The 57,671-nt window shown below is 39.3% G+C and carries 53 protein-coding genes (2 of these 53 only partly in view); 25 read left to right on the forward strand and 28 right to left on the reverse strand.

Translation table 11 applies throughout. The features are described 5' to 3' along the window. The 5 genes from EHO58_RS01115 to EHO58_RS01135 all read right to left on the reverse strand — a co-directional run. Positions 1–644, reverse strand: partial view of an MBOAT family O-acyltransferase gene (locus EHO58_RS01115; RefSeq protein WP_135678091.1) — the 5' end (the start) only. Its footprint begins 865 nt before the window's first position; the window shows 644 of its 1,509 coding nt (coding positions 1–644); it begins with the start codon at positions 642–644; its stop codon lies off the left edge, out of view. Between the two features lie 63 nt (positions 645–707). Continuing rightward, positions 708–2,093 (reverse strand): hypothetical protein, encoded by a 1,386-nt coding sequence (locus EHO58_RS01120; RefSeq protein ID WP_135678093.1) that lies wholly within the window; start codon positions 2,091–2,093, stop codon positions 708–710. Then, positions 2,093–2,698 carry an LIC20162 family protein gene (locus tag EHO58_RS01125; RefSeq protein ID WP_135626994.1) on the reverse strand — a complete coding sequence of 202 codons (606 nt, stop codon included), beginning with the start codon at positions 2,696–2,698 and terminating at the stop codon, positions 2,093–2,095. The genes EHO58_RS01120 and EHO58_RS01125 overlap by 1 nt, the downstream gene beginning before the upstream one ends. A gap of 11 nt (positions 2,699–2,709) precedes the next feature. Further along, positions 2,710–3,837 (reverse strand): glycosyltransferase family 4 protein, encoded by a 1,128-nt coding sequence (locus EHO58_RS01130; RefSeq protein ID WP_135626993.1) that lies wholly within the window; start codon positions 3,835–3,837, stop codon positions 2,710–2,712. Between the two features lie 14 nt (positions 3,838–3,851). Beyond that, complete coding sequence (locus tag EHO58_RS01135; RefSeq protein WP_135626788.1) at positions 3,852–5,162, reverse strand: glycosyltransferase family 87 protein; 1,311 nt, start codon at positions 5,160–5,162, stop codon at positions 3,852–3,854. Positions 5,163–5,246: 84 nt separating this feature from the next. On the opposite strand from EHO58_RS01135, the gene queA reads away from it, so the two are divergent. The 4 genes from queA to EHO58_RS01155 all read left to right on the forward strand — a co-directional run bounded on the left by queA (position 5,247) and on the right by EHO58_RS01155 (position 8,724). Next, the gene (queA, locus tag EHO58_RS01140; RefSeq protein ID WP_135678095.1) at positions 5,247–6,302 is read left to right on the forward strand and encodes a tRNA preQ1(34) S-adenosylmethionine ribosyltransferase-isomerase QueA; all 1,056 of its coding nucleotides are present in this window, start codon (positions 5,247–5,249) and stop codon (positions 6,300–6,302) included. A 51-nt stretch (positions 6,303–6,353) separates the two neighbouring features. After that, on the forward strand, positions 6,354–7,973 hold the full coding sequence (locus EHO58_RS01145) for an AAA family ATPase (RefSeq protein WP_135626992.1): 1,620 nt from the start codon (positions 6,354–6,356) through the stop codon (positions 7,971–7,973). Positions 7,974–8,128: 155 nt separating this feature from the next. Further along, positions 8,129–8,359 carry a hypothetical protein gene (locus EHO58_RS01150; RefSeq protein ID WP_135626786.1) on the forward strand — a complete coding sequence of 77 codons (231 nt, stop codon included), beginning with the start codon at positions 8,129–8,131 and terminating at the stop codon, positions 8,357–8,359. Between the two features lie 56 nt (positions 8,360–8,415). Continuing rightward, the gene (locus EHO58_RS01155) at positions 8,416–8,724 is read left to right on the forward strand and encodes a YbaB/EbfC family nucleoid-associated protein (protein ID WP_100723727.1); all 309 of its coding nucleotides are present in this window, start codon (positions 8,416–8,418) and stop codon (positions 8,722–8,724) included. On the opposite strand, the gene EHO58_RS01160 is transcribed toward EHO58_RS01155, so the two are convergent. After that, positions 8,725–10,347 carry a peptidase M30 gene (locus EHO58_RS01160; protein ID WP_135678097.1) on the reverse strand — a complete coding sequence of 541 codons (1,623 nt, stop codon included), beginning with the start codon at positions 10,345–10,347 and terminating at the stop codon, positions 8,725–8,727. A 93-nt stretch (positions 10,348–10,440) separates the two neighbouring features. Here EHO58_RS01160 and EHO58_RS01165 point away from each other — a divergent pair, with 93 nt between their 5' ends. Continuing rightward, positions 10,441–11,226 (forward strand): hypothetical protein, encoded by a 786-nt coding sequence (locus EHO58_RS01165; RefSeq protein WP_135678099.1) that lies wholly within the window; start codon positions 10,441–10,443, stop codon positions 11,224–11,226. A gap of 19 nt (positions 11,227–11,245) precedes the next feature. On the opposite strand, the gene EHO58_RS01170 is transcribed toward EHO58_RS01165, so the two are convergent. Beyond that, entirely contained in the window at positions 11,246–11,950 is a 705-nt protein-coding gene (locus EHO58_RS01170) for a leucine-rich repeat domain-containing protein (protein WP_135678101.1), read from the reverse strand. A 167-nt stretch (positions 11,951–12,117) separates the two neighbouring features. Here EHO58_RS01170 and EHO58_RS01175 point away from each other — a divergent pair, with 167 nt between their 5' ends. The 4 genes from EHO58_RS01175 to EHO58_RS01190 all read left to right on the forward strand — a co-directional run bounded on the left by EHO58_RS01175 (position 12,118) and on the right by EHO58_RS01190 (position 15,903). Further along, positions 12,118–12,516 carry a Fur family transcriptional regulator gene (locus EHO58_RS01175; RefSeq protein WP_135626782.1) on the forward strand — a complete coding sequence of 133 codons (399 nt, stop codon included), beginning with the start codon at positions 12,118–12,120 and terminating at the stop codon, positions 12,514–12,516. After that, complete coding sequence (locus EHO58_RS01180; RefSeq protein WP_135678103.1) at positions 12,513–14,099, forward strand: hypothetical protein; 1,587 nt, start codon at positions 12,513–12,515, stop codon at positions 14,097–14,099. Before EHO58_RS01175 ends, EHO58_RS01180 begins: the two co-directional genes overlap by 4 nt. 1 nt (position 14,100) lies before the next feature. Continuing rightward, the gene (locus EHO58_RS01185; RefSeq protein ID WP_135678105.1) at positions 14,101–15,339 is read left to right on the forward strand and encodes an AZOBR_p60025 family cell surface glycopolymer formation protein; all 1,239 of its coding nucleotides are present in this window, start codon (positions 14,101–14,103) and stop codon (positions 15,337–15,339) included. A 306-nt stretch (positions 15,340–15,645) separates the two neighbouring features. Continuing rightward, the gene (locus EHO58_RS01190) at positions 15,646–15,903 is read left to right on the forward strand and encodes an RNA recognition motif domain-containing protein (RefSeq protein WP_086445856.1); all 258 of its coding nucleotides are present in this window, start codon (positions 15,646–15,648) and stop codon (positions 15,901–15,903) included. 40 nt (positions 15,904–15,943) lie between these two features. On the opposite strand, the gene EHO58_RS01195 is transcribed toward EHO58_RS01190, so the two are convergent. From EHO58_RS01195 to EHO58_RS01240, 9 genes are all read right to left on the reverse strand, one after another. Then, complete coding sequence (locus EHO58_RS01195; RefSeq protein ID WP_135678108.1) at positions 15,944–16,429, reverse strand: DUF4269 domain-containing protein; 486 nt, start codon at positions 16,427–16,429, stop codon at positions 15,944–15,946. Between the two features lie 17 nt (positions 16,430–16,446). Further along, entirely contained in the window at positions 16,447–16,800 is a 354-nt protein-coding gene (locus EHO58_RS01200; protein WP_135626778.1) for an LB_289 family protein, read from the reverse strand. Positions 16,801–17,093: 293 nt separating this feature from the next. Continuing rightward, entirely contained in the window at positions 17,094–18,620 is a 1,527-nt protein-coding gene (locus tag EHO58_RS01210; RefSeq protein WP_135678112.1) for a S1C family serine protease, read from the reverse strand. Positions 18,621–18,623: 3 nt separating this feature from the next. Further along, positions 18,624–20,084 carry a S1C family serine protease gene (locus EHO58_RS01215; protein WP_135626776.1) on the reverse strand — a complete coding sequence of 487 codons (1,461 nt, stop codon included), beginning with the start codon at positions 20,082–20,084 and terminating at the stop codon, positions 18,624–18,626. 7 nt (positions 20,085–20,091) lie between these two features. Then, the gene (locus EHO58_RS01220; RefSeq protein WP_100710892.1) at positions 20,092–20,625 is read right to left on the reverse strand and encodes an adenine phosphoribosyltransferase; all 534 of its coding nucleotides are present in this window, start codon (positions 20,623–20,625) and stop codon (positions 20,092–20,094) included. A gap of 103 nt (positions 20,626–20,728) precedes the next feature. Beyond that, positions 20,729–21,640, reverse strand: coding sequence for a protease HtpX (htpX, locus tag EHO58_RS01225; protein WP_135678114.1), 912 nt, complete (start codon positions 21,638–21,640; stop codon positions 20,729–20,731). Positions 21,641–21,721: 81 nt separating this feature from the next. After that, entirely contained in the window at positions 21,722–23,329 is a 1,608-nt protein-coding gene (locus EHO58_RS01230) for an NCS2 family permease (RefSeq protein ID WP_135678116.1), read from the reverse strand. After that, positions 23,326–23,805 carry a ClpXP protease specificity-enhancing factor SspB gene (locus tag EHO58_RS01235; RefSeq protein WP_135626991.1) on the reverse strand — a complete coding sequence of 160 codons (480 nt, stop codon included), beginning with the start codon at positions 23,803–23,805 and terminating at the stop codon, positions 23,326–23,328. Before EHO58_RS01235 ends, EHO58_RS01230 begins: the two co-directional genes overlap by 4 nt. Further along, entirely contained in the window at positions 23,798–25,684 is a 1,887-nt protein-coding gene (locus EHO58_RS01240) for a polysaccharide biosynthesis protein (protein ID WP_135678118.1), read from the reverse strand. Before EHO58_RS01240 ends, EHO58_RS01235 begins: the two co-directional genes overlap by 8 nt. Positions 25,685–25,789: 105 nt before the next feature. Here EHO58_RS01240 and EHO58_RS01245 point away from each other — a divergent pair, with 105 nt between their 5' ends. Together EHO58_RS01245 and EHO58_RS01250 are read left to right on the forward strand one after the other, a co-directional pair. Beyond that, positions 25,790–26,266: an STAS domain-containing protein gene (locus EHO58_RS01245; RefSeq protein ID WP_135678119.1), complete on the forward strand. Its 477-nt coding sequence runs from the start codon at positions 25,790–25,792 to the stop codon at positions 26,264–26,266. Between the two features lie 72 nt (positions 26,267–26,338). Next, positions 26,339–29,179 (forward strand): adenylate/guanylate cyclase domain-containing protein, encoded by a 2,841-nt coding sequence (locus tag EHO58_RS01250; protein ID WP_135678121.1) that lies wholly within the window; start codon positions 26,339–26,341, stop codon positions 29,177–29,179. Position 29,180: 1 nt separating this feature from the next. On the opposite strand, the gene recD is transcribed toward EHO58_RS01250, so the two are convergent. From recD to EHO58_RS01270, 4 genes are all read right to left on the reverse strand, one after another. Then, on the reverse strand, positions 29,181–30,968 hold the full coding sequence (recD, locus tag EHO58_RS01255) for an exodeoxyribonuclease V subunit alpha (RefSeq protein WP_135678124.1): 1,788 nt from the start codon (positions 30,966–30,968) through the stop codon (positions 29,181–29,183). Further along, positions 30,965–34,624 (reverse strand): UvrD-helicase domain-containing protein, encoded by a 3,660-nt coding sequence (locus EHO58_RS01260; RefSeq protein ID WP_135678126.1) that lies wholly within the window; start codon positions 34,622–34,624, stop codon positions 30,965–30,967. The genes recD and EHO58_RS01260 overlap by 4 nt, the downstream gene beginning before the upstream one ends. After that, entirely contained in the window at positions 34,611–38,018 is a 3,408-nt protein-coding gene (locus EHO58_RS01265; RefSeq protein ID WP_135678128.1) for an exodeoxyribonuclease V subunit gamma, read from the reverse strand. The genes EHO58_RS01260 and EHO58_RS01265 overlap by 14 nt, the downstream gene beginning before the upstream one ends. Before the next feature lie 499 nt (positions 38,019–38,517). Further along, positions 38,518–38,913 carry a hypothetical protein gene (locus EHO58_RS01270; protein ID WP_135626767.1) on the reverse strand — a complete coding sequence of 132 codons (396 nt, stop codon included), beginning with the start codon at positions 38,911–38,913 and terminating at the stop codon, positions 38,518–38,520. Positions 38,914–39,405: 492 nt separating this feature from the next. On the opposite strand from EHO58_RS01270, the gene EHO58_RS01275 reads away from it, so the two are divergent. The 10 genes from EHO58_RS01275 to EHO58_RS01320 all read left to right on the forward strand — a co-directional run bounded on the left by EHO58_RS01275 (position 39,406) and on the right by EHO58_RS01320 (position 51,122). Next, positions 39,406–39,918 (forward strand): LB099 family protein, encoded by a 513-nt coding sequence (locus EHO58_RS01275; protein ID WP_135626766.1) that lies wholly within the window; start codon positions 39,406–39,408, stop codon positions 39,916–39,918. Between the two features lie 181 nt (positions 39,919–40,099). Continuing rightward, positions 40,100–41,530 (forward strand): polysaccharide deacetylase family protein, encoded by a 1,431-nt coding sequence (locus EHO58_RS01280; protein ID WP_135678130.1) that lies wholly within the window; start codon positions 40,100–40,102, stop codon positions 41,528–41,530. Positions 41,531–41,661: 131 nt separating this feature from the next. Beyond that, the gene (locus EHO58_RS01285) at positions 41,662–43,458 is read left to right on the forward strand and encodes a diguanylate cyclase (protein WP_135678132.1); all 1,797 of its coding nucleotides are present in this window, start codon (positions 41,662–41,664) and stop codon (positions 43,456–43,458) included. 101 nt (positions 43,459–43,559) lie between these two features. Further along, positions 43,560–45,494, forward strand: a complete 1,935-nt coding sequence (locus tag EHO58_RS01290; protein ID WP_135678134.1) for an AMP-dependent synthetase/ligase — start codon at positions 43,560–43,562, stop codon at positions 45,492–45,494. Positions 45,495–45,552: 58 nt separating this feature from the next. Next, positions 45,553–45,945, forward strand: coding sequence for a DoxX family protein (locus EHO58_RS01295; protein WP_208728670.1), 393 nt, complete (start codon positions 45,553–45,555; stop codon positions 45,943–45,945). Positions 45,946–46,038: 93 nt separating this feature from the next. Next, entirely contained in the window at positions 46,039–47,301 is a 1,263-nt protein-coding gene (locus EHO58_RS01300) for a porin (RefSeq protein ID WP_135678138.1), read from the forward strand. A 139-nt stretch (positions 47,302–47,440) separates the two neighbouring features. Continuing rightward, positions 47,441–48,238: a UDP-2,3-diacylglucosamine diphosphatase gene (locus EHO58_RS01305; protein WP_135626760.1), complete on the forward strand. Its 798-nt coding sequence runs from the start codon at positions 47,441–47,443 to the stop codon at positions 48,236–48,238. A 92-nt stretch (positions 48,239–48,330) separates the two neighbouring features. Further along, a complete protein-coding gene (locus EHO58_RS01310; protein WP_135626759.1) occupies positions 48,331–49,899 on the forward strand; it encodes an FMN-binding glutamate synthase family protein in 1,569 nt (522 codons plus the stop codon). Positions 49,900–49,952: 53 nt separating this feature from the next. After that, a complete protein-coding gene (locus EHO58_RS01315; protein ID WP_135678140.1) occupies positions 49,953–50,672 on the forward strand; it encodes a hypothetical protein in 720 nt (239 codons plus the stop codon). A 21-nt stretch (positions 50,673–50,693) separates the two neighbouring features. Next, positions 50,694–51,122: an acyl-CoA thioesterase gene (locus EHO58_RS01320; protein WP_135626757.1), complete on the forward strand. Its 429-nt coding sequence runs from the start codon at positions 50,694–50,696 to the stop codon at positions 51,120–51,122. A 6-nt stretch (positions 51,123–51,128) separates the two neighbouring features. Here the strand turns inward: EHO58_RS01320 and EHO58_RS01325 are convergent, their stop codons facing one another. Both EHO58_RS01325 and EHO58_RS01330 read right to left on the reverse strand, forming a co-directional pair. Then, a complete protein-coding gene (locus tag EHO58_RS01325) occupies positions 51,129–51,566 on the reverse strand; it encodes a DUF1801 domain-containing protein (protein ID WP_135678142.1) in 438 nt (145 codons plus the stop codon). A 48-nt stretch (positions 51,567–51,614) separates the two neighbouring features. Next, complete coding sequence (locus EHO58_RS01330; protein ID WP_135678144.1) at positions 51,615–53,168, reverse strand: NAD(P)/FAD-dependent oxidoreductase; 1,554 nt, start codon at positions 53,166–53,168, stop codon at positions 51,615–51,617. A 196-nt stretch (positions 53,169–53,364) separates the two neighbouring features. Between EHO58_RS01330 and EHO58_RS01335 the strand changes: the two genes are divergently transcribed. Beyond that, entirely contained in the window at positions 53,365–53,595 is a 231-nt protein-coding gene (locus EHO58_RS01335) for a helix-turn-helix domain-containing protein (RefSeq protein WP_135626754.1), read from the forward strand. Positions 53,596–53,599: 4 nt separating this feature from the next. Here the strand turns inward: EHO58_RS01335 and EHO58_RS01340 are convergent, their stop codons facing one another. From EHO58_RS01340 to EHO58_RS01355, 4 genes are all read right to left on the reverse strand, one after another. Beyond that, complete coding sequence (locus tag EHO58_RS01340) at positions 53,600–54,262, reverse strand: hypothetical protein (protein ID WP_244241025.1); 663 nt, start codon at positions 54,260–54,262, stop codon at positions 53,600–53,602. A 21-nt stretch (positions 54,263–54,283) separates the two neighbouring features. Then, positions 54,284–54,688, reverse strand: coding sequence for a DoxX family protein (locus EHO58_RS01345; RefSeq protein WP_135626753.1), 405 nt, complete (start codon positions 54,686–54,688; stop codon positions 54,284–54,286). Between the two features lie 144 nt (positions 54,689–54,832). After that, the gene (locus EHO58_RS01350) at positions 54,833–55,219 is read right to left on the reverse strand and encodes an iron chaperone (RefSeq protein ID WP_135626752.1); all 387 of its coding nucleotides are present in this window, start codon (positions 55,217–55,219) and stop codon (positions 54,833–54,835) included. A gap of 48 nt (positions 55,220–55,267) precedes the next feature. Then, positions 55,268–55,681, reverse strand: coding sequence for a hypothetical protein (locus EHO58_RS01355; RefSeq protein ID WP_135678146.1), 414 nt, complete (start codon positions 55,679–55,681; stop codon positions 55,268–55,270). A gap of 260 nt (positions 55,682–55,941) precedes the next feature. On the opposite strand from EHO58_RS01355, the gene EHO58_RS01360 reads away from it, so the two are divergent. The 3 genes from EHO58_RS01360 (at position 55,942) to EHO58_RS01370 (ending at position 57,202) form a co-directional block, all read left to right on the forward strand. Further along, complete coding sequence (locus EHO58_RS01360) at positions 55,942–56,247, forward strand: ArsR/SmtB family transcription factor (protein ID WP_244241026.1); 306 nt, start codon at positions 55,942–55,944, stop codon at positions 56,245–56,247. Then, complete coding sequence (locus tag EHO58_RS01365) at positions 56,210–56,671, forward strand: SRPBCC family protein (protein WP_135678148.1); 462 nt, start codon at positions 56,210–56,212, stop codon at positions 56,669–56,671. Before EHO58_RS01360 ends, EHO58_RS01365 begins: the two co-directional genes overlap by 38 nt. Positions 56,672–56,734: 63 nt before the next feature. After that, positions 56,735–57,202, forward strand: coding sequence for an SRPBCC family protein (locus tag EHO58_RS01370; protein WP_135626748.1), 468 nt, complete (start codon positions 56,735–56,737; stop codon positions 57,200–57,202). Between the two features lie 39 nt (positions 57,203–57,241). On the opposite strand, the gene EHO58_RS01375 is transcribed toward EHO58_RS01370, so the two are convergent. Together EHO58_RS01375 and EHO58_RS01380 are read right to left on the reverse strand one after the other, a co-directional pair. Next, positions 57,242–57,631: a DUF1801 domain-containing protein gene (locus EHO58_RS01375; protein ID WP_135626747.1), complete on the reverse strand. Its 390-nt coding sequence runs from the start codon at positions 57,629–57,631 to the stop codon at positions 57,242–57,244. A 14-nt stretch (positions 57,632–57,645) separates the two neighbouring features. Next, positions 57,646–57,671 carry the final stretch of an MmcQ/YjbR family DNA-binding protein gene (locus EHO58_RS01380; protein ID WP_135678150.1) on the reverse strand. 337 nt of this gene lie beyond the right edge of the window, so 26 of the gene's 363 nt are visible here — the last part of the coding sequence; the start codon falls outside the window, past its right edge — the gene reads right to left on this strand; the stop codon is at positions 57,646–57,648.

Consider the following 57,671-nt stretch of genomic DNA (forward strand, 5'->3'; position numbering starts at 1 on the left):
ACTTTAGGCGTATCATCTAAGTCCCTGAAGAAAGTGTGGGCGCGAACGATAGGTCCTGCTACCAATTGAGGGAAGAAGGAAACGTACAACGCAAAATCCAAGAAAGACTTACGAGCTTCCAAGTTCCTGCGGAATACATCTATGGAATAGCTCATGGATTGGAACGTATAAAATGAGATACCGACCGGTAGAATGATCTTTAGATGTTCGATCTTAAGCGGCTCACCGGTGGAGATCTGATTGAATAGATCGGCAAAAACTTCTAATAAGAAATTCGTGTATTTGAAATAAGCTAGAATACCGAGATTTGTGATGAGAGAAGCGACTAAACATAACTTTCTGAATTGTTCAGAAACGCCTTCTCTGCTCATTAATCTTCCTGCAACGTAATCCACGATCATGGAAACGATCAGAATGATGATGTATAAGTTAATATTAAAATTACAGAAGGATAGATCGATCCAATTCTCGTACCAAGTAGAGGTCCTGATATCGTTGCATACTATGGAAGCGGGATGCCAAGCGTTATAAAAGTAGAGGCTGGCAAGAAGAAGGAAAACTCTTTGGTATGTACCTTTTAAAATTTTTGCTAGGATCAAAACGATCGGCAAAAATACGAGAAAATGGGCTGAATTGAACAGCATTCGTTCGTTTGTCCTCGACTCCTGTGCAGTTTTTTGGACTAAGAGAAACCCACAAGCACTTATTTATTCGTTTCGATATACCGGTTCGGGAGTGATATCCTCATACTTATCTTCAATTCCTTCTATAAAACTTTTGTGAGACTTTTCTGATCTAGGAAGAGTAGAATAAGTGAAATTGACTAAAAAAAGTAAGCTCACATAAGAGAAAAAAATAATATGAGAGATGGATCTTATTCCAAATCTGAAGTTCTCAAATTCTAAAGAACGAAATACTAAGGCGGCAAAGATAAGAAGTCCTATCACTGAGGAGACCCAGAATTCGAAAAAATAACCTTCCCACCAAGTATAGAATATAAAAGAAGGGATTAGCCAAAAGAATAGAAGAATGAGTTCCGTTTTGTAAGACTTCCAAAGACGGATCCAATTTAAAAATGCTAAAAATACGATCCCGACCCAAAACCCTAGATTTAAATTATAAGGGAAACTTTTGAGAGATGTAAGATCGTTTGCGTTGATCCTAAGTCCGTTCTTCACACCTTCGAAATTTAGGAACGCATCTCCGATCCCTCTATAAAAATTCATGATATAATTTTTAGGTCCAGGAGCTGCTCCCCATTTTTCCTGAGAAGCATATAAGAAGAGCCAGTTCGCAAAATTCTTTTCGCTTTCGATAGGAGCGGTTAAATTCCTTTCTAAAAGTATAAATCCGACATACAAATAAGAGAGTGTAAGGATAAGCACTACCGAGAACAAATATACGAAGATCAATTTTAGTTTATAAGAATATTCGAAACTTCTGCCTCTCCATTTATTTGCGAGAAGAACCGAAACAGGCACGAATGTTAGAAAAATTGTATCTGATTGGTGGTAGTAAACATTCCAAACTTGCAAAAAACCCGCAATGTACAGTTTTCCGGGAGACCAACCATTTTTAGAATTCCAAACACAGAGTAAAAATAGAGCAGCAGTAAAACAGGAATGAATGAGTGGAGTATCATTATGTTGAGCATAAAACCAAAACCCTTGGGAACAATGAACCGCTAGTCCCAAAAGAACCGCACCAACCATATCCTTATATAATCTCCAATAAGAGAGCATAAGCAGAAAAATAAAGAAGGATGCGACTACTAAAACCCTAAGCCTGAGTCCGAACATTGCAGAATTAGGTCCGTGAAACCAATACCAAAATTTTAAGTACAATAATCCTGTACTTTCGAAACCGATATGGTGAGGATTGAAGAATACTTTCCAGTATTTATTGGTAACTATATTATGAGTGTATACGATCGAGTCCCAATCATAATGTCTGGATAAAAATCGAAGATCGAATAAAAATAATGTCCCGGTAAAACAAACCAGGAATAGAAAGCCTGCCCAGACAGAAGGAGAACGAAAAATATTCTCTGCTTTTTTAAGGAACTCCAGACTTTCTAGAGAACGTTTGAACATTAAACGGATCTAAATACGGAAGATAGAAAATCCCGATTATTTTTAGAAAAGAAATAGGGAGATTCTGCAAGTACTGAATTTTCAGTCTCGGAAAGATGGATTCTAAAAGATAATTTTTCCAAACCTAAAAGTGAACGAAACCATCCTGATTTGTGGTGGATCTGTAAACCGGTTTGGTCCGGATTCCAACGAATTGTTTCTTTTCCTAAAAATCCCCATTTTGTAACTGCGAGTCTATTTTCTTCCGTAATGAAGGTCTGGAATAGGTTTTTTCGTAAAAACCGGACTAAATCTAAAAAGAAAGCAAATGCGATATAAGAGATCACAAAAAGTGCAGTATAATCGTATAATCTTTTATCAGTTAATAGGGAAAGTTTTAGTACTTTAGTAATTTGTAGTAGTTCTACAAATTTGAAAATCCAAGTCGAAACTAAAGTTCTTAAAGGGAATAGATAAAATAAAAATACTCCGTAAACCAAGATTGTAAAGAAAGGAGGTATATAATTGATCCTTAATTTACTTTTTTTGATCCTGGAGGATCTGATTTCCGGTTCTGAGTTCTCCCAATTCCACCATACGGACTTGGATATATCGGATTTGTTCATACTTTGAGGGCCTAGGAGTTTTTCTTTCTGGATTTCCAAAGTTCTACGAGTGAGTTTTCGACTAGTTTTGCAGTCGAATCCCAAGACCAATCGTTTCTACTCGGCTTTCTGCCATAGATCCCTTTTTTACCGGTCAGGGAAAGTGCGTTTTTCCAAGCCTCTAAATTCTTAGGAGAAACGAAAGAATCGGTAAACTCATCTAAAACCTCGTGAAATACGGGGATATCGGAAACGATACAAGGTTTGTTTTCTCGAATGGCTTCTAATAAAGGCAGACCAAAACCTTCGTGTAAAGAGGGGAAGATAAAATAAGAACAATTTTTATAAAGCCAACCCAGCTTAGAATCATCCGGATTTTCTATAAAATACACTCCGTCCTTCTCCAATTCTCCTTCTTTTAAAAGAGAGGTGAGTCCTTCCGATTTCCAGCCTAGTCTTCCAGCAAGAACGAGAGGATAGGGGAAGTTCGGTTCTTCCTTTTTTAAGGAAAGATAAGCTTCTACTAGAGTGTTTAAATTTTTTCTGGGTTCTAATGTCCCGACGGAGAATAAGAAATTTTTAGGTAAAGTTTTTTCCGGCGCGGAAACTGATCCAAAACCTTGGACTCCAGGATATACTACTTCTAATTTCGGTTCTAATTCGGGTAAAAAGTTCAGGATATCATTCTTAGTATTCTGAGAAAGGCATAGAACCTTATCTGCTTTTTTTAAAGTGATAGGTGACATGATCTTATGCTGCCAGTAATTTGCAGTGGTCATTGTCTCAGGTGCGGATCTGAAATTTAGATCATGATAATTTACTAAAGTAGGAATTTTCAATCCGAAAGCGGGAAGTAACTGTAAGGTTCCCCAAAACAGGTCTATCCTATGTTTTTTTACCAAAGAAGGTATGGTAAAATTTAGCCACAATACTCCAGGGAGTTTACTCGGAATAAAAGTAGGAGTAAGCCCTATCAGATGATTGAAAACAGGATGAATCGGTTTATTCGAATAGAGATAATATTCTAAAGGAGAATCTGGACGCAAAAGTCTTTCTAAAACTTCCGCAAGGTATCTGGAATTTCCTGTGATCCCATAAGACAAGGGCCTTGCATCTACAGCGACTCTTGGTTTGTATTTTAAATTTTCCTTTTTTAGCATATTGTTCAAAACAACTAACTAGTTCTATCCGAATAGAAAGTGCATACATATTGTATTAAAGAAGTATATAATAAGAAAGAGAACATCAGAATTACTTCTTCCGCGATATTCCCGATAAAACTTCTGTTTAAGAGTAATACTAATATGGAAATGGAGATAAAGATCGTTGCAGATCTATATTCTATTAGTTTTGATTTCCATTTTTCCCAATTAAGCAGTGGTTGTCCTTGTTTCGGCCAAAGTTTGGAGAGAATAAATGCTGTCGGGAATAATAAGAATACGAATGCGTGTATCCAGGAGATTCCGCTAAAAATTACGGAAAAGAAAAATAGCCCGGATAGAACAAACCCTTCGGAAGCGCCTTTATACACTCTATATAAATAAGGACCTGCAATTCCTAAACTTAAAATCCCGGAGATGATCTTAACCTGATTTACAGTTAGAGTTGTAAACGGCATTCCGAACCTTGCCTGATTTAACAAATCAGAATATGCCAAAAAGTATTTAGCTAGGGTGGAATTCAAACTTTGATTATTCTTCCAAGCACGTAAGGCAGGAGACTTTAGATATTTATCTAAAACCAAATCGTACCAGGTTTGGTTCATCTTCCAGGTGAACTCCGGGTTGTATAATGCCGGTAGCGCAATCCAACCTAAAGCAAAGATAATCGTATAAACGATCACCATCGGTCTTTTTTTGTATAAGAAATAGAATAAGAAAGCGGCAGGTGTGATCTTGATCACGATTGCGAGAGCTAAAACAAGTCCAGATAACCAATCTTTTTGTACTGAAACAGAAACTAAGATCAAGAATAAGAGCAAGAACCCGACTTGATTATTGTTTTGATGATTTTCTACAAATCTGAGAGATAAAAGTAAAACTGCGGATAAGAATAGAAATGATTTCTCTCTTCCCAAAAGTTTTCCGATCAACAAGAGACTTAAGATCAGAGCTATAAAATTGACGGTGAAAAATATCCCGGAGGCCACTCCAAAAGGAAGACCTGAAATTGGGATGAGCAAGAATGCAAAAGTTGGCGGATAAATATAAGAGCCTACATTCTCTATTTTCGCTTTGACCCTAAAGAATACTTCAGGATCGAATATTTGGTCTATTTTTAATTTGCCGCTTTCAAATTCTTTGACCACTTCGGACAAAGCGTCCAGACTATATAAGTCCTTGCCTTGTTTAAAATTGCGGGAGGCTTCATAATAGTCCGAAAAATCGGAAGATTGGTCCGTGCGACTGAACCCGTTTGCGTAAAGAAAAGCTAAGAATAGAAGGAATGCTAAAACAGGGCCGGATTTTTTGAGGTCGATCCGCATTCAGGTACTCTTTTCTGTCCGCCCGAAAAAGCCAAGAAATTAAAAATCGATTCCCGAATTCTTCGGATCGGATTCATTGGAAGAATGGAATTCCAAGATCTGTCCGATTTTGATTTCGAACTTCCCGAAGACCAGATCGCAAAATTCCCCGCGGCTAAAAGAGATAAGAGTAGACTGCTAGTTATAGGAAGGACCCAAAACTTCTTAAAAGAAGAAGTAGAGTTTTCAAAGATACTCGGCTATCTCAAAGAAGGAGATGTACTAGTCGCAAATGCAACCAGGGTCTCTAAACGAAGAGTGTTCTTAATTACTAAAACAGGAAGAAGACATGAGTCAATGTTTCTGTCCGAAACCGAACCTGGGGTTTGGAAAACACTTACTCGAAATTCTAAAAAGCTAAAGGTCGGAGATAAGGTCACTGACGAGGCAACCGGAAAATTTCATTTCTCAGTTGGACGAAAAGAAGAAGAATTTATTATCTTTCGAGCGGAAACTCTTCTCGACGAAAATTCATTCGAAATAATAGGCCGCACCCCAATTCCTCCTTATTTCAAAAGAGAAAGTACATCCGAAGATGATGTTCGCTACCAAACTGTGTATTCCAAAAACTTAGGTTCGGTTGCAGCTCCTACGGCTGGTTTACATTTTACTCCGGAACTATTAGAAGAACTGAAAAATCGAAATATAGAATTCCTAAAACTAGAATTGAAAGTTGGTTATGGAACTTTCCAGTCCTTGAACGAAGATCATTTCGCGAATAAAAAATTACACGAAGAAGAATTCGAACTTCCCCTCGAAACTAAAAACGTTTTGGATTCGGCTAAGAAGGACGGTAGGAGGATTATTTCTGTAGGCACTACGACTCTTAGAGCCTTGGAATCCGCTTATGACCCGAACACGAAAACTTTCAGATCAGGAGAAGGAAAAACGAGACTATTTTTACAACCGGAAGATTCTATTCTAAGCTGCGAAGGACTGATCACTAATTTTCATCTTCCTCAAAGTAGCTTACTTTTATTAGTAAGCGCGTTTGCAGAAAAAGAAAAAATACTGAAGGCCTATAAATTCGCCATAGAGCAAAATTTTCGTTTCTTTTCCTACGGAGATTCCATGCTGATTTTGGATCCTGAAAAAATCTGATCCTTACTTATTTAATTGAGGAATTCTAAGCCGAAACGGAAAATGGGAAAGGTGTTAAGAAAGGTTCTTCCTGGGCAAACTGAAATCAGATTTAAAGCGGCAAAGCCGGCCAAATTGAACGGACTGCCTGACTTTTTAGTATTTCATAAGGAAGAGGTGAGAACGTTCCGCCAAGCTTTGGGGAACCCGGGACTCTTCCGACATATTCTAATCACCGGTCCGGAAATAGAAGCAAACCTTCTACAATTCGGACAATATCTGGAAGAGATCGTAAAAGACCAACCTGTAGTTGCAGAACCAAATCCCACTTTATTATCCCTTGCGGGTTTTCCTTTTGAAAACAAGTATAGACCTGGAAAAATTTCGGAAGCAAACGGCGGATTATTACTTCTTCCTATCAAACCATTTGTAGAAGACCCGGATCTTTATTATTTTCTGAAAGGTGTACTTCTAACCGGTAAGATAGATTTTCTATCTCTTCCGGAAGGATCCGATTCTACCAATATCAATCGATTTCATCCAAGTATAGATTCCAGATTCAGACTTATTTTAGTGGGAGAAGAAACGGAAGTGGATTCTATCTCTCAGATAGACGCTGACTTTTACGGAAGTTTTGATTTTAAGATCCATATGCCCTATGAGATCAGTTTAGAAAAATCTTGGCTTCCGGTTTTTTCAGGACTGCTAAAGTCTTGGGAGAAGCCTGGGTATCCTCCTTTGGACCAAGCAGCTTTGGATTCACTTCTGGAACTTGCGCTTAGATGGAATGATAGCCAGACCAGACTTTCTTTACATCTTTCGGAACTTCGTTCTTTCGTGAGAGAAGTATTAGCATTTAATAATAAAGGTAAGAAGTCAGTGGGAAGGGCAGAGATAGAAGCAGGTCCTTCACTTATCCAAAAAAGAACAGCCATCCACAAAAGAAAATATATAGAGAATATCAAAGAAGGCCTTATCTCTGTTCCACTCAAAGGAAAAAAGACAGGGCGGATCAACGGGCTTTCCGTAATTTTATTACAATCATCTCTTTTGGATTTCGGACAGGTGAACCAAGTATCTGCCAGGGTTTCCTTGGGTTCAGGAAATCTGATCAATATAGAAAGAGAAGTAAATCTTTCAGGAAGTCTTCACGATAAGGGAGTATTCATACTTCAGTCCTATATTAAAGGAATGTTTTCTCATACCCAATCCTTCGGTTTGGATGCTTCTATTTTATTTGAGCAAAATAGTTCTCCGATTGATGGGGATTCGGCAAGTTGTGCGGAACTTTTGGCACTTCTTTCTGCACTTTCCGGTTTAGAGATACCTTGTAATATTGCAGTGACCGGTGCTCTTTCCCAGTACGGGGATATTCTTCCAGTCGGTTCAGTGAATACCAAGATCCAGGCCTGGTTTGATGTGATCCGGCTCACTGGTTCTACTCGCGAAAAATACAAAATTTATATTCCTAAGGATAATATGAGGGACCTGAATCTTCCACGCGAGATCCGGGAAAGTATGAAAAAGGGGAATTTTCAAATATTCTCCTGCTCACATGTAGAAGATCTTATCCCGGATATTTTCGGGATTCCAGCCGGTAGGATCTCCAAATCCGGAAAATACCCTAACGGCTCACTTTTCAGGATTATCGAAGAGAGAATCGATCGCAAACGTGACGGAGAGGAAGCTTAGGCCGACAGCCGGGCTGCTCCGGGTTCGCTATTCGCTCATCCGGTCTTCGCCCGGACTAAAGCCCTTCGCATCCCTGTCGGGTCAGAATTTCCCGAAATTTCTCAGATTTCCTCTAATCAGTCTCCCCCGAAATGACCGATACTTTATATACAGTCATGGAACGTCGGGCAAATATCAATATTGAGTCTTCCTTACTGGTAACCTTGGTTGCGAGTATGGGATTCTTAGTCAGTTTGGGAATCGCCCCAGTCAGGACCGGAGGCTTTTTAAGCGAAGAACCGGTCTTAAGAGAACTGATCCCCGACCAATTTACTTGGGAACCAAGCTCGGAACAAATCCGAGATCTGCCAGAGAGAGTAGGAGAAACCGGACCCAGCCTGGTTTAATTTCTTGCTCCGCTTCCCGGTCTGAAAATCCTATCAAGAAAGACCGGGAGTGTTCGATGTTCGGCAAAAGTTTAGATAATCTAAAACAAATGAACCAGATGCGGGTTCGTATGAAAAAATTGGAGAAGGAACTGGAGGCTTTAACCTTCGAGGGAAAATCCAAGAACGAATTAGTGGTCTGCATTACCGACGGTAAACAAACCGTCCAAGAGATCCGTATCGAAGATTCTTTGCTTGCTAAAAATGATAAAAAACTACTTCAAAAAAGTATAAAGCAGGCAGTGAACCAATCTATGGAAGCTGCTCAGAAAGTTGCAGAAGAAAGAATGGGAGAATTCAAATCTCTCCTTTCCGGAATGCCTTAATTACGGGCCTTTATATTCGCTAAAAATTTTCTGTTTCGTCCGACTCCGAGAGAGTTTAAAGAACTCATGAGGACAAATCGGACGAGAATCAGTAGATTCAGGAAGAACGATCGCTTCTTCTCCACCTTCGTCGTCATTTTCAGCAATTCCTAAAGAAACAGAAATATCTCCCGTCCTTTTCATTTCGGTATTGATCTGCAGAGAATATAAGCTTCCGTCTATATTCTTTTTTAATAATACTAATCTTCCGATCGCATTTGTATTAGAACGATCCGTTTTTACGAATTGGATCTGTCCCGGATTTAATTCTCCTAATGGAGTGATCTCAGGTATTCTGAGTGGATCGTATAATTTTCTGAGAACATCCCCGTCGGTTCCCGCAGCAGGGAATGGGAAAGATTGGATCGTTTTAGTGATATCTTGTAAGAACCCGGAAGCACCGTTCGTATCCGTTCCGGATTGTGCAAACTCCGGAGAAACATCTCCTAAGGATTGCCATAAGAATGCAGGATAAATTTTCATGAAGATAGCAGAGCCATCTGTTCCAAGAGCATTTTTGACTTCTTGAGAAGAATTTAGATAATTATCCGAGTTTGTTTTGAATAGATGGAATAATCCGGTTGCATCAGAAGCTCTATAACCCTTAGGGCCTTGGACTCCGGTTCTAAAAAATGAATTTCTGGAAACAGTATCACTTCCTGAAATCATATATAAATATTTCATAAAGGAATATGCAAATGCATAATCTACTAGTGAGTTAAATTTAGAACTTCCAAATATACTATTTCCGTTCACACCTCTTGAGCAGGAGCTTGAATTCCTACCTCTATAACAATTGATCCTGTTAATTTGAGGAGAATAACCCGCGATATCCGCCGCTACTTCGCTTGTACCTTCGTTGATCCAAGCCTCGTCCCTTCCTCCACCTTGGCTCATGATCCTGGCTTCATATTGGAATCGGATCAAATGTTGGTATTCGTGGGCCAGTGTTGCTAAGAATGTATCCGGTTTTCCTTGGGTAAGGTCCGAGTTACGGACTGTAACTAATTCCACCCCGTCCATATATACTATATTCGAATAATTAGAGCGGACAGCATAACTGGAACTATCGGGAAAATAATCTACTGGATCGAAAAATCCTGCCACAAAAGAAGAACCCGTACTGCTTCCATCATGTATATCCGATACGATGACTGCAACTTTTCCATCTCCGTCAAGATCATCTGAAAATCCGAATGCTTCACCCAACCTAGGATAAATTTTGGAATCGAATTCTTGGGAGATATATTGGTAATCTAAAGCGGATTCTAAACCGCTAGTCGTGTAGATATTAACGTGAGAACCCGAAGCTACCTTAGTAGTTTGCACACAATTGGAGCTGTTTGTTACAAGATTACGGATCCAGAATGTATTATTGCCGCCGCAGGAACTAGATACTTTAGCTAGTGAAAGTAGATCGTTTAAGTTAGGTTCCGTTTTATCTTGTGTGCCGAGCGCGTCATTACTGACTATACAGTCAGAAAGTAAGAATATCAAACAAACAGAAAGTACAAACGTATATAAAGATCTGCCTATTGGCATACAAAGGGACTTCCAAAAACCGTCTCCGGTCGAAACCTTCATGATCTTTCCTGCCGAAAAAGGAAACTAGCTTTACGCCTTGATCCTTTTTGTTAAGGTCAATAATTATTCAGGGTCGAATGGGAGCAAGGATCATTGACTAAAAAGGTTCCGAAGATTTGGAAATTTTTTTCCAAAAAATTCCAATATATCGTAATTATTTCGTTAGGATATAATTGCGGATTTCGTCCTTCTCCCTTACAAAAAGATCCGATCCCAGGTCCACAAATTCCTGCATTCGATTCCGTTCCGAATAGCGGAGAATATTTTTCCGAGATCAAAAAAATCCCAACCGGGTTTTATATCCGACAGGTTTATCTAAATCATTCCAACAAAAAAGAAATGTTGATCAGTCAACTAACAGTAAGTGAATCTAAAAATTGGGAAGAAACAAGGTTTGAAGGAAAACTAGATCTAGACGAGTCAGGAAAATTTTTCAGATTTCGCCCCAGACTTTGTAGGATGTTCACAAGTAAAAATCCCGGAGATCGTTGGACTTTGACGAGAGCCTATGAATGTGATCATTTCGAATTTCTAATATGGAAATCAGGTCCGGAAGATATTCGTTTAACTCCGGGTCCTGAAGGAGAAGAAGAGGGGATCCTTCTTAAAAAATCCAAATCTTCCAGTATTTCTCAAATTTCTGCGATCATACTTAAAACAGATTCTAATATCACGAGTATTTGGGGGATCCGTCTTTCCAGGGTGAGAAAGGGCGCCAAGGCTATATTAGAAAAACAAGATGGAAGAAAAACGGAGCTGAATACTCTGAAAACTGTGGAGACCACCGGAGAGGTCAAAACCGAAAGGTCCAGTCATGCGGAACCGGGAGACATGATCTTATATACGAATCCCGGAGAAGCAAGGCCTCTGGCCCTATAGTCCGCCATGCGACTATAGATTAATCTAATCCATTCTCCGAATTTAAGATCCTACGCAGGCCAGGAATAATTTTTACATAGGGTTGGATCTTTCTAAAATCGGAAATTTCTTTCGCAGATACATCCGAACCATCCAGTTGTAAATGGATCAGATTTGTAAGACCGTATAGAGGACTTAAATCCTTGATTTGGGTTCCACCCAAGTATAATTCCATTAATTTTGAACAATTCTCTAAAGGCCTAAGATCCGTAATTTTAGTATGTTTGAGCTGCAAATGCCTCACACTGCAGCCCGGCCCGAGAAACCTGAGATTGGAAATTTTAGAATCGGTAAGTTCTATTCTAGTGAGCCTGTTCCAATATAGATAATTTTTCAGATCTTGGTCGGCGATTTCTGTCTGGTTCAACACCAAACTATCCAACTTTGCGAAACGATTTAAGGGAGAAAGGTCTTTTACGGAAGATCCGGATAGAAGAACATATCTAAGCTTAGGGAGATCCGGCAAACCTTCTAGAGACTTTACATCTTTAGAATTTAGTTCTAGGATTTCTAATCCGGAGAATGCGGATAGATCGCTCCAGCTTGGATTATCTTCGAATCCCAACCAACGTATTTCTTTAGGATATTTTCCTAGGATCTCACCTTCGGAATTCCGAACTGAGATAAGATGATTCGATTGAGAGCATGCTGATAAGAAGCAGAGGATTAGAAATATTTTCCTCATAAGATCGAATCTATTTAAGTTCAAATCAAAAGAAAACCAAAAAATTCGAATTTCAAAAATACGATTCGGTTCGCATGTAGGAACTCCTACGAGCTCTTTAAAAGCGGATTTATCGGGTTGACATATGCTTCCTTTTTGGAGCAAGATAAGATTCGAAGCCGATCCGAATGGAAGAAGATAAAAAATCCGCCTCTCGAAATACTAAACAAAAGGGCGAGATCTTGAGAGTCATCCGTGACGCGAAAGGTCCTCTTTCGGTAAAGGAAATCCACGATATCTCCAAAAAATCCATACAGAATATTGGGATCGCAACCGTTTATCGGTCAGTGAACCATTTGTTGGAATCAGGTTCGATCCATGAGATCCAATTGCCCGGAGAATCTTCCAGATTCGAGATCAGTCATCTGGATCATCACCACCATTTTCACTGTAAAGTTTGTGACCGTGTATTCGATGTGGAGATCTGTCCTTTCCCTATGGAAAATTTACCTAAGGGATTCACATTAGATTCTCATGAAATTATTTTATACGGCGTTTGTTCCGAATGTAATACCTCCTCCAAATGAATCAAAAAAAATTAAAATTTAAAATACTATATTTAAGCATTCTATTTATCGCATTATTCTCCTTTATTGATCGTATCGCGCTGGAGAATTTACTTTTTGGATTTCCGAACGAGTTAGAATGGGATACTTCTCCTTGGTTCAACTTTTTGGAAAAAAGAAGAAGGATCGAATTTTCCGAAAACGAAAAAGGTACACTGATCGTTGGAAGTAGTGTGGCTCTTTATTCTTCTCTTCCGGAAAGAATGAATGAGAGACTTAAAGACAAATCGATTCGTACGGAATTTTATTCTCATCCGGCTTTGACACCTTCCGATTTTTATTTTTATAAGGAAGATATAGCCTCTAAAAAGCCCAAACTTGTATTTTTCGTTTTAAATCCCGCGGATCTTCAATTGGATTTTCTGATCACGGAAAAAGAAAACGAAGCTAGACTTGCTCAATACAAACAAAATCTCCTCTACCAAGAAAAGTCCATCATTGACTTTCAGAATTTAGAATATTCTGAAAAAGCATTGGATGATGTTTCTGCAAAAACAAGACACCAAAATAGGATGATCTATCCTGCCCAATATCTAAGAGAGAAGTATCAGGATATTCTGAAAACTGGCAAATCCGCGGTTTTATCCCTTCTCTCCAGATCTTTGTTCCTAGTGATCCGATACCGCAGTTTTTTATATGATCCGATGGACGCATGGATAGAAAACCATCTCAGAAGTGGTAGATCCTACCATTATTACACCGGAATAATTCCGGAAGAAGGTATTTATCTAAGAGGATGGGCCAAACCTGAGTTTTCAATCGATTGTGAATTGAAAAATGGAGTTTTCGAACAGAGTGTATTCTTCCAAGAGAAGGATACCAATTTAAAAATTTGGGGAGAAGGTAAACCGATCCTATTCGATAAAACTTTTCCTAAATCCGGTTGGCATACGATCAAATTTACCGTTCCGGAAAAATCGGATAGAACCAAACTCAGAATTGCTTCCGATAAAAAGATCTCTTCTTTGCAAGTGGATTCCAGGATTTTCGGAACGGAAGAAATTTATGGGATCCGACTTTCTCAAAATTTCTGCAGAAACGAGATCAGAAAACATATCTCTTATATTCGAATTCCAGGTTTAGATGATTCTAGACTTTCTAAAATGGATGATGCCATTTATTCAAAGGACTATACGGAAAGGATCTATGGATATAAGGGAGAAAGTTCCAAAATGTCCAGGCTTGTCACTCTTAGAATGGCAAAGATCAAATTAGCTTCTTCTCCTAAATTTTTTATTTGGTCTGAATTGGAATATTTGAAAAAAGCAATCATGTATTTAGAATCACAAGGAATTCAAGTGCTCCTGGTAAATTCTCCTGAAAATCCTATAGAGAGAGAAGTATATGAAACCAGTCCTTGGTACAAAGGATATATCTCTTATTTGGAAAATTTAGGAAAAACTAAATATCATTTTAAAAATGCGATTCCCGATTTTGAAGATAAAAGATCCTTCTTAGATCCTCATCATTTGACCTACCAGGCTTCCGAAAAATCCTCAGATCTATACGCAGATTGGATCTTAGAAACATTAACGGAAAAGTAGAATGTCCGGATTCTTATCTAAGTTTTTACCGAGCGAAAGTCTAAAAGCGGAATGGATCAGTGTTTTAGGAAATCCTAAACTAGTTACTGCGTTCTTTATCCTACTGTACTCCTTCTCCTCTTTTTGTGTTTGGAAAAAATATTCCTGGAGTCCAAGCTCCCAAGTAAATTTCGGAAAAGAATTCGCGGACCAAAACAAAGAACAAACTCCTCCAGGTGCGATCGTATTTTTAGGAGAGGAGGGGAACCTGGGCGCAGGTTATGACGGGCAAATTTTCTATTATTATTCTAGGATGTTGTCCGGTTTTAGTTTAGATTGGCCAAACGGTTTCGAGACTAGCTTTCGTGCACCAAGGATAGGATATCCACTTTTAGTTTCCCCATTCGGCTGGTTCGGGATGAATGCAACCATCATCGGGATGTACATTCTGAATTTAGGAATCTTCTACCTTTCTTATCTTGCGATACGGGATTTATTGCCGGACTCTAAAAAATACCTAAGCGCATTCTATCTAGTTTCTCCATTCGCTTTGGGGAGTTATATCTTACTTGTATCCGACACAGTAATGATGGGCCTAAGTGTGCTTGCCTACTGGTCTTTTATCAGAAAAAGATTTTTAACCTTCTCCTTACTCGCCGGCCTTGCAATACTCACAAAAGAACAGGCAGTTTTTTTATTTTTCCCATTGGGACTGAGCACAGTATTCCAAAAGGATTTCAAAAAAAGTATTTGGGTGGCTTCTTCTTTGATCCTGCCAGCAGCCTGGAGTATCTATTTAAGGACCCAATTCCCGGATTGGACACCTGGAAGTCTGGGTCATTTTTTCGATCCATTCGGCGGACTTTTAGGATATTTCGGGGAACTCCAACAAGCTATAGTCTCAGGGGATCGAAATCTTATCCTTCTGATCAAAAAATTCTCCAGATTCCCTTTGGTACTTCTTCTTTTATCCGGAACCTACCTGCTATTTAAAGGCGATTGGAAGAAGGGACTGGTGTTTAGGTTCGGTTTTGGAATTCTTTTATTAACCGCCTATGCGGGAGGTTATATTCTCTATTGGGCCACCTACGAGAACGTTTCCAGAATGTTCACATTCAGCCTTCCTTTATTAATTTTTTGGGAAAAAGAAGATGATACCCTTCCGAGCGGAACCTATTGGGCCCTAACAGGTATCATTCTAGTTTCGTTTTTAATAAAATTGGCATTCATTTCCAAACCGTTACGTCACTTGGTCTGGTAATTCGGCTCCTATCCGAATCCGCGTTTTTTTGCAAACAAGTCTGTAAAAATTTTCTTAGACTTGATTCTTCTTATAAAAGAATTAGAATGGTCTTATTGTAGGTCCGCTGTTCAGAAATCCGCACGTGTCATTGTAATCAGATCGGTGAAATCCGAGCTTTGCTTCTCTTAGAAACCCTGCTATCCGCGATTTTACCATCATTCAAACCAATCCCGCTGTTCTTAAAGAGTGTTATGGTCTTATGGAAGGCGAATTGGTCTCCGTTTGCGAGTCGGAAGCTGCCTAAATTTTTTGTTCGAGGAAAGCATGCAGAATCGCAAACTCTTTGTAGGAAATCTTAATTACTCCGTTCGCCAACAGGAAATCAGTGACCTGTTCGCAAACTACGGAGAAGTAGCATACGCGAAAGTAATTGAAGGTAAAGGATTCGGATTCGTGGAAATGGCTAGCGAGGAGCAAGCCGAAAACGCGAAGAATAGTCTAAACGGAACCGAATTCAAAGGTAGAACTTTGAATATCGATATCGCAAAACCACAGACTTTCAACAAGCCAAGAAGACATTAAGATCTTTCTCGGGGAAGGAAACTTCCCCGAGTTTTCCTATCTATTCCCTTTCCCCATATTCCAAGAGAGAAGAATATGGATCTCCTTTCAGACCTAAAAGTTCCGCAAACGCCTCTTCGGTGTTTTTTCCTTCTTTCTTTTTTTCCAATACGGACAGTCTAAAAGTTTCACCTTTATCTTTCAGGATCTTCTCCTCTATAATCATATGCTGATAAGCGATTTGTTTCTTAGGAGAAAGACTCTGGGCCACGATCTCGACCTTTTCGGATCCTAAGCGGAATCTACAAATGATAGAAGGTATATTCCCCAAAACTTTTTCTGAAATTTGAAAACTTGGATAAGAAGAAAACGACTCTAAAACTTTAAGGATAGAAGGTCTTAACTCGCAGATAATATCAATGTCAGAGTGGGGAAGGTCCACTCCGATTGGAATGGAACCTACGAATTCAGGAGAGAATTCGGAAAGGATTTCTAGAACTTTACGATCTTTTAGAAGTGAAGTACAATCCGAAAATCGGTTTGTCATTCAGGTGAGGTAGGCGATTAAACGCCTACTTCTTCCTCTTCGTCCTCGTTTTCTTCTTCTACATTCAGAAGTTCTATAAGCTCTTTGTAAGCTCTTTCTTTTTCGACAACGCCTGTTTTCTTAATCGCTTTTTTGAGAACATCGTCCCATTTTTTCTGGGGAAGGATCACTTGCATTTCTTCCAAAACTTCCAGAATATTGATATCGTCTTTTGTATTAAAGATCTCAGTAGCGTCGTAACGGAATAATCCGGAAAGTTGATCGATAAAATCGCCGACTCCGTTTCCGCCTCCGCGTTTATCTAGGGCCTCTTGTTTTTTTTGCGCTTTGCGGAGATCTCTTTCTCGTCTCTCCAATTCGGTCCGTTTCATAAGAACCCTCTCTTATCGGCTATACCTGCCATATTTTCGAAACTAGCTCACGGGCAAAGAAAAAACCCTAAAGAATTCCGGTAGAAAAACTCAAGTAAGCTGCCGATCTGGCGGAAGTTTAGGTTTGATTCGTAAAAATCCCCTTTTAAAAACGAGGGAGTTCCATAGAACCACTCCAAACTTTCATTCCTATAGAATTAGACCGGGACTAAATGGAAATTCTTTCCTCAGGATCCTGGTTTTGGTCCTTTTTTGTACGAACGTTTGTAAAAAAAGAAGAAAGGAATCCCTTTTTAGCGAGAACCCATTGAGGACTTAGGGATCCTATATTCTTTTTGGATCCTTTGGTTAGCAGCGCTCAGGCTTTCTCTATCCAAAATAACATCAGTTCCATCATCTAATAAAATCGTAATGTACCTAGACTTGGATGATTTTACTTCATTAGAAATGTCTTGGATCGATTGAATAGGTTTGCCGTTTACTTGATCCACCAATCTTCCGGAAACTTCGTGATAACCCTGGTTGGATTCATCCGGAATTACTTGGGAAAGTAATACAAATTTACCTTCCTTTTTGTCGCCTGTGCTGAACTTATAATAATCGAAAGTGTATAAAAGTTTGCGATCTACTTTAGATCTCCAATCTTTTCCCCATTCTAGTAAATAACCTTCCGAAAGTTCTACGAATAGAAAACCGCCGTCGAAATAATATTCGGCTTTAGAACCAAGATTTCTATGAGGGATACGGATAGAAGAATAAGGAAATGGTTTTAAGGTAAGTTGGACTTCTTCTTCTTTTCCGGATCTGATGATCTTTATCGGGATTTGTTTTCCGATTTGGTAACCGAATTCATCTCCTATATGAGCGATATAAGATAGAACTTGTTTGCCGTATTTTTGATGATGGAAATATCCTTTTGAGTCTATCTTCTTACCGCCGAACTCAAGGATTACATCACCTATCTTTAATATTCCATCCGCAGAACTATCAGGCAAGATTTCAGCTACCAAGATCCCTTGGTCTTTTGTTTTAAGGGAATAATAATCCTTAGTGGCCTTGTCCATGATAGGTCTATAACGGAAACCTTTAAAAGGGATCTCAGTTTTACCAAAATCCCCCAAAAATTTGCTGATCAAAAAGGAAGGGATTGCTCTACCTGAGTTTTTGTCTCCGGAGAAGTCGAAAAGTATTCCGCTTACTTTTCCTTTTTCTAATAGAACTTCTCCGTTACCGTTTAATGTCTCAGTGGAGTTCACATCTAATACAGGAAGTTCTACCATTCCTTGAGGATATTGGTCCAGATCCATACTGATTAGAGCGCCTGAAGCGGATTGGATAGAACCGGAATTGTCCAATTGGTAGATGGAAACTTGTCTAGGATAATCTATTTCTTTCTGGAATTCAAAAGGAATTAGATCTTTAAAGAAGTTCTCTTCTTCGATTTTTAAAAGTGCCAGATCGGATTCCGAATCTTGTCTTGAAACGGTTGCCTTTGTCTCCGCATAGGAAGAATGTTTTTTAACTTCTATCAATGTGGAGTGGGTGAGTAGATGTGCCGGTAATAAGATCTTTTCGCCAGGCACTACGATCCCCACACCTCTTCTTACCTTTGGATTTTTCTTTTTCCAAGGGTTAAAATAATCAGGTTCTTGGTAAGAGATCTTTACTTGGACTATACTCTTTTTGTATTCTTCTTCCGTTTTTGCTTGGGATGCGATACCGTTCGATCCTACTTTCGGGGAAGGTTTCGGTTTTTTAGCGGATAATCCGGAGCTGAAAACACAAATGCTTATAATGACTAGAAGGATCTTGGATTTCACGTATTACTCCAAACCGTATGTGCTTCTGATCTGGGAATCCGCCTTTTGGGTTTCCTCCCGATCCAAGATCAATGGAAGATCTATATTCAAAAATTTTAATTTTAAAAATTTGGACTTGGATTCCGAAATAATCCTTTTTAGATCCGCTAGACTATTGATCGGCTCTCCGTTTACTGATTCCAAAACCAGGTTCAGGAAATAATCCGAGGAAGAATTTACCGGATGGGCTAATTTTCTGTAAAGAACCACATCCGCTTTTTTGGTCCTGCCGATCCCATCTTCTATAAAATAATCGTATCTGTATAAGAACTGGCTGCCACCTGAAGTGCTTCCACTTCTGCTCCAAGCGCCGAGAAGATCTCTAGTCATCTCTTGGAATAATAACCCGCCAATCATGGAATAATCGAAAGGATTATCGTATCTGTTTCTCATAAAATCGAAATCAGGCATTCTTTTGGCTTTAAATTCCACATCGATCAGTTTGCCGTTACGGAATACCTTGAATCGGATCGGTTCACCGGAATATTTATCATCTACAGTTTCCGTAAAATCTACTCGGGCATCCTTATCCAAAGTAATGGTCCCGTTTCTTCCGATTGTGAGACCGTCTATCTCTGTCAGATAATCTCCCTCTTTCAGATATCCATCTGCAGAACCGTTAGGAAGAATTCTGGTTACGAATACTCCTTCTAAACCTTCAGGAATACCTTTTGCTTTTCTGAGAGAAGTATTAAAAGAATTGAATGTTCCAATCCCAAGTTCCACGTAACCGTCGTATTTTCCGTCTTCTATATCTTTCAGAAAATGACGGATTACTTTTGTTGGGATGAGATAGCCAATATTCTCCCCTTTGGTAGCGACCTGGAAAGCGACCCCAACCACCTTATTGTTTTGGATCGCAGGTCCACCTGAGTTTCCCGGGTTGATCGCAGCGTCCACTTGTAAAACCAAGTGACTGTCTACGGAAGAATGTTCGTATTTGGATTGTTCTTTCCTGGAAACGATCCCTCTAGTTACGGAGACCTTATTTCCTCCGATCGGATATCCTACTACTATAAGAGAGGAATTCAGTTCAGGAATTTCGCCTAAACTTAAATCGGTCGAATCCTTATAAAATTCAGGATCTTCCGCTTCCAGTACTGCTAAGTCGCAGTCATGGGCAACATGTAATATCTTGACCCTATACCATTCCGTCTGGTTATATCTCTGTACCTGAACGTACTTTGCGTTCGAGATTACATGAGCATTTGTTAATATTCTTTTGTTCCCGATCAGAAATCCAGTTCCTGAACTTGCGCGGACTCCGTCAGTTGCCCAAGGAGTGAATGCGCTAAATGCTTGGGAATACACTTTGATCTGCACGACTGCTTTTCGCACATGATCAAAATCGCTTCTTTCTTCCGAGAAGAGTGGAAAATGAAGAGAGAATACTAGTACGATCAGACAGGATTTCAGGATCTGCATGAGATTCTTAATGTCCTTCGAATTCGCAGATAGAGAATACGTTTACACCTAGATCTTTACTTAATTTTGTCGCTCCGCCTAGATCAGGAAGGTCAATGATGACTCCTACTTCCGGAACTTCTGCGCCTAACTTTTGTAATAACTGAACTGCAGCGATCATTGTCCCACCGGTAGCGATCAAGTCATCCATGAGTAGTATCCTGTCTCCAGGAACAACCGAATCCTTATGTATCTCGATCACATCTTTTCCGTATTCTAGATCGTATTCTTGGGAAACAGTTTCAGAAGGAAGTTTTCCTTTTTTACGGATAGGTATAAAACCTACTCCTAGTTGGAATGCGAGAGGTGCACCTATGATAAAACCTCTTGCTTCGATTCCGGCAACTTTAGTGATTCCTTTGCCTGTGTACCGGTCCACGAAAGTGCCTATGGTAAGAGCTAATCCTTCCGGATCTAATAATAAGGAAGTGATGTCTCTGAATAGGATTCCTTTGCGGGGATAATCCGGGATCGTGCGAATTTTGCTTTTAACTATGGACATGGGCTCGAAGTCCAATTCCATTTTCCGGAAAGGAACTAACAATTCTTTTTTCAAGGGGTAGTAATAGGAGCGGCCTCCAGAAAAGAAGGCCGCAAAGTTTAGGTTAGTATGCTTTTGCTCTAAGAGCTGCAATTCTTTCTTCTAGAGGAGGGTGGGTTGCAAATAAGGATGCAAGTCCTCCGGCTCTGTTAGAAATTTTCAAAGCGGCGATGGTTTCTCCTCTCTGGTCGATCGGATCTCTATTGAAAGCGACTTTTAATCTTTCTAAAGCAGAGATCATGCTGGATCTTCCCGCCAATTTTGCTCCGCCTGCGTCAGCACGGAATTCTCTGGCTCTGGAAACATAAGCTACAACTATAGAGCCTAAAAGTCCGAAGACTACCATAAGAAGTTGTCTGATCATGAACTCCATAAAGAATCCACCGCTGGATCCTCTATCATCGTTACGATTCAATTGAGAAACGATCAACTTACTTACGATCCAAGAGAAGAAGATCACGAATGAGTTGATCACTCCTTGGACCAAAGTCATGGTCACCATGTCTCCATTGGCTACGTGAGAAAGTTCGTGTCCTAAAACTCCATCCAATTCTTCGCTATCCATTCCGTTTAAAAGTCCGGTGGATACGGCAACTAATGCGCTATTTCTGCTAGGACCTGTTGCGAATGCGTTGATCTCAGGAGACTCGTAATATCCAACTTCCGGCATAGGTAGTCCTGCTGCCTGTGCCAATCTTTGCACTCTAGTTAAAAGATCTCTTTGCCATCCGGATGCGTTTCTAGGATCGATCACTTGGACTCCCATGGAGGCCTTTACCATAAACTTAGAAAGCAGCAAAGAAATGAATGCGCCTCCCATACCCCAAATCGCAGCGAATAGAAGGGTACTAGCATAAGGTACTCCGGACTTAGCTAAATAAACATCTAGTCCGGTAAGTCTGAGTATTAATCCGATCGTGAAAATTACCGCGATATTGGTAAGCGCGAATAATCCAAATCTACGAAAAAGCGCCATAGGCGAACAGTTCTCCTTTTTAGAAGTTTTTTAGGCCTCGGTAACTCCGTGCCCGCCGGTCTTCTAAATTCCGGTAAATAGTTAGACCGCTCTAGGTTCCTTCTTTAAGAAAGAAGCGAGAAGAAAAAGTCCCGCAAGTAATAAATATGCCCAAACAAATGGACCCAGGTTTAGCTGAAAAGAGTTCAAAATTGCGTTTCCAGCCAAGGAATAAGAATGTATAAATCCTGTCCCGGCAAGAAGTGCACCGATCAAACTGGCGATTATCGCCTTCTTAAAATCTCTATCGATCACAAATGTTGCGATTGCAGCCCAAACCATGGAGGAAAGTAAAAATCCCTGGGACAAACTCAAAAGCCCGCCTAGAGAATATGGAAAAATCGGCTGATCTAATGGCACTGTAGAAAGCCAGATATTCTGGGTTTTAGAAGCTGCCTCTGTTCCTTCTATCGCTTTTGCAAGAATTGGTGCTGCGTAATTGAATGCACTCTGGATCATCAAAACTCCCCAACCAGCAAGGGCAGGAAGAAGTCCAAGCACAACCGCTGGTGCATGTCTAGTAGGTGTAGCTTCGAATGCTTGTGCACCGATTACTATACCGATCCAAAGTACGATCGCCATTCCTGCTTCGACCGGGATAAGTGCACATACAAAACTGACTAATCCGAAGAATGCAATCAATGTCATGAAAATCCCATTCAAGCTGGAGTAACCGGATCTAGCACCTAAGGCTTTCCAACCTGGATGACCGATATAAATTGTAGTTGGGAAAGGAGATCCGAATAAAGAACCGACTATTGTTCCAACACCATTCATCATGAGTGAATTCCTGGTATTGTATTTGTCTCCGGCTGCTTCTGCTGACTCTATGTTTTGCAATGAACCGATTACGTTAAAAATTCCCATAGGCAAGATCACAGATAAATATTCTCTGATACCGATCTGATTCCAAGCTTCGAATAGATCCCCACCACTCCATACCGGGAAATTAAATCCAAAATCGATAGAGGAGTGTAATGCGGCCCCGTCCATCATTTGTTTTCCTGTGATATGGGGAAGATACCAAGCAAGTAAGGTTCCTACGATTACTGAAATAAGTCCGCCTGGGATCTTAAATGGAAAAACAACTCTTCCGAAATATTGCAAGAGTATAATTCCGAATGGAACAAATGCAACAAGCGGGTTTAAGAATGTACGGACTAAAAAGTCCATGGAGATAAATGTAAGTGCAATTCCTGCAAGTGCAGAAAGTAGTGCCGCTCTTGGAGTTGCCTTGCGGATCTTCTCCGCAATAAATGCTCCAAAAAATTCGATCAAACCGGATAGAAAACTTGCAAGAAGTCCTATAGACCAAGCGGCTTTATAACTGTTCGTCTTTTGGTAAACTGGGAACATTACAAAAAAGACGAATGCGAATAAAGAAACTGTATTGATCCCGTAAGGTAATGCGGTTACATCACTTCTGTTATCTGCGATTGCAAGTTGTCTTGCTTGCCAAGCATAAAAAAGATTTCCGACGAGTAGTGAGATTGCAGCTCCTGGGATCACAACCCTGAATACGAAATCCTGAGGCATTCCGCAAAAACCGATACACAATGCTACCAGAACCAAAATTTGGATCAGGTTATCAATCATCAGCCCGAAGAATCCATCCAGGTCTCCGGCAACAAACCATTTGTATTTGCTCATTTCTTTGTTTTACTCCCGAAGTCTACTTGGATTACATTATCTTTTCGTTTTGAAGATCCGGATTCAGGATCGGAAACTTCTTCTTTGGTTTCTGCCGGAGATGTTTCTTCTTTTTTAGGAGGAATGTCCGGTTTACCTAAATAAATTCTCATTTGAGTGACTGTTTGTTGGGACTTGTCGAAATATCTGAAAATTCCGTCCCAGGGCAGAAAGACTTGCTCCCAAGTGTAGCCGAACTGTAGTTCTGCGTAGACCCATTCTTCTTCTATTTTGATATCTCTTGCGGCGCGGGGTCCTATGACTAGGATGATGCCTGATTCAGGTTCTTCGCCCACGAGTCCTCTTTTTCCGATTTTTAGATCCGGATGAGGCATTACGTGTACATAGAAGGTGCCAAACCTTTCCCAGTACACTGAAAAGAGTTGTTTTTTGAATTCTCGAAGTGCCTGTATGTCTTCTAAATTCGGACTATCCATCATTTTTCAACTTACGCGAGGATTCCTCGCTGATATATTCTTTATGTATTTTATACTCAGGCACGAGCGTCTTGAAAGAAGAGAAGATCTCTTCTTCTAGATCCGATTTTGCTGCTTCTAATAAAGAGTTAAATCTGGCCTGGAAGCTGCTAGGATCTCCTTCCTCTAAAGGAGCTGCAATCCTGATTTTAGGATGATGTGTTTTTTTGATCCCTTCTAAATCTAACAGCAGTTCTTCGAATAGTTTTTCTCCAGGTCTTAAACCTGTGAATACAATTGGAATATCCGTATAAGGCCTGAATCCTGAAAGCCGGATCATGTCTTCTGCTAGATTTAGTATCCGGATCGGTTCCCCCATATCTAGGAGAAAAATTTCTTCCTTCTCCCCCATAGCTGCTGCTTGCAAAACCAATTGTGTAGCTTCCGGGATTGTCATAAAATAACGAATAATATCCGGATGGGTCACAGTTACAGGACCACCATTGCTGATCTGTTCTCTAAATCTAGGAATGACCGAGCCGCTGGAACCTAACACGTTACCGAATCTTACAGTGATAAATTTTGTCTTGGTGCCCTGAGAGATCGCTTGCAGATACAATTCCGCAACTCTCTTGGAAGCGCCCATTATGTTTACTGGATTGACTGCCTTGTCCGTGGAAATTAAAACAAAACGTTCGGTCCCATAAATTTTAGAAATATCCGCTAAGTTCTTAGTTCCGAGTACATTATTTAAGACTGCTTCGGATGGATTGATCTCCATCATAGGTACATGTTTGTAAGCTGCGGAGTGAAATACGACTTGGGGACGATCCGTTTCGAAAACGGAACCAATCCTCAGTGGATTTTTAATATCTGCGATCACTGCTCTGAACTGGATACCACTGTCTTTGAAAACTTTTCTGAGCTCGTAATCTATTTCGTACAGAGGAGTTTCTGCGGAATCGAGTAGGATCATTTTTGCAGGATTAAATACCGCGACTTGTCTGCATAATTCGCTTCCGATAGAACCGCCGGCTCCAGTGATGAGTATTGTTTTACCTGCGATATAAGAACGGATGGATTCTATTTCTAGATCTACAACCGGGCGACCTAATACGTCTTCTACCCGGATCTCTCTTAATTGTTGTACTTTGGGCGGATCGAAAAATAGAGAACCCAAAGAGGGAAGGATCTTAAAATCCACATTTTCGGATTCGAAACTTTTGATAAGTTTACCGATCTGTTTTCCGTCGGGATTACTGAATGCGATGAGAACCTTTTTGATTTCCAGAGAACGGATCAGAGATTCTGCCTGGTCAATTTTTCCGAGCACAGGAACACCTTGGATATGGGCTCCGATCTTGGATTCGTCATCGTCCAAAAGACCCAAGGGGAGAAGGTTCAGATCATTATGCCTTCTTAATTCGGTTAAAAGTGTAGCACCCGTTTTTCCGGCCCCTAGTATGAGTGTCGGAATTCCATCTCCTTGTTTTTTGCGTAGAATGTACTGATCCCTTACTAATCTCCAAGAAAGGCTGCGGATACACAAAAATCCCAAAAGAAGAAGTGTATCTATTACAGGGATCATTCTGGAAAGATGTTCGAATCCGTTATAGAATAAGAGTGCGGTATTCGAGATCAGTGAAGAAAGAATGGTGGTCTTGATAATTTCCACCAGGTCGTGGATGGAAGCGTAAGCCCAAATCGATCTGTAAATATTCGAAAATAGAAATACTAGAGAACGACAGACCACTACGATCAGAAGTGGAATGAAAAAGTCGTTAGGTTCCTGTAGAAATACGGTGGATTCGAAACGAATCAGGTGGGCTAGAAAATAGGAAAGGATCATGAAGCTTAAATCCAAAGGGAAAAGAAGGCTTCGACGATTCCATTGACCCATTAAGTAAAAAAAATGTCGCTGGTGAGGAAAAGTCCAATCTTTTTGAGTTTTTTAGGTTGCTTAAAAACCCGATCTGATTCGAAACTTTAAAGGGCTTTTATTCTAGTGAAAGAATTGATCGTCAATTTACAAGGCAAACTGGATTCCTTACTCGGAAACACTTTTCGAGAAAAAACGGATCCTTTACTTCGAACTGAGCCTCATAAAATTCTACTGGATGCCAGAGACCTGCAAGTCTGGGACGAGAGCGGTTTACTCTCTCTCAAAAATTCTTCTCTCACTCATTTAAGTTCCCAATATGCCGCCTGCGGATTGTCCGAAAGTCTGATGGGAGACTGGAACCGACTTGGACTCCGAGAAAAAATCCCGTACTTCAAAACTAGAGAAGAAGCAAAATATTATCTAGTCTCCGATCAAAATTTAGATCGGAATTTTGAACCTAACGAAAGCACTACGGCCTGTCCGGCTTGCCTCCAGATTTTAAGAGTGCAGGGGAAAGGAAACTACCGCTGTCCTTCCTGCGACCATACTTTCTACCTGACCGCAGACTATAGAACGGCTAGTTACGAGAAATTATTCTAATCCATTCGGAAATAAATTTCCAAATTTTATAGGCTTGCCAGAAAAAATTCCGACTGGTGCTGTTACTATTATATGGGTACACAGACTTCTCACAAGCAGAGTTTCGGGCAAAAAATCCTAGATCTTACTCTAGTTCTTCCGAGACTATTTTATTCGGGAATACGGGCAAAACTTGCCTGGTTTACTGGAAGTCTGATCGTTCTGACAATTCTAATACTTTCCTTCATTTATGTGAGACAACAGACCGAGATTCTCACGGATAGTTATGATAGGGAAGCCGCTATTTCCAGAAAATATATCTCTTCTCTCGTTCTGGAATTGGACAATATTTCCCAAAGTTTGATCCGGATCGAAGAATTTAGAGACCGGGTCAGCAAACAAACAGAAGCATTAAAAAAATATAAAACAACCAAGACCGTAGTCCAAGAAAAGAAGGTTTCCTTTTTTGGGATCAAGACCAGTCTGTTTGGCGCTTTAGGAAAAAATACGGTCCGTAAAACTCTGGATACGTATTATTCCGCTTATCTTTCTAAAGATGATATACAAGTTTTAGAAAAGAATATCCGACTTCAGTTACAACAAGGTGGAGAAGAAGTAGTCGGCGATAAAGAATTCGCACGTCTCCAAGCAATGGCTAAAAAATTCGTATTCGCGGATAGAGAAGCCAATCAAATCCGAAAACGCTTGGGTGAATTAAAAGAAAATCAGGAAAAACCGGATCATACCGAAATCTCTGCCGCCGAAGAAGAGCTCCGTAAAAAATTAATTTTAGCTCGAAAGCTCAGATCTGATTTAGATGAACATATAGTCTCCATACTTGCAGATTCCAAAAAAAGAAAGATCAAAGAATTAGGATTAGATACTGGCAGATTTAGGATCCAAACATTCCCAGTTTCAGGTATCATACCTGGCGAAGCTTCCGAGCCTACATTAGATACTAAAATTTTCGATTCGGAATCTTCTTTAAACCAAGCTCCCATGGAAGAAAATTTGGAAGAAGGTTTAAAATCCGCGTTAAGTTCTCTTTTAGAAGGAGCTGGGGTTTTAGGAGAAATTCGTCCTACTTCTTTCCAACAAAATGGTTTGGAACTGCAGGCATTATATTCTCCTCATTTCAGAAATCCCGCGTCTACGGAAAGAGCCAAACTTTTGGAATCTAGAAGAAATACACTCGGACCTTGGACCAATTATTTAAGAGAAGAACAGGAAATTCTATCAGAAATTTCTAAAATTCCTCCCGTCTTGGAGACCAGACTCAAGGAATTAAAAGAGAAGAAGCCTCCGATTCCTCCATTCAAGGACAAAGAATTTAAGAAACAATATACACAATACGCAGCATTAATACGTAAGAGAAATTTATTATATGCAACGTATCTTCGGAACAATCCTCCTAAAGAAGAGGAAGGACTGGAAGTGGAATCTTTCGGTTCTATTAGGGATTCCGCTTTAGAAGACCAGATCTTACTCAGATTTAGACCGGATGGTTCCGATTATGGGAAATCGGTACAATCGGAAGAAGGAAAAGAAACTTTCCAGAAACGTTGGAATTCCGTCAGAGAATGGATCTATTCCGGAGAAAGTGAAACTCCTACTGCAAAATTAAAAGCGCAATTTCCGGATGGGATTATCGGGAACAGTAGGACGGAAGCTGAACAGATCCTTTGGAAATTAGATGTTACACCTTTAATTTCAGAAGTTTCGGAAGATCTTCCTACAGTCGTATTGGCCTCCAATTTTTCAGGAGTGATCCGAACCGTAGTAGATAGAACGGAAGGTTTGGAATCTATTCGCCGCAATAGAGACAGGGCTGTACTTTCCGCATTAGGTATCTGCGGATTTTCCATCTTCCTAGCTGTGTTTATTTCCGGTTTTGTGGTCACAAAGATCAAACGTTTGATTCGAAACGCGGAACAAGTAGGAAAAGGAGATCTAAACGTAGAATTCGAGCAGGGCGGAAGCGACGAATTCGGAAATCTTTCTGTCGCACTCAACCAAATGGTTACCGGTCTTCGAGAAAGGGAGAAGATCAAAGGTATCCTTGGAAGTATGATCGATCCTGTTGTGATCGGAGAGGCAATGAAGGATCTTGCTGCTCTCAAAAGAGGTACTGAAAAAAGGGTAACGGCATTTTTCTCGGATGTAGCAGGATTTTCTAATATTAGTGAAAAGTTAAGTTCGGTGGAATTATCCGAACTATTGAACGAATATCTTTCCGCGATGACCCTGATCCTGAAAGAACATGACGGAGTTTTGGACAAATACATCGGGGATGCGATCGTAGGTATTTTTAATGCACCGGTAGATGTAGAAGGTCATTGTTTAAAAGCAACTAGAGCTTCTATTAAAATGTTAGATAAGCTGGAAGAATTACGATCCGGTTGGAAGAAGGGCCAAAAATATATTCCTGATGCAAGGGATATGAAGATCCGGATCGGATTGAATACTGGGCTTGCCAAAGTTGGATTTATGGGAACTGATGCTCTCGCATCTTATACGATGATGGGAGACACGGTAAATCTAGCGGCTCGTTTGGAAGCTGCAGGTAAGGATTATGGAGTTTCTATCTTGGTTTCCGATTCAGTTCATACCGAAATTAAGGATTCCATTTTTACTAGAAAACTAGATCTAGTCCGAGTGAAGGGTAAAAATGAGCCTGTAATCTTATACGAAGCGATCTCAGAATTGAAAGGTGTCGCTTCGGCCAAAAAAGAAATTATCGGTTTATATGAAGAAGGTTTAGCACTGTACTTGGATCGCAAATGGGATCCTGCTGTTAAAAAATTCAAAGAGTCAGAAAAAGCAAAAGGTAAGGACGATAAGGCAGTCCAGTTACTTGTAGAAAGATGTAATGAGTATAAAAAAACTCCACCTCCAACTTCTTGGGATGGGGTTTATACTAGGGATCATAAATAACCTAAACCAGTTTAAAACCGGTTAATCTTTCAAAACGGTTTCGGAGAGAATATTCTAAAAGTTTTTTTTCCGAAACCAAAAATGCGGAACGTTTTGCTCTAGTGATCGCAGTATATAAAATTTCCTTTTTGAAAAGTTCCAAGGAAACTTCTTCCGTATTTAGATCCGAAGGATCAGGCGGATAAATAATAAAAATAGAATCATATTCAGAACCTTGGGACTTGTGAACTGTGATTGCAAAAGCAGGTTCATGAGGAGGAAGAGTATCTAATGCGAAGTCTCTGATCTCTCCTTCTATAAAAAATAATGCTCTTAGTTCGCTTCCTCCATTCGGAGTTTGGACTTCTAAAACAAGACCTGTGTCTCCGTTATAAACTCCTCTCACTCTATCGTTTTTCGTAATAAGTATAGGGAGTCCCGAAAAATAAGTTTTGGTCCCGATCTGGACTAAATTTCCTTTTTTGTGATGTAAAATGAGTTCTGTTAATTCTTTATTGATGTATTCACTTCCAAAAATCCCGTTTCTAAGGATTGTAAGTATCTTAAATCGATTTAAGTCTTTGTTTAAATATTCTTTTAGTTCCTGTGGAGAATTCGGATTTGGAAGTTTAGAAAATATAGGCAGAATCCTATCTTCCGCAGTTCTTTTTAAAAATTCCTTCCATTCTTTTTTATAATCTAATGTGATCTGATAAAAACCCTTTAGATCTTCCTTTCTAGAACTTGGAAAAATTGTTTCTAATTGTATAGATTTAGGAAGATTCTCTTGGAATTCAGGCAAAGAAATATTCTCTTTTACACAAAGTTCCGCCGCTTTAGAAATAGAAGAAAATTCCTCTTCTTGTCTATGGCTTGTTTTTAATTCTATTAGATTTTCAGAATTTAGTTTTTTTAAGGATTTGACTAGGTCGGATAAAACCGCTCCGGCTTCCACGCTAGGAAGTTGATTCGGGTCTCCTAAAAGTATAAATCTGAAATTTTCGACTTCGAATGGTAAGGCTTCCATTAATCTGAACATCATGTGCAGATCCACCATCGACACCTCGTCCAAGATGATCACTCGATAGGGGAGTGGGAAATTTTTACCGTATTTATAATTTCTTTTTCTAGGATTATATTCTAAAAGTCTATGTAATGTGGAAGTCGGGATTTCGGAAATGGAATCATCCAATCCGTTTTTTGTACGAAGATTAGAGATCGTATTCTCTAAGGATTCTTTTAATCTTTGAGCCGCTCTTCCTGTAGGTGCCGCAAGCCCAATCTGCTTTAGATCATAACCCAATCGTAAAAGTCCGCGGATCACATTGGCTACTACAGTCGTTTTTCCCGTACCTGGTCCGCCCGTTAGAACAAAAAATGAATGCTGAAGTGCTTTTTCTAAGGCTTCTTTTTGTTCTCCTTCTCCACAAAGTATATATTCTTTATTCCCTCTTTTGATTGAGAGAGGATTGGAAGAAATGAGTTCTTTTAAAACTTCTTGTACTTTTTCGGATTTAGTCCCGGCACCAACCTTGAGTAAGTTTTCGAAACCTTTCTCAACTGCAGTTAGTTGATTGAATATTTTAGAAAAATATAATAAATTGTCTCTTTTTTTGAATAATAAATCTGAGATCGTGTTTTTTTCAGCGAACGGAACTGCAAGATTTCCGGTTTTAAAGGCTTGGATTAAGGATAAGTTCCAAGAGAATAACGTTTCGTACGGGATTTCCTTTGCGTAAGTTGAAAATTCCTGAGTGAGAAACCCTGCATATTCCTGATCTAAAATTGTTTCGAGGGATTCTTCTTTCATTCTTTTTCCGCCGAAATTTTATTTTTCAGATCCAAAGTCTCTTTTATTTTTTCTTTAGAAACTTTTACAAATTCAGGATCTATATCTTGGTAAAAAATCCCTCTTCCCGGTCTATTCGGATCCGTTCCTCGGAGAAATACGAAATACATTCCGCCTAAAAGTTTAGGATCATATTCTTTTCCATATTTGAATCTCAACCAATCATCCAGAACTACTGAATAGATTGCCATCTGCAAAGAATAAGACTCCTGAATTTTTTCTTTCAAATGAGATTCTGAATAAGGATCTTCTCCGAAATTGGAAGAAAGAAGATTGGACTTCCAATCTAAGATCCAATATTTACCTTCAGAAAGAAATATTAGATCCAAGGTTCCTTTTAATAAGTCGGAAGCACCGGTTTGTTCCGGAATTTTCAAAAAGAAATCTACCTCATGTTTTCTTTCAGATATAGGAATTTCTGAAAGTGATATCTTTTCTTTCGAATGAGATAATGGAGTTCTGAGAGTATTCCAAAACAATTCGGAGATTTTTTTAGCAAATAGTCCTAATTGTTCGGAACTATTTCCGTATCCGTATGATTTTAAAATATTATTATACGATTTTAAGATATTTTCGGGGATTTGTTTTGCGGATTTTGCGTTTTTATAAATATTAAAATCTTCTGTTTCCAAAAGTTGGTGAAGTAAATTCCCCATTTTATTAGAAGAGGGGAGTTCTTCTTCTTTAGATTCTTCCGGTGTCTCGTCTGTTTTGAATGTTTTTGTCTCGGAAACCTGGAATCCGAATCCTTCAGAAGTAAAAAATGAGTCCAAAGAAGAATAACTTTCTAAGATAATTTTTCTTTTTTCCGCTTTGTCCGGCCAAATCTCTACGGAACGTAAAATTTCTGATCCTTCTTCTTTGATTGGAATAGTCGTTAATCCGGTGATTGTTTTGTGATCTCTAATCCATTCCTGCTCATATTTTCCTTCTTCATTCTCCCAAAATTTTGCGACAGAAGAATCTTTCGGAAATTCGGATATTGCAGCATGGAATGATTTTCGAAATAATTCCAAAGGGCGTTTTGGATCAGGTTCTGCGAGTAATGGAAAATAAAATTTGTACATTGCCCGAGTTAAAGCTACGTAATAGAGTCTTTTGTCTTCGTTGATCGTATTGAAGACTGAAATTTCCTCTTTATTATTTTCCAAATCTATAATACGTTTTTCACCTTCTCTATATTCCGAGAATTTTTTTCTTTGTGTGCCCCAACCTGAAAATCCTCCGAATAAAAACACAACCGGAAATTCTAATCCTTTGCAAGAATGGATGGTGAAAATTTTAACTCTATCTTCTTCCGAATCTTTTTCTAGATAATCTTTTTCATCTTCCTTGGATACCATCTTGGATTCCAAATAAGTGATTAATTCTCCTAAAGTTTGGTCCGATTTTGATGCCTTTTCGGTTAAAAAGAAAAATATCTGTTTGAAGTTTGTGATCTTTCTTTCCCAGTCCTGTCTGGGTTCCTCCGGAAGGGGAGAAGATAATCTACTTTCTGTCAGAATAGAACCGAATAGGCCTGGGAAATCTTTCTTTCGGGAAAATTTCCTCCAGGTTTCTAAAAGTCTTTTTTCTCCGGACTCAATCGGATATTCTTCGTAATTTTGCAGATTTTCAGGGCGAACACAGAATAGATCGGATATTAATAATTTGTAAAATGAATCTCTACTTCCTTCTTCATTTAAACATCGAAGGATCTCTCTGGCTCGGATTGCCTCAGCTGATCCGAATAAACCGGTTTGTTTAGGATAAGTATATGGGATCCCTCTTGTTTTAAATTGCCTTTTCAAAAATTCGGAATCGTTTTCTCCTCGGACCAAGACAGAGATATCCGACCAGCTCAATTTTTCCGGAGAAGAAGATCCTTCTTTTTTAATATAGATCTCGGACTTTTCGGAAACCAGATGAATTATCTCTTCCGCTAAAAATCGGGAATATTGATCCTTTAATCGATCCGCATTACTTTCCTTAGAAAGAGAGAATACATTTAAGGCTGCACGATTACTTTTATCTGAATATAAAATCGCCTTTCCTGGCATTTCAGGAGATTTTACATTCACGTATTCTATGGGTAAAAATCCGGTTTCTCCAATCGGGAACCATTCTCCTTTTTCACTTCCGAAAATGGAATTATAGGAAGAAATAAGTTCCGGCAAGGACCTGCGGTTTGTATCCAGTTCCGGATAAACGATAGAAGAGTCTGCAAATTTCCCGCCGGTATCGAATTCTCTTTTTGCAGCCAGATAAGTTCCTAGATCTGCTCCTCTGAAACCGTAGATAGACTGCTTTGCATCTCCTATCAGGAAAAGTTTTCCTTCCATTTCGGTGCCGTTGGATTTTTCCAAGAATAATATTCTGAAAATATTATATTGATCCGGATCGGTATCCTGAAATTCGTCTATAATCCCGAATCGAAAACGTTTTTTTAATTCCGATACTAGTTCCGGATTTTTTTCCAAAGAATTGGAAAGTCCTAAAATCATATCCCCGTAGGTAATTGAATTTTCTTCTTCTTTGATTTTGACGGAATCTTCTGCGATATCTTCCGCTAGAGAAATTAAGAAAGAAGATAGAGAGGATTCTAATACGCTTAAGTTTAAAGCATGTTTACGGATTTTTTCTCTTTCTAATGTATAAGAAAGAAATCCTGATTCGCCGGTCGCGGTTTTTAATTCCTCATCGGAAAGAAGGATAGATTCTATGCCGGAACTTTCTCCTCTTTTTAGATCCAGAATTTTTTTAAGAGCGAGAGTAAATGGGAAAGGAGAAAACGGTTCTGAAGAATCGATAAGATTTTTTAAAGAATTTTGAAATTCAATCTGTCTAGCGGAAAGAGCCTTATGTTTATTTGTGTTGATCTTCTTTTTAAAAGATTCCTGAAATTCTAAAAATTTAGGAAGAATGGATTGTATTTCCAAAAATACATTTTTGATAGAACCGATCTCCGGAAATTTCTGAGGGCGGGGGAGAAGTTGGATTGAATCTGGAGAAGAAACCTTCTTCACCGCAAGACCGGATACAAAATTTTCCCAAGTGGTCCCCTGGAATCCGTCATTATAAAAACGATTTGCCTGAGAGAGTATAAAGGGTAAAAGTCCCTTTGGGTATTTTCCACTAAACTCGTTGCGCATTCTTCTATACAATGCTTTGGAAACTGCGGAAAATTCTTCCACAAGTTCAGAATTTTCGGAACTACCTGATTCCAAAGAATATTCTTTTAAGATCTTATGTGCAAATCCATGAATCGTAGAAATATAAGCCTGATCCAAACGAGATGCTTGGTTCAAAAAATAATCCAGTTCTTTGGATTCTTCTTCAGTCGGTGATTCTATTTTTTCTAATCTTAAGATTGTATTTTTTAATTCTGCGCGGATCCTACCTTTTAATTCGGATGCCGCCTTATCCGTATAAGTAAGTACTAATATAGATTCTATTCCAAAAGGAGTTTTATCGGAATCTAAAGAAGTCCTAAAAGAATCTTTTAATATTTTTAGAACTAAAAATACAATTGTATGTGTTTTTCCTGTTCCGGCAGAGGCACCAATAAAACCATTTTTCGTAATATCAATTTGGTCTGCGAAAGAATTGGCCACTGTTTCCGGTTTACTTTTCTGCATAAAAAACCTTCTCCAATGGATGATAAAGTTTTAAGCAGAGGTAAAAGTCCTTTTCACTTATATAATTTTGAGAGTAGGGCAAGAGTCGTATGATCTCATCCAAATAAATTTCAGGATCGTATTGAACTGATTCTTGTGCCCAGATTTTATATTCTTTCGAATATAAATCTAATTTTTCCGGATCGTTCAGATCAATTTCAGTTCTATCGGGAAAATCTTCCCAGATCCCGGGAGAAACTAAAGAGATGGATCGGTTATAAAATTCCTGCACCAGATCAGAGAGGAATTTTTTACGATATATTTCTCCTCCTTCTCGGTTCATATTCAGTATGGTTGGTTTGTCTCCATATCCGAATATTGCAACCACCGACTTCGGAGTATTTTCAGAAGGGATCAGATCCAGTAAAGATTGGATCAGAAACGGTTCGATTAAGTTCTTAAACTTTTTCTTAGAATTCGGATATACCAAAACAAGAGTAAGAGTATCGTCGGCTTCCTTTTTCAGGAAAACATCTTCTTTCAAACCGGTTATTGTGGTTTTGAGTCCATTCAAAATTTGGAATGGAATGGTAGGTAAAGAGAGTAAATTACCTTTTTTAGGTGATACTCCGAAAGTAAAACCGGATAAAACTTCCGAATCTGAAAGTATTTCGGAAACTGCTTCCGAAATTTTTCCCACCTTTTCCGATTTAGTTAAAAATTCAGTATCCCCGAAAATTCCTCTTGGGATATTTCCTCTTTTTTCCCAAATCGAGAAAAGTCCTCCCAAAGAATTTTGTAGTTCTTTTTCGGTCTTTTTCATAGAATAAGACCATAACTCTTTCATAAATTTGAAATTATCCGAGATCCTAAAAGGTTCTTCTGTTGCATTTTCGGATTCCGAAATTTCTTCCGAATATAATCCGAACCTTCTTTGCAAATGATAAGAAAGAGGGGACTTTGCAAATCGAACCAGATCATTCCAATCTATACTTTCCAGATCCGGAGTTTCTTTTTTTGCAGAAGGATTATTCTGAAAATTCCCGAGAACTATTTTACGATAATATTCTTTATCTTCTTCTTTTCCATAGAGAAGGGAAGAAGAAAGATCGAAACTTTTGCGGAACTTCTCCGCGAGCTTTGCCGAAGCAGATTCTTTTTGGATAAAGTATTCTTTACTGTGTTTGTTTAAAGGGACCTTGATCCTAACGGAAGTTTCGGGAGCTAATATATTCTCCTTCAAGGCTTGCTCGAGTAAAAGTAAGGAAGAAGAGGGAGCAATACTTTCATCTTTCGTAATATCTTCCGCAACGAATGATAGGATCAGACTTTGTTTCGCCGAAAGAATTGTTTCATATAATAGGGATTGGTTTAAACCCCTTACATTTATATCTCCTTCTCTAGGAGCAAAATGCCTTAGATTGAAAGCAGAAGTATCGTCTGTTCCAGGGAATAAACCTTCTCCCAATCCTAAAATATATACATGTCGGAATGGGATGGGGCGCATCGGTTGCAAAGAAGATACCGTAATCCCTCCGGTCAAATATTGGCCTTTTCGGACCTGGATCTCTCCTCCGGTTTGTCTGAAAAATGCCTCTAAAAATTTGAGTCTATCCTTAAAACTTTTAGGATCCCAATCTACGGACTTCAATTCATATAATGAATCTATAATATTTTTCTCTAATTCGACTTCGATCGGATTGGAAGAAGGAGATGAAAATAATTCTCTGAGCAGATCGGATAATGAATCTATGATTTTTTCCCCAGAGGTTTTCTGATCTGAAATCAGGGAGGAAAATTCTCCTAATAAGGAAGATACTCGTTTCCAAATTCCTATCCAAGCAGATACGGAAGGACCTGATCCTGAATCAAAAGGAGAGACTGGAAGATCTTCCTCTTCTTCTGCAGATAATATATTCCCTGCGGCTAAACGCAAAAAACCTTTTCTGAAAGAAAATGCAAGCGGTCGATCTTCAGCCAAAGAATCGTCCTGGTACAATTCTAAGTCTTCAGAAAATTTTGCCCATTCTTCTACCCATGAAGGTTCTAGTTCCCATTTAGATTGGAAACATGGGTTTCTAAGTAATTTAAAAATATCCGCTCTGGATCTTTCTTTGGAGAGTAGAGTAAATAAAGAAAGTATCCCACTAATATAGGCACTTGTGTCTGAGGCGAGAACATCTCTTATGCTATAGGGTAATGTTTTTATAGAACTGCTGGACTTTTCCTTTTCCGTAAGTTTTACTTGGATCCCGCCTTCAAATACGAACTCTAAGGCTGCTCTGTATTCTGAAAGATCAGAACAAAATATCCCAAAATCGGTTAATTTGGTTTCTTTAGATTCTGATAAAATAGAAAGAATATGATGGAATATAGCTTCTACTTCTCGGACTTTTCCGGGTGCTTCTAAAATTTGTAAACTTTCATCCGGAAGAAGTCTTGATGAAGCTTTGTATTCCGATCGTCCAAGATATTCTTTGAACTCTGATAAAACTGTTTTTGTTTGTTTTTCTTTTTTGGCAGAATGTGAAAATTCCGCTCCAGAAATTTCCCAAGATTTTTTTAAGGAACGAAATGAGTTTGCCCAGTTTCTGCAGATCTGGTTTCTTTCCGTTCCAGTTACAGGTTCTCCATCCGGAACTCCGAATTGAAAAACTTCCAAATGAATTTCAGGAAGAAGGTTTTGAAAAATAGAGACATAGGTACTTGAAAGTTGAGACAATGCAAATAGATACACATTCTTTGGAGAATGTTTTTTGGCCTTGGACTCAAAGCCAAAATTTCGCATCGAATATTGGATTAAAGTTTCTTTAGAAGGATCAGAATTCGTAAGATAAGAATAGAGTTCTTTCTGAAAGAAAAAAATTTCCGACTGGGTAGCGACTTCTTCCCAGATATCCTCTCCAGGTAATCTTAGAAGTGAATATTTATCTCCTAACCAATTTCGGATCCAATCCTGTCTGTGAAGTTCATAGTCCTTGAAATATTTTGCCAAACGCCCGGAAAGATCTAAAAGCCTCACTGGGTCCGGAGTTTTTCTTCCGGAAGGCAAAAGATAATTTTTGAGGATGGGATACTTTTGGAGAAATTCCTGATCTCGGAGCAAGGTCTCGTAGATCTGGAATTTTCTGGATTCTCCTTGCAGGAATGGTCTGGATTTTGGATCGATTTCGGGAGAAAATTTTTCCAGAACTAACTCTTCTAAAAACTTTTCCAAGAATAAAAATCGGATATTGAAGACTACACCGAATCTTTGGACCAGATCCAGGTTCAACCATGTCTCCATACTCTTGTTCGGGATGATTACCGTCGGAGAATATAATCCGTCCTGCCTCGAGATCTCTTCTCTCAAGGATCCAGATAAAGCTTCGGATAAATCCGCAAGATTGTCGGAACTATGTACTCGTATGCTCATCTTCGATCGGTTCTACCAAAAATTCAGAAATTACGGACCGGTAAAACAAAGTTTTGGTCCGAGAGGGGAGCTCTTATAGGCTTATAAATCAGCAATCCAAAGGATTTTACCTAATGCGACATAATCCTGATTATCGGAAGTTGGGGAAGTGGGTGTGAATTTTAGGTTTTGCGCTAGTTCGCCTATGCACTATGGAATCGAAGGCTTTGTGCAATTACGCCCATGCCAGGCTTTGCGAACCTTCGGCCATGCAAAAAAGTTCGTCCTGAAGAAGACCTATAACTTTGTAGTCACTTCGACAAACCTTCTTCCCGATCGTGTTGTATACGCAGTCTTGTATACAACACAGAGAAGATCAATTTCGATTGTATACAATAGAGTGTGCAGTATACCAAAAAGGCTTCTGTGACAGAGTGTAGAAGTGCCTACATATAAAAGTTCGTATACTTAATTTCTTTTGTATACAGACTTTGAAAAGTGAGCCGAGATTTCGGACTTCCTACTTGGAGTTAGAGAATAATGCGGACTTACATTTTTCTCCCAAAAGATTTTTGTTTTCTTGGAGACAACGGATAACGGCTGTTCCTCGGCTGGAGCAGTACTTCTCCTTATCTTCTTTGCAGGCTTCCATTCTAAGTTTTGCTTTTTCCCTGACTTCCTGTAGCAATTCTCTGCAGTCTTCGGTAAGATTTTCCTCGTTCTTCTTCAAACAAGAGAGAACATCTCCTTTGGGACTTTCCTTACAGTATTTTTCTTTGTCAGAGCGACATTGGTCTATATGTGAGTGATTCGGTCCTTCTTCATGAGAGCTAACGGAAAAATTGAATAAGTAAAAAAGGCACAAATAAGCCGTAACTACTCTAATTCTGCCTTTATTTGAAGTTCTGAATAACATGACGACTAACCTTGTTTGAGACCTTAGCCATTTTTGCTGGTTTCTTTTTTTTCTGAAAGATAGAATTATCTCTGAAACGAAAAACCAAAGTCTAATAAATGTTAGAAAGAAGAAGGAGGTAGACGTTACTATTCGTCGGAACTGAGACAGAAAAACGTAAATGTTTCAGACTTCGATTAATAATAATGAATCGTACACAAACTTTATATCATGTGATATTTCTGTATGAGGACGAGGTCATGCTAACGGCTTCCTGTAGTCCTTCGAGGGACAAACTTTGGAAGAGCATTTGAGTCTCTAAGTTGCTTAGTATACTTTAAAGGAGGTTTTGCGAATCTCTTCTGCATAGCCAGACCAGACGAAGAAGCTTTTTGTTTTTTCCTACTGCAATTTGAAAAAGAGTTTCGGTATTGGTCCAGGTAAGGAACACTATCCACCGACTAAAAAATAAAATAACACCTGACGGTGCATTAGAAATCGCAAGGCAAGGATATGGATTACGAAAAGGAAAAAAAGAAACTCCTCTCTGCGAAAACGCCAGAGCAGTACATTGAATTTTCCATCAAATCAAAACTAGAAGGACCTAAGAAATCCAGTATTACCACAGAATGGCTAAATAAATCCGGTTATTCAATAGATGACATAAAATATGCAAGGAATAGGCATCCTTTTTGGAGAGAGAAAAGAAACAAAGGCTCTTACGAAAGAAACAGCCGTCGTCTAGAATACCATAACTATTATAAGACGGACGAGAAGATCGTTTGGGACGATGCCAAACTTTCCAAGTTTTACGACCTGAATCAGGAAGGAAATGCGGATCATGAGCTGGCTAGACTTTTCAAAACTTCTATTCCTGCTGTGAATCATATTCGCAGAAAGTTCCGTTTTTCCACCATTCTACTTGAGCTGGAAAAAAAGAAACCTAACAAGGCTGCAGTTATCAAACTAAGCGGTCATTCAGAGTCTGTTCTGAAACGTTTGATTAAGGAAAAAGGAAAAAGATAAACTTCCTGCCCGTCGATCTTTCCGAAAGACGGGCCTTGTCAATAAATTTCAACGACAAACTTCCTAAAAGTCCTATCTCAAAGACAGATCCCAGATCCATTTTATAAACTTTTACTATACCTCACATCTTAGTAAAAAGTTGCGCGTCATCTGCCAGAGAGAATCTTGGAGCTGATCGTCCATGTATAAACAAATCAGCCGTTTTTCCATTCTACTTATTCTAAGTATTTTCGCTTCTTCCAACCTTTCAGCGGGACCTGTCCGTGAATTTTTAAGTTCAGACGGTAAATCCAAAACGAACCAAGAGGAAGAAGAAGGTCCAAAAACTTCCGCTCCTAAAAGAGAAATTCCTAGATCGGAAGAAACTTCTTCACCTTCTCCTAAAATAGAAGCAAAGGTTAAAAAAGAAAAAGAAGAATCTGTGGCTTCTGCGGAACCTTCTTCCCGTAAATCCAAACGTATAGAGCGCAGGAAAAAAGGAAAAACCAAGGTTTCTAAAAAGGAAAAGCAGGAGATTAAAGAGAAGGAAAAAGAGACTGCTTCTAAGAAGTACGAAAATTCTCTTCCTGGAGTTTCAGGACTTCCTCCTAAAACACAGTACGATACTAATAATCAAAATGCGAATGCGGAATTAGGTCATGGAAAAGGGATCCCTGTTTTATGTTACCATCACTTGGTTGGGAACCAAGATCCGATGGGTGGGTATAATTTAGATCCTAGCCTTTTAGAAGAACAATTTAAGTATCTCAAGTCTTTAGGTTACCAGACTATTAGCCTGGACCAATTCTACCAATACCAGCAAGGTAAGGCCGGTTCTGATTTCCCTGCCCGCCCCGTTCTTTTAACATTTGATGATGGCTCCTTGACCCACAGAGATGTGCTTGTTCCTCTGCTCAAAAAATATGGAATGAGAGCTTCCGTTTTTATTTATCCGACTGTGATCTCCAATCCAAGATTTAAATTTTATCTAAGCTGGGCCCAATTGAAAGAAGCTTTGGACAGTGGAGTTTTAGATATAGGTTCTCATACGGTCTACCATCCTAAATTGCCTGCAATGTCTAGAGCAGAGATCAGGAGCCAACTCAAAGATTCTAAAGCAACTCTCGAGGCTAAAACCGGAAGAAAGATCCAAGACCTCGCTTATCCATTCGGGTTATTCGACGTACGAGTAATAGAAGAAGCAAAGGCTGCGGGTTATAGAATGGCATTCACAGTAAACCCAGGGAAGAATGTTCCCGGAACGTATGCTTATACGGTCCATAGGTCCTTGGTGACTTGGGGGATGTCCCAATCCAGGTTCAATTCGATTCTAAGCGCTTCTCCACCTGCCAAGATTAAATTGGGAGTTCTGGATGGTTCTTGGGTCAAACCTGGAGATAGTTTTCCTGTTATAGTAGAAGGTCTAGACCCTAAGTCGGTGGCGATCAAGATTAGCGGAAAAGAAGGTATTCTTCAAAGAAAGTCGGATACAGAATATATCATTAGAATTCCTGAATTCAAAAAGACTACTTATCCAGCAATGACTGTGATCGGCAAAACCACTTCCGGCAAGAGAAGTGAAACTCAATTTTTATTTGTAAATAGAAAAGAGTTTAAAAAAGATCCCGACTAAATATTGCTTTCTGATAAATTTTTAGGTTTCCGGAAGTTCTAAAGTTATATTTTATCTAGAAGAACCGTCAAAATCGTATCGTTTCCGCGAAAGTTTTTTGACATCTCTAGGTAGGTAAGAATATTTTCGGTATGCCAAAAGATTCCGAGACATTCGAAAAGATCGAAACATCCAAAACTCGGAATCGCCTTCCCCTTGTTTTATGGACGGCGTTGCTTTCCCTCGCCCTCCCCTATTCTTACTTTGCGGATCCTATCCCGGAACAGGGTCCTGTACTTCGTTTAGATTCTCATTCCGCAGGTAAAATCCCGCTTCGAGAAGAAATCTCCTATTTTAAGGACACAGAAGGAACCCTCACCTGGGAAGATATCTCGGCTACAGATTCCGAAGTTGAGTTCAAAAAGAACACGGATAGAATGCCCAACTTCGGTTATGATTCTTCTCCTTATTGGCTTAAATTCTCTGTAGAAACCGAAGAATCCCTTTCAGAAGAACGTTTCCTTACCTTAGAATACCCTCATATAGATTATGTGGATGTGTATTGGAAAGATTCCAAAGGGAGAGAAGGTGAATTTCATACCGGAGACATGCTCCCATTTAAGGAAAGACCTATCACGGAGAGATATTTTGTTTTTCCTTTAACCTTAGAAGATAAGGGAAAGATAGAAGTGTATATCAGAGTCAAGACGGAAGGGTCTCTTACCCTACCGCTTCATCTGGTTACCAAATCCAGCCTGGATCAGTCTTCACGGATCTCATTACTTATAGACGGTATCTATTTTGGCGCCTTGGGGGTAATGGTATTCTATAACTTCTTCCTGTTCTTGGGCATTCGGGAAAAAACCTATATATATTATGTAATTCTAATCTTTGCAGTGACTTATTTCTTAGTCATGAGTTCCGGATACGGCTATTGGTTCCTATTCCCGAATTCTCCTAAATTTGTGAATTCTTCCTTTATCATGGCAACTTGTCTCGCAATGATATTTTTGGGTCTATTCGCAGAAGAATATCTACAGACCAGGGATACCTATCCGGTCCTCCATATATTCATTCGAGGACTGACAATCATATGGGGACTCGTGGCCGTTCTCCCCGCATTTGTACCCTTAAAATATTTAATGCCGCTTACATCGATCCTTCCCATTCCGGAAATATTGATACTGATGATCATCTCCTTAGTCCAAAGCGTTCGAAAGGATAGAAAGGCCAGGATCTTTTTAAGCGCGTGGATGTTTAGTTTGGTTGGGGTATTCATATTTTCACTGAATCGACTCGGTCTTTTTGATTCGGAAGAAATTGCTTCCGGAATGCTGAAGATAGGTGTTTTGAGTAACGTTATTCTTCTTTCTTTGGGACTCGTAGATAGGATCAATACATTCCAAAAGGAAAAAGAGGAATATAAGGAAAGAGCGGATAAACTATTTGAACTTTCTCTAATGGATCCTCTTACCGGAGTGGCAAACAGAAGATTTTTTGACCAAGAATTAGAAAGAGAATGGAACCGTTCCGTTAGAACGGAAAGACCACTTTCTCTTTTAATGATAGATGTGGACTTCTTCAAAGCGTATAACGATACCTATGGTCATTTAAAAGGAGACCAGGTACTTTTCCAAGTGGCCCAATCATTAAAAGAATGTTTAAATCGTTCTTCCGATATGATCGCTAGATATGGAGGAGAGGAATTTTCAGTTATTCTTCCTGATACCCCTGTCGAAGGCGCTATAGTAGTTGCCTTGAACATGTTACAGACGGTCGAAGATATGGGGATACCTCATTCGGAGAGCACCTTCACAAGAGTCACTGTTTCTATAGGCGTGTCTAGTAATACGGATCGTGATATCCATTCCTACCAAGAATTGCTTGGATTAGCGGATAAAAACCTATACGATTCCAAGGCATTCGGTCGAAATCATATACGTCATTGACCCTTTCTGAAACAATCGTTCGAGAAAGACATTCGGGAAAATCATTAAAATTTAATTTTTCCTGGACCCTCGGCCTAGTCGGGATTAAAATCGGTCCCCGCATGGAACCTCTCAGACTCCCCTTTCTAAATTCTCAGACATTATATTGGACTTTAAAGTCTTCTACAGATACTTTTAAGGAGCATCCTGCTCAATTTTTTAAACCGGATGGTAAAACTTATAAATCCGTAAACTTTAAAGAGTTAGGAGATATAGTTACCAGGATCGGTTTGGGTCTTGTATCTATTGGAGTTAAAAAAGGAGAGAATGTAGGTTTGATCGCCGATTCCGGGCATCGTTGGATTTGGGCGAGTATGGGGATCACGAATATTGGAAGTGTGGACGTACCTAGAGGAACCGATTCCACTCTTGAAGATTTGATTTATATCTTAAACCATTCAAAGGCAGAAGTTTGTTTTGCAGGAAATTCAGAAGTGGTCCGTAAGATCAGTTCTTCCGCCTCTTCATTTCCTCATTTAAAAACAGTCATTCTATTCGAATCTTCTCATCATTCTGAGCAAAGACATCCATTCAAACTTTTGCATTTAGACGATCTAATCTCTCTAGGAGACAGATGGATCCAAGAAAAAGGAGAATTGGAATTTCATTCCAGAGGAGAATCCATCCAAGAGTCCGATCTTGCTACTATCGTTTATACTTCCGGGACCACAGGCCGTCCTAAGGGAGTGATGCTGACTCATAGAAACATAGTATTTAACGTAAACATGTCTTTGGCTTTGGACGATGTTCGTATCACTCCGGAAGATAGGACCATGGCTTATCTTCCTCCTTGGCATATTGCAGAAAGATTGATCGAGACTGCATGTGTTCGGGCAGGTGCCTCGGAAGCATTCACTTCAATTTCTAGTTTAGGTCAGGATCTGCAGGATATCAAACCTACTTTCCTTCTTTCTGTGCCTAGAGTTTGGGAAAGTTTTTACAATAAGGTCCAGGACAAACTGAAAGACGCTTCTCCTGTTGCTAAACTTATTTTCAAAAGTTTTCAATCCGTAGCAAATTCTTATTATAAGTATAAAAGTAGGCTTTTGGGTCTGGAGTTTGCATTAAAACCTAGATCATTCTTTGGAGAAGTTTTTAATAGAATGAGCGGGCTGTTCGGGACATTCTTCTGGTTTGTTCCGAATATATTGGCTCAATTAGTATTTTCTAAAATACGAAAAAGTCTAGGTGGAAAATTGAAATTTGCGATCTCTGGGGCTGGGGCTCTTCCGGAATACATAGATAGATTTTTTAATTCTATAGGAATTCCTATCTTAGAAGGATACGGAATGACAGAAACGAGCGGAGCTTCTACAAGAAGAAGGCTAGGGCAAATCACGGTTGGAACTCTCGGAAAATGTATCCCAGGAGTAGAGATCAAGATCTTAGATGAGAAGGGAGAAGAGATCCACGAACCTGGAGTAAAAGGGATCGCTTGGCATAAGGGCGGCCATATCATGCAGGGATACTATTTGGATCCTGAAAAAACCGCAGAAACAATGAAGGACGGGTGGCTAAATTCAGGGGACCTTCTTCTTTGGACCTCTCAAGGAGAATTAAAATACGCAGGAAGAGCCAAGGATACAATCGTACTTTTAGGCGGAGAAAATTTGGAACCTGAGCCGATCGAATTCGCTCTTACCCAGAGCGAGCTGATCCTACAGGCAATGATAGTGGGACATGACCAAAAAACGTTAAGTGCACTTTTAGTCCCGGATTGGGAAGTATTGGATAAACAGTTACGAGACTGGAAATCCAGATTATTACAAGAAATTGCAGATCCAAATTCTGATCCGGACGTCAGAGAATTGTTCAAAAAAGAAATTAAAGAGAGAGTTTCTTCTAAAAACGGTTTCAAAAATTTCGAAAAAGTATCTAATTTTTACCTTCTTCCTAAGAAGTTCGAACCTGGAGATGAGTTAACCATGACTATGAAGGTAAAAAGGAACGTTGTCTCGGATAAATACAAGAACCAAATAAATGAATTATTCAGATAAAACTCCATTCGGCGTAACGAATCTAAAAGAAGATCGAATCCAAAATAAAGGAGATTTTATGCCGGTTTTGACTCAAACAGTAAAGAATCGATTGTCCACGATACTTTCCGTTTTTTCGGCCCTTGTATTTTTGCAGACCTTATTTTTTAAATTCACCGGACAGGACGAATCCGTACATATCTTCTCTACCTTAGGAATAGAACCTTGGGGAAGGATCGGAACGGGCTCAGTCGAATTTTTTGTAGCAGCACTTTTGATCTTTCCACCATCCAGATTCGTAGGAGCCTTAGTAGGCTTCGGGCTGATGATCGGGGCGGTATTATCTCACCTTTTATTTTTAGGAATAGTGGTAGATGATGATGGAGGTTTATTGTTCGCAATGGCAGTGAGTGTACTTGTCTCTTGCACCATTATACTAAATCTAGAGTGGGACCATAGACCTCCTACCTAGTTCCAGAATTTTCAAAAATTCTTTCACATTCTTATCTTTAAAAAAGGAACGGTTACCCTAAACCTAGGTTCCAATTTTGAAGATAAGAAAAATATGAAAGTCCGATATCCATTTTTTACACTTCTATTCTTTTTGTTTTCCCAATCCGTAAATGCCGAATCTATAAAGTTAGTTAAAAAGAAGAAGGCCCGGCAAAGACAAACGGAAACCTCCGAAAAAAATCCGAACTCTCAGCAAGAATTACAGGAGCATATCCTGACTAGTATGGGATTCGGAAAAGGGCTCTCTTTCGAAACCTCAGACAAACAAAACTTCCTGAATATGAGAGTTCGATTCCAGGAAAGAGCGGTAGAAACGATCCGCCAAGAAGATGGAGAAAAACAAACCGAAGGTTTGGAATTCCAGGCCAGAAGAGCAAGACTCGTTTTTTCCGGGAATTTTTTAGGCAAAGACTGGCAATATTACGTTCAATTATCTTTTTCTAATTTAGATATGGAAGAAGATAGGCCTGTTCCTTTAAGAGACGCTTCTATATCTTATGCGAAGTTTAATAACGCTAATATAAAAGTGGGGCAAATGAAAGTGCCCTATAATCGCCAAAGATTCATTTCAGACGGTTTACAAGAATTTGTAGATAGAACCGTTTCAAATGAAGAATTAAATCTGGACAGAGATGTTGGAATCCTAGTCTCTTCTTCCAATCTATTTGGATGGAATTGTTTAGGATATTCCGCGGGTGTTTTTGGTGGAGAAGGAAGAAATAGGAGTTCCAACTCAAGCGGAGTGCTAACTAGCGGAAAACTTACCTATTATCCTTTAGGAGTTTTTTCAGACAACGGAGAACCGGATTTGGAACATTCTACAAAACCAAAACTTGCTCTCTCCGTCGCAGGTGCAAATAATCAGAATACAAATCGTGAACTTTCTACTCACGGAGACACTTACCAATTTGCAAGATTCGATTACATGCATACTGGAACAGAGTTTTTATTCCAATGGAAAGGTTTTTCGGCTTCCGGAGAATATCTGACTAGAAAAGCAAACTCCCCTTTTATGGAAAAAGAGATCGGGAATCGAACTATGACAGAATATTCCAGATCCGTAAAGGGAGGATTTTTCCAACTAGGTTATCTTTTTAAAAATAATCTAGGATTGGCGCTTAGATATTCAGAATACAGACCTTGGGGAAAAACGGATCCTAAACTTACGTATTCCAGAGAAAGAGGCCTCGCAGTTTCCTATTATCTCAAGGATCATAATTTAAAAATACAGGCTGATTACGCTTATTTAGAAGGTGGATATGTGGATAGTTTAGGCTCTCATAGGATCCGAGCCCAGATACAGGTATTTTTATAAAGGATCAAGCAAGGAGTCTTTGGAAAAAATGTAATCGTTTTTTCATCTCGGAAAATTTTTAGAAAGGCGATCCGAGTCTCGAATCCGTTGACAATCTTGCAGGATTTCATCTTATGGAAGTAAGGTATCGTTCTACTAGATGAAATTTCGAAGAGGAAGACTTTACGACGCGTTTTTCATTTCGGACATCCATTATCTTCTGAATAAGAAGATAAAATCCCATAAGCATAAAGAGCTTTTCCAATTACTGGACCATCTGAACAAAAAAGAAGTAAAATTCGATAATCTGTACCTTGTCGGGGACATTATCGAAAACTGGTTTTTTAGCGCGGATAGAAGGTTACAAAGAGTAAAAGGCAAAAAAAGATTTAACAAACTTTTTGAACGTCTAGATAGGCTCTCTTCCGGGAACGGCAAAAAATATTATATTGTAGGGAACCACGACACTACCTCTTACCTGATGAGACTTACCCCTAAGGTAGAACATTATCTTATCGAAAGAGGTTGGATTATCTGCGAGAAGGCGGAAAATGAAACTCTGATCGCAATCCATGGACACCAAGGCCAGTACAATAAATTTACCTGGATGGGCTCCATTCTTGTCTTAAGAATTCTACATGTGTTCGCATCCGCACTTCCTGCATTATTCAAATTTTCCGAAAACTTCTATCATAAACATCTAAATAGACAAGATCCAAGCACTGTAGAAGAGACATTACATTATTACCAAAAACTTTCCAAACTTACCCACCAAGATAAGAAGGTTCTGATCTCGGGTCATACACACGACTTTTTATGTATCCCCAAAATGAATATAATCAATACCGGAGACTGGGTGAAGAGTAATAGTTTCGTAATCCAAGATGGCAAAAAATTTTCCGGAATTCGGATGACAGCCAGAAAAGAATTCAAAAAAGAATTCGTCTTACATGTTTGATTGTTTTCTACACGTCGCATCACTTAAAGTTAAGAACCCAAATCCCTAAAAACTAATTTGCAATTTCTTGCCTGTCGGCTATACTTCGGCGCATGTCTGAAGAACTGTTGATAGAATATTTAAACTTAATAGATGAACATGCTTGGCTTTTTTGGTCGGGAGTCGTTTTTCTTTTTTTATTCTGCGTTTTTATCCACGATATATTCCAGAAAAAGCATACGATCAAACATAACTTTCCGGTTGTCGGTCATATCAGATATCTATTCGAAAAAATAGGGCCGGAACTCAGACAATACTGGGTGGCAAACGATAAGGAAGAGATGCCTTTTAACAGGGCGGAAAGATCTTGGGTTTACGCCACAGCTAAGATGCAAAATAATAATTTCGGTTTCGGAACCACCGAATTATTATACGATGCAGGCTATCCCATCATCAAACATTCGGCATTTCCCTTCTCGGATAGCAAGGCGAAGTTTATAGAAGGTGATAGTTCTATGATCCCTTCTCTCAAAGTAATGGGGGAATTCAGGAACAGAAAAAAATTATATAGACCGGCATCCGTCATAAATATCTCCGCAATGTCTTATGGATCTTTGGGAGAAAGAGCGGTATCTTCTTTAAACAAAGGTGCAAAGATCGCACGTTGTTATCATAATACTGGAGAAGGTGGACTTTCCCCTTATCATAACTTCGGCGCTGATGTCGTGTGGCAATTAGGTACTGGATATTTCGGCGCCAGGGATGAAAAAGGAAAATTCTCCTTAGATCATTTTCTAAAACGTTTAGACGCAAATCCAAACGTAAGGGCTATAGAGATCAAACTTTCTCAGGGTGCAAAACCCGGAAAAGGAGGGATCTTACCTGGAGCAAAAGTCACCAAAGAGATCGCAGAGATCAGAGGGATCAAACCTGGACAGGATTGTATTTCGCCTAATGCACATACCGAATTCGACGATGTAAAAAGTCTGGTCGATTTTATAGAAAAATTAGCGTCCGTTTCAGGACTCCCGATAGGGATCAAAAGTGCAGTGGGAGAATCTAAATTTTGGGAGGAACTTGCAAGTAGAATGAAGGAAACAGGCCAAGGACCTGACTTCATTACGATCGACGGAGGAGAAGGAGGAACAGGAGCGGCGCCGCTAACGTTTACTGATCACGTCTCTCTTCCTTTTAAGGTGGGATTTGCTAGAGTATATAAGATTTTTCAAAAATACGAGATAGCCGACAGAGTTGTCTGGATTGGTAGCGGAAAATTAGGTTTTCCCGACAGGGCTATAGTCGCATTCGCTATGGGTTGTGATCTCATCCATGTAGCAAGAGAAACTATGATGTCTATCGGTTGTATCCAGGCACAAAAATGTCATACGGGTCATTGTCCCGCAGGAGTAGCCACTCAGAGTAAATGGTTACAAGCAGGTTTGGACGTGGAATTAAAAGCAAAACGTGCCGCAAACTATATCAAAGGGTTTAGAAAAGAATTATTATCCGTAGCACATGCCTGCGGATACGAACATCCACTTCAATTTACAGGGAACGATATAGAGATCGGAGCGGGTCAAAATAGATTCAGGACCCTGACTGAAGTTTTGGAATACGAAAGAACTCCTATAAAATTCACCACTATGATGGATTATACGAGTAATATCACCGCACTCGGTTAGTTTTTAAATCGCTTGCATTAGGTCGGGTCCCTGTAAATATTTGCGGGACCCGAATGAAACTGATCTTATCTTTTTTCCAAAATTTCTGGGACTTTCTTCGTTCTCCTAAAGAAGAACTTCAAAAAAAAACAAGCTTCCCCGGATATCCGATCTTATTTGTTAGAACTTCTATCCCGATCTTGATCGGATATTTTTTCGCACATCTTTCTTTTAAAACTCTAGGATTGCAGTATGTTTTTTTAGGCGGCTCCATTCTAAATATGCTGACCAGAGTGATCCTGCCCGATCTATTTTTCGGAACTCTGTATGCATTACTCTTCACAACAATTTATCTATGTATAGGGACAGGAATATTTTGGGGAATTTCTAAAATTTTTTCTTACCGATTTGAAACCAGTAGAGGATTAGAATTAAGTTCCAAACTAGCGCATTCGTTTTTGATCCTAGGACTTCTGATCTTTTTCGGGTTTACTGGGATTTTTGGCTCCATAGTATATTTGATATTCTTTATATACTTTACCTTCCTAATTATTCTAGTTCTATTTTACGGAATAGGGGCGGGGCAAAGGATCAGTATCATTTCAGGCCTAATTATAGGATTGATCTCTTATGGCATTTTTTTCTTAAAAGATGATACACAAATGGACAATCTCACTATTCCTACCCAACCGGAAACGATGACTCCGGAAGAAGAAAGAGAAAAAATACAAGATGCAGAAGATGTAATCCGAAAATTAGAAGAAGCTCGTAAAGAAAAGGGCTATAACAACTAATATATTCAAAAAGGATAAATAATGGCAAGAGTTCAACTGGATCTGCCCGAAAAATTGGCCTGGTCCACTAGCTTAAATATCAGGATTTATGATACAAATTTTGCGGCGCATTTGGCTCATGATAAGGTGGTCTCTCTTTTACATGAATCCAGAGCGAGATTATTCAAAGAGAAAGGATTTTCCGAACTAGATGTAAACGGCTACGGGATCATTCTTACTGATCTAGTCGTGGAATATAAGGCAGAGGCGTTTTTCGGGGACCAAGTCCGAGTAGAGATCGGAGCAGGAGATTTTAGCCCAAAAGGTTGCGATCTATATTATAGAATGATCCATACTGACGGACCTATCAACGGCAAAATCGTATGTAATGCAAAAACAGGATTAGTGTTCATGGATTATTCTACTAGAACGGTTAGCAATATTCCGGAAGTTTTTAAATCCTGGTTTTGAAAATTATTACTTTTTCTTTTTGTCTGAATGATAAGTTAGCGCGAAAGAAATACACTGTTTTATTTCCTTTTCGGGAAGTTTAGAACTTTCAGAAAATATAATACTTCTATTTCCCTCAAAATGAAATGTTTTAGGATATAATTTCCTGAATCTGGCGATCAGGTCCGTTTGGCAATGAAAGAACATCGCATATTCTTTCGAATCCCCTTTTAAGGCATCTATACGGATCGTAGTCCCACTTTTGGATTCAGGAGTAATATAACTAGGCTGTCCCCATTTTAGGACTTCTTCTATCCTGCCCACTCCTTGGATCTCTTTCGCGGTTTCAAATATAAGTTCTCTCAAACGAAATAATTTTTCTCGGACTGAGGGAGAATATTCCGAGAATGTTTCCGCCACATCCGAATTAGTGAATTTTTGAAACTGATCCTTTTTCTGAGCCATAAGTTCTTCTTAGGTAACCCTTGTAGAAGATCCTACAAGTACAATATTCTAAACGTTAACCGCACAAGCCTGTGCGCATCTGATCCCGTCCATTGCGGCAGATACGATCCCACCCGCATATCCGGCTCCTTCTCCGCAAGGATACAAACCTTTGATACGAATATGTTCCAAAGTTTCAGGATCCCGAGGAATACTAACCGGAGAAGACGTCCTGGTCTCAGGAGCATGAACCACTGCTTCGTTGGTTAAATACCCTTTCATGGATTTATTAAATTCTTTGAATCCGTTTTGTAATGCATTCATTACAAATTTAGGAAGAACGGAAGAAAGGTCCGCAGGTATAACCCCGGGAGGATAAGAAGTTTTAGGAAGATCGGAAGAAATTTTTCCTTCTACAAAATCTACAAGTCTAGCAGCCGGTGCAGTTTGTGTTTTTCCTCCTGCAATCCATGCCTTTTGTTCTATCTCTTTTTGGAATTCCATTGCAGCTAATGGTCCAAACTTTTTGAAAGGTAGAAAGTCCTCTTGTCGTAATTCCACTACTATCCCTGAATTTGCAGTAGGTCTCGCCCTTCTGGATGAAGACCAACCATTCGTCACAACCTCTCCCGGCCTAGTAGCGCATGCAGCGATCACTCCTCCAGGGCACATACAAAAAGAATATACTCCCCTCCCATCGATCTGCTTTACAATACTATAAGGGGAAGGAGGAAGAAAAGGCCCTCTGTCTTCACAACTATACTGGATAGAGTCTATTAAGGATTGTTTATGCTCTACCCTAATCCCTACTGCCAGGGGTTTTAACTGGATCTCAATTCCTTTATGATGGAGTAATTCAAATATATCACGAGCAGAATGTCCGGTAGCCAAAATGACTTTGTCGGAAAGAAAACGATCTCCATTTTTAGTGACAACACCCTTGATGGAATTTCCTTCCAAGATCAGATCGGTTACTCTTTGATTAAAATAAACTTCTCCACCCCTTTCTTGGATGGTTTCTCTCATTCTACGAACAATACTAGGAAGTTTATTGGTCCCTATATGAGGGTGAGCCTCTATTAGAATATTAGGATTTGCTCCAAAACCTACGAGTAATTCCAAGATACGACGGATATTTCCTCTTTTTTTGGATCTTGTATAAAGTTTACCGTCGGAATATGTGCCAGCGCCACCTTCTCCGAAACAATAATTGGAATCCTCATCCACAATATGATGAGCATTTATATTTTGAAGATCTTTAGGTCTTGATTTAACGTCCTTTCCTCTTTCCAGAACGATAGGTTTTAAACCTGCTTGGATAAGTTCCAAGGCTGAAAATAAACCGGCAGGTCCAGCGCCGATTACGATTACTTCTTTGGAATTTTTTACATTTGGATAATCAGGCAGATGGATCTGCTCTGCTACAAAGTTTTCGTTAATATAAACTCGGATTTTTAGATTTACAAAAACGGTTTTTTGTCTGGCATCAATAGAATGATTTAAGACCTCAATATGTGCTATATCCGACAGAGAGATCTTTTTGGACTTGGAAATATATTCTGCGAGCTTAGCAGATTGTTCGGCGATCTCAGGCAAAAGCCTAAGTTCTAATTCTTGGGTCATAGTTTAGGACCAAAAGTTTTAGGATTTGTATGTAATGGAGTTAAAAAAGAAAGTAAGATTGAGGCAAGGAATTTTAAGAAAGATTTAGAATAAATGGAAAGACTTTTACAACGAAAATGAAGATTCCGGGGGAGGATTAAAATTAGAATCGCAAAAATCCTAGATTTATCACTAAGTTGGTAAACTAGGTAGATCCTTGAAAGTAACGGACCGACAAAAGAAAAAGTTCTTAAAGTCTCTTAAACAGGCAAGGATCGAAGCAGGGTTCACTCAATCGGAAGTCGCCGAGCAGATTGGGACCAGTCAAAGTTTCATTTCCAAATTAGAATCAGGAAGTATATCTTTAGAAGTCGAGATATTCTTAAAGTTATATCAATTATACGATAAGCCTGCGATTTATTTCTTCTCCGCATTCTCCCAAAAATAAAAACCTATTTTGGGACTTCTCCCCTATTCTTAATGAACTTTTGGATAATCTCCAATTGGGAATCGGAAACGAATAGATCGATCGCATCATTCGCACTATATAATCTGTACTGAAGCGATTTCGCAGAAAGAATATCGTTCTCCATTTCTTTTGTAAATATCAATCTACCGGAAAGAATATTAGAAGTTAATGTAGAGGTTCTAGTGCCGGTCATAGGAACTGCGCCGTAACCGTATCCAAAACCGATTCCGGGTCCCATAACTGTAGGAACCTGAGTGCGAACAGTTACTTGATTTGCTGAATAATTCGAATCGGACAGAAGTAGTTTTGTAGATTTACGATCAATTTTAATATAAGCTTCCGGACCTAAGGAAGCAAGAGTCTCAGAACCTTGGAGCCTAATAATCAGAACGATTTGCGAGATCACACCGTTCTTAATTTCTTTAGCGTATTGGCCCCCATAAGCATAAGCAGTTTTATTCGGATTATCCACCTTTGCTTCATGGTCCATATCCATTTTGACCACTGTGACATCTCTAAAAGGATCTTGGACAACTTGTATCGTAGTGCCGCAATCAAGACATAAGAACAGAAAGGTGAATATTAAAGATTTATACTTCAAATCGGAGGAACAGTCACGATATAAATTTTCCGGTGTCCGGATCATCCAAATCGTGACTTCTCTATTTTATTTCTGCCAAGGAGTAACTTCTCTCAGTTTAGGAAATCTGAGATATAAACCTGCCCATAGAATAATTCCCAGATAGGTAGGGAATAAAATATGAGAACCTAAAGGATTTAAAACACGAACATGAGTAGCTACGGCACCACCCAAATAACCAGTGAGCAAAGTTGCGCCTAAAACTGCAGTTCTAGGAAAAGCATATAACAAAGTGCTAACAATCAGGACAGTTCCTAAATAAGGCATTACTTCAGGTGGATATCCGAGCTTAGCTCCTTCTGCCTGAGCTTCCGGCGGCATTTTATCTAAGAAAAATTTTAATACTCCATCAAAAAGTAGAAAAAGTACAACCAATCCGCTGAGTACTCGACCGGTCCAAAGTTGGCCTTTCGAAACGTTTTCAGATCCCATTCTATATTTCCTCCAAATGAGAGGGCAATTTTGGGATCTTCAGCGGAAAAGTTCAAGAACTATTACAGAAATTTTGAATTCGATTTTGCAATAAACGTTTGTTTGTCGCAAAGACGACCGCATACCAATGATGATTCTTGGAAATTATTTCTTTTTCGTTTTTTTAGGGACCTTCTTCTTATATTCTCCCACTCTAAATTTCACGATCTTACGGACTAAACCAAAAGGTAAAGGTTGATCGATTGGAAATTGAACGGAACCTTTTGCATTTTTGTATTTATCAATCTCTTTCTTAAATTTAGCGATACCGCTTGCTCCTGGATAAAAACCGATATGATTTTTATAAGCGGCAAAATGTACCAGATTGCCGTTCAGATAAAAAGTCGGGATCTGATAACTGATCTTCTCGCTTGCTTCCGGAGCTTCTTCTTGGATCACTTTTCGGAGTTCCTGAAGAATCGACTGGACTTCTTTCGGAAAAGTTTTGATATACTCGTCAATCGATTGGAATGTACTTTTTGTTTTATCCATAATTAAACCCGAGAAAGTTTGACCGGTAGAAGGTCCGTTCAATCAAATTCACTTTTTCTTAATGATCAATATTCCTGCAAGATAACTGGTAGGAATATAAGCCCCGACTAAATCCAACACATTAAACCAAGCAGGAGACGGAAGCATTAGAACATTTGCTGTTCCACCCGCAAGAAAGAAAGCCCCGATCACTAAGGCGAACTTGAGTTTATGATTCGTCGCAATGAAAGCCGTTACCTGCGCTCCCACGAATGTTCCAAGAGCATGTGCTAAAAAAGGAAAGATAAAATGTTTAGGTTGGAATAAATGAATAGATGCTTTTAAACCTTCCATGGTAGTTACATCGGCACCTTCCGGAGGAGGAATAATACTCCCACTAATCGTAATAAGCCCCATATTCACTATACTTCCAAGTAGAAGTCCCGCAATCACTGCAAAGGTATTTTTAACATATGGATTCATAATCTAATGCCCCACCATTCGAGAAATAAATGATTTAAAAGGTTAATAAAAACAATGCAAGTGCAAAATTACACTTCTTTCCTTTAAAACCGACCTCACAACACACTTTGGAAAGGTTTCTAATTTTATTAAACTAATTGGTTTAATATTTGACAATCTAAGCATGGACGAATTTATTCAACTAAATGGTTGGATTTCATAAAAACGAACAAAGGCTGGATCGGGTATTCGCAGCGCTCGCGGATAGCTCAAGAAGGCAAATGCTTGCTAAATTGCGAAAAAGGCCTCTCACTATTTCGGAATTAGCAGAACCTTTTTCCATGTCCTTTGCAGGAGTTGCTAAACATATAGATGTGCTAACATCTGCCGGTTTAGTTCGTAAAGTTAGGGATCAAGAAGATGGTCGTAGTTTCCGGCTAGAGCTGCAAAACCAATCACTTATGGAGGCTTCTACATGGCTTACATATCATCAGGAATTCTGGACCAACAAACTCGATAGACTCGAATCCTTTATAGAGGAGCAAGACCATGACAAACCAGGTCGTAAAAATAGAAAAAAGAATTAATGCGGAACCAATTAGATTATTTAAGGCCTGGCTAAAAGCAGAAGAATTTTCCAGCTGGTTTTTGCCTGGGAATTCTATCGGGATCGAATCTGCCATACTAGATCCACGCCCGGGCGGTCGATTTAAGATCAATATGTTGCATGAAGGCAAAGTGCTGCCGCATGAAGGTGAATATCAGATCATAGAAGAACCAAAAAAAATAGTGTTTACTTGGAGATCACATGCAACCGGCGGCTTAGATACGTTAGTCACAGTTACTTTCGATCCATTAGAAGAAGGATCTTCAAACTCAAACAAGAAGCCGCAAACACTTATAACGTTGATGCATGAACGTTTGATAGGAGAAGATGCTGCCACATCTCATAAAGCAGGATGGACAAGTATTCTGGATAGTCTTGAAAAATGGCAGGTCGGGAAAAAATAATACAGCACTTTTATCGGCGATCCGCCGGAAAGGAAAAGAAACAACAAACGTAAGGAGAATAAGATGAACGGAATCTATCATAAGATAGGCGTTCGTGCAGGAGCTGCGGACGTCGTTAAGGCACTAACGACTAAGGAGGGACTTTCAGGATGGTGGACTAGACAAGTGGAAGGACCATTTACCGGTGGAATTTCCGGCGTAGGAGAACCTATTCATTTTGATTTCGGAATAGCGGGAATCGATATGAAGGTACAGGAACTTTCATCACAACATGTTCGTTGGGAATGTACATCAGGGCCAGAAGATTGGATCGGTTCTCATATCGATTTTAAATTGAATCCGGGAACAGCGCCTGACGGAGCAGCATTGACACTTATTTATTTCGGGCATCGGGATTGGAAAATAGAAAGTGATTTTACTGCACATTGTAGTATGAAATGGGCAGTTTTCTTACTTAGCTTAAGGGATTTGATTGAAACCGGCACTGGTAAACCAGCACCGGATGATATTAAGATTGATGATTTCAATTAAAAGATTATGCGCGGGGACGCCTGCGCTGCTTTTGCAAAATTACTTTAATCTTTCCAGAACACCTTTTCGTTTTACGATATTTTTATAGTCCCACTGTATTTTCTTAGATTTATTCACCCAACGTTTTAGATCTTTTTTGTTAATTTGATCTGAGCTTGTATAACGGACTTCAGCTGCTTTAAACGTTCCTTCCGGTTCTAAACCTTCTTCATCAAAAGATTGGCCGCTCCAAAAGAGTAATCGAATACAATTTTTAAGTTTACTATAACCTACAATCGGATTCCCATCCAAAAACCAGACCGGATGAGCATGCCAGATCTTATTTTCCGCTTTAGGAAGATGAAGATTAATTTCTTGGAAAAGAATGTCGCAGATCTCTTTTTCAATTTTGGTTTGTGAATTATTGTATTTTTGAACTTCTTTATTCATGTGATTATAAGTTATTAAAATTTTATACGAAATTTTGAAT

This window comes from Leptospira selangorensis, from assembly GCF_004769405.1.
GTDB lineage: Bacteria > Spirochaetota > Leptospiria > Leptospirales > Leptospiraceae > Leptospira_B > Leptospira_B selangorensis.

What these genes read in the sequence shown, in the direction of transcription:
- EHO58_RS01120 (WP_135678093.1), bottom strand. Translation starts at nt 2,093, where the DNA reads ATGTTCAAACGTTCTCTAGAAAGTCTGGAGTTCCTTAAAAAAGCAGAG.
- EHO58_RS01125 (WP_135626994.1), bottom strand. Translation starts at nt 2,698, where the DNA reads ATGAACAAATCCGATATATCCAAGTCCGTATGGTGGAATTGGGAGAAC.
- EHO58_RS01130 (WP_135626993.1), bottom strand. Translation starts at nt 3,837, where the DNA reads ATGCTAAAAAAGGAAAATTTAAAATACAAACCAAGAGTCGCTGTAGAT.
- EHO58_RS01135 (WP_135626788.1), bottom strand. Translation starts at nt 5,162, where the DNA reads ATGCGGATCGACCTCAAAAAATCCGGCCCTGTTTTAGCATTCCTTCTA.
- queA (WP_135678095.1), top strand. Translation starts at nt 5,247, where the DNA reads ATGGAATTCCAAGATCTGTCCGATTTTGATTTCGAACTTCCCGAAGAC.
- EHO58_RS01150 (WP_135626786.1), top strand. Translation starts at nt 8,129, where the DNA reads ATGGAACGTCGGGCAAATATCAATATTGAGTCTTCCTTACTGGTAACC.
- EHO58_RS01155 (WP_100723727.1), top strand. Translation starts at nt 8,416, where the DNA reads ATGTTCGGCAAAAGTTTAGATAATCTAAAACAAATGAACCAGATGCGG.
- EHO58_RS01160 (WP_135678097.1), bottom strand. Translation starts at nt 10,347, where the DNA reads ATGAAGGTTTCGACCGGAGACGGTTTTTGGAAGTCCCTTTGTATGCCA.
- EHO58_RS01170 (WP_135678101.1), bottom strand. Translation starts at nt 11,950, where the DNA reads ATGAGGAAAATATTTCTAATCCTCTGCTTCTTATCAGCATGCTCTCAA.
- EHO58_RS01175 (WP_135626782.1), top strand. Translation starts at nt 12,118, where the DNA reads ATGGAAGAAGATAAAAAATCCGCCTCTCGAAATACTAAACAAAAGGGC.
- EHO58_RS01180 (WP_135678103.1), top strand. Translation starts at nt 12,513, where the DNA reads ATGAATCAAAAAAAATTAAAATTTAAAATACTATATTTAAGCATTCTA.
- EHO58_RS01185 (WP_135678105.1), top strand. Translation starts at nt 14,101, where the DNA reads ATGTCCGGATTCTTATCTAAGTTTTTACCGAGCGAAAGTCTAAAAGCG.
- EHO58_RS01190 (WP_086445856.1), top strand. Translation starts at nt 15,646, where the DNA reads ATGCAGAATCGCAAACTCTTTGTAGGAAATCTTAATTACTCCGTTCGC.
- EHO58_RS01195 (WP_135678108.1), bottom strand. Translation starts at nt 16,429, where the DNA reads ATGACAAACCGATTTTCGGATTGTACTTCACTTCTAAAAGATCGTAAA.
- EHO58_RS01200 (WP_135626778.1), bottom strand. Translation starts at nt 16,800, where the DNA reads ATGAAACGGACCGAATTGGAGAGACGAGAAAGAGATCTCCGCAAAGCG.
- EHO58_RS01215 (WP_135626776.1), bottom strand. Translation starts at nt 20,084, where the DNA reads ATGCAGATCCTGAAATCCTGTCTGATCGTACTAGTATTCTCTCTTCAT.
- EHO58_RS01220 (WP_100710892.1), bottom strand. Translation starts at nt 20,625, where the DNA reads ATGTCCATAGTTAAAAGCAAAATTCGCACGATCCCGGATTATCCCCGC.
- htpX (WP_135678114.1), bottom strand. Translation starts at nt 21,640, where the DNA reads ATGGCGCTTTTTCGTAGATTTGGATTATTCGCGCTTACCAATATCGCG.
- EHO58_RS01230 (WP_135678116.1), bottom strand. Translation starts at nt 23,329, where the DNA reads ATGAGCAAATACAAATGGTTTGTTGCCGGAGACCTGGATGGATTCTTC.
- EHO58_RS01235 (WP_135626991.1), bottom strand. Translation starts at nt 23,805, where the DNA reads ATGGATAGTCCGAATTTAGAAGACATACAGGCACTTCGAGAATTCAAA.
- EHO58_RS01240 (WP_135678118.1), bottom strand. Translation starts at nt 25,684, where the DNA reads ATGGGTCAATGGAATCGTCGAAGCCTTCTTTTCCCTTTGGATTTAAGC.
- EHO58_RS01250 (WP_135678121.1), top strand. Translation starts at nt 26,339, where the DNA reads ATGGGTACACAGACTTCTCACAAGCAGAGTTTCGGGCAAAAAATCCTA.
- recD (WP_135678124.1), bottom strand. Translation starts at nt 30,968, where the DNA reads ATGAAAGAAGAATCCCTCGAAACAATTTTAGATCAGGAATATGCAGGG.
- EHO58_RS01260 (WP_135678126.1), bottom strand. Translation starts at nt 34,624, where the DNA reads ATGCAGAAAAGTAAACCGGAAACAGTGGCCAATTCTTTCGCAGACCAA.
- EHO58_RS01265 (WP_135678128.1), bottom strand. Translation starts at nt 38,018, where the DNA reads ATGAGCATACGAGTACATAGTTCCGACAATCTTGCGGATTTATCCGAA.
- EHO58_RS01270 (WP_135626767.1), bottom strand. Translation starts at nt 38,913, where the DNA reads ATGTTATTCAGAACTTCAAATAAAGGCAGAATTAGAGTAGTTACGGCT.
- EHO58_RS01275 (WP_135626766.1), top strand. Translation starts at nt 39,406, where the DNA reads ATGGATTACGAAAAGGAAAAAAAGAAACTCCTCTCTGCGAAAACGCCA.
- EHO58_RS01280 (WP_135678130.1), top strand. Translation starts at nt 40,100, where the DNA reads ATGTATAAACAAATCAGCCGTTTTTCCATTCTACTTATTCTAAGTATT.
- EHO58_RS01285 (WP_135678132.1), top strand. Translation starts at nt 41,662, where the DNA reads ATGCCAAAAGATTCCGAGACATTCGAAAAGATCGAAACATCCAAAACT.
- EHO58_RS01290 (WP_135678134.1), top strand. Translation starts at nt 43,560, where the DNA reads ATGGAACCTCTCAGACTCCCCTTTCTAAATTCTCAGACATTATATTGG.
- EHO58_RS01295 (WP_208728670.1), top strand. Translation starts at nt 45,553, where the DNA reads ATGCCGGTTTTGACTCAAACAGTAAAGAATCGATTGTCCACGATACTT.
- EHO58_RS01300 (WP_135678138.1), top strand. Translation starts at nt 46,039, where the DNA reads ATGAAAGTCCGATATCCATTTTTTACACTTCTATTCTTTTTGTTTTCC.
- EHO58_RS01305 (WP_135626760.1), top strand. Translation starts at nt 47,441, where the DNA reads ATGAAATTTCGAAGAGGAAGACTTTACGACGCGTTTTTCATTTCGGAC.
- EHO58_RS01310 (WP_135626759.1), top strand. Translation starts at nt 48,331, where the DNA reads ATGTCTGAAGAACTGTTGATAGAATATTTAAACTTAATAGATGAACAT.
- EHO58_RS01315 (WP_135678140.1), top strand. Translation starts at nt 49,953, where the DNA reads ATGAAACTGATCTTATCTTTTTTCCAAAATTTCTGGGACTTTCTTCGT.
- EHO58_RS01320 (WP_135626757.1), top strand. Translation starts at nt 50,694, where the DNA reads ATGGCAAGAGTTCAACTGGATCTGCCCGAAAAATTGGCCTGGTCCACT.
- EHO58_RS01325 (WP_135678142.1), bottom strand. Translation starts at nt 51,566, where the DNA reads ATGGCTCAGAAAAAGGATCAGTTTCAAAAATTCACTAATTCGGATGTG.
- EHO58_RS01330 (WP_135678144.1), bottom strand. Translation starts at nt 53,168, where the DNA reads ATGACCCAAGAATTAGAACTTAGGCTTTTGCCTGAGATCGCCGAACAA.
- EHO58_RS01340 (WP_244241025.1), bottom strand. Translation starts at nt 54,262, where the DNA reads ATGATCCGGACACCGGAAAATTTATATCGTGACTGTTCCTCCGATTTG.
- EHO58_RS01345 (WP_135626753.1), bottom strand. Translation starts at nt 54,688, where the DNA reads ATGGGATCTGAAAACGTTTCGAAAGGCCAACTTTGGACCGGTCGAGTA.
- EHO58_RS01350 (WP_135626752.1), bottom strand. Translation starts at nt 55,219, where the DNA reads ATGGATAAAACAAAAAGTACATTCCAATCGATTGACGAGTATATCAAA.
- EHO58_RS01355 (WP_135678146.1), bottom strand. Translation starts at nt 55,681, where the DNA reads ATGAATCCATATGTTAAAAATACCTTTGCAGTGATTGCGGGACTTCTA.
- EHO58_RS01360 (WP_244241026.1), top strand. Translation starts at nt 55,942, where the DNA reads ATGCTTGCTAAATTGCGAAAAAGGCCTCTCACTATTTCGGAATTAGCA.
- EHO58_RS01365 (WP_135678148.1), top strand. Translation starts at nt 56,210, where the DNA reads ATGACAAACCAGGTCGTAAAAATAGAAAAAAGAATTAATGCGGAACCA.
- EHO58_RS01370 (WP_135626748.1), top strand. Translation starts at nt 56,735, where the DNA reads ATGAACGGAATCTATCATAAGATAGGCGTTCGTGCAGGAGCTGCGGAC.
- EHO58_RS01375 (WP_135626747.1), bottom strand. Translation starts at nt 57,631, where the DNA reads ATGAATAAAGAAGTTCAAAAATACAATAATTCACAAACCAAAATTGAA.